This window comes from Streptomyces sp. NPDC004134 (assembly GCF_042874195.1).
Lineage (GTDB): Bacteria > Actinomycetota > Actinomycetes > Streptomycetales > Streptomycetaceae > Streptomyces.
In genome coordinates this window covers 1-57,471 of record NZ_JBIAMS010000031.1, presented here as the reverse complement: position 1 = coordinate 57,471, position 57,471 = coordinate 1, and the positions used below count along the sequence as shown (strand labels likewise).

Annotated in this window: 45 protein-coding genes and 1 other RNA gene (1 of these 46 only partly in view); 25 read left to right on the top strand and 21 right to left on the bottom strand. The window is 74.2% G+C overall.

Annotated elements, in window-relative coordinates; all coding sequences use genetic code 11:
* The 3 genes from ACFYVJ_RS30290 to ssrA form a co-directional block, all read left to right on the top strand.
* Positions 1-296 carry the end of a S41 family peptidase gene (locus tag ACFYVJ_RS30290; RefSeq protein WP_388898288.1) on the top strand. The gene continues 820 nt to the left of window position 1, outside the view, so only the last 296 of its 1,116 coding nucleotides appear in the window; its start codon lies off the left edge, out of view; its stop codon occupies positions 294-296.
* 17 nt (positions 297-313) lie between these two features.
* On the top strand, positions 314-793 hold the full coding sequence (gene smpB, locus ACFYVJ_RS30285; protein ID WP_388898197.1) for an SsrA-binding protein SmpB: 480 nt from the start codon (positions 314-316) through the stop codon (positions 791-793).
* Between the two features lie 111 nt (positions 794-904).
* Positions 905-1,274, top strand: a transfer-messenger RNA (tmRNA) gene (ssrA, locus tag ACFYVJ_RS30280).
* 335 nt (positions 1,275-1,609) lie between these two features.
* On the opposite strand, the gene ACFYVJ_RS30275 is transcribed toward ssrA, so the two are convergent.
* From ACFYVJ_RS30275 to ACFYVJ_RS30265, 3 genes are all read right to left on the bottom strand, one after another.
* Entirely contained in the window at positions 1,610-2,272 is a 663-nt protein-coding gene (locus ACFYVJ_RS30275) for a hypothetical protein (RefSeq protein ID WP_388898194.1), read from the bottom strand.
* Between the two features lie 115 nt (positions 2,273-2,387).
* Complete coding sequence (locus tag ACFYVJ_RS30270) at positions 2,388-3,536, bottom strand: PP2C family protein-serine/threonine phosphatase (protein WP_388898192.1); 1,149 nt, start codon at positions 3,534-3,536, stop codon at positions 2,388-2,390.
* A 211-nt stretch (positions 3,537-3,747) separates the two neighbouring features.
* Positions 3,748-4,470, bottom strand: a complete 723-nt coding sequence (locus tag ACFYVJ_RS30265; protein WP_388898189.1) for a Crp/Fnr family transcriptional regulator — start codon at positions 4,468-4,470, stop codon at positions 3,748-3,750.
* Positions 4,471-4,494: 24 nt separating this feature from the next.
* Between ACFYVJ_RS30265 and ACFYVJ_RS30260 the strand changes: the two genes are divergently transcribed.
* Positions 4,495-4,755, top strand: coding sequence for a YciI family protein (locus tag ACFYVJ_RS30260; RefSeq protein ID WP_388898187.1), 261 nt, complete (start codon positions 4,495-4,497; stop codon positions 4,753-4,755).
* Positions 4,756-4,788: 33 nt separating this feature from the next.
* The gene (locus ACFYVJ_RS30255; RefSeq protein ID WP_388898184.1) at positions 4,789-6,204 is read left to right on the top strand and encodes an MFS transporter; all 1,416 of its coding nucleotides are present in this window, start codon (positions 4,789-4,791) and stop codon (positions 6,202-6,204) included.
* A 28-nt stretch (positions 6,205-6,232) separates the two neighbouring features.
* On the opposite strand, the gene ACFYVJ_RS30250 is transcribed toward ACFYVJ_RS30255, so the two are convergent.
* Together ACFYVJ_RS30250 and ACFYVJ_RS30245 are read right to left on the bottom strand one after the other, a co-directional pair.
* Entirely contained in the window at positions 6,233-7,165 is a 933-nt protein-coding gene (locus ACFYVJ_RS30250) for a hypothetical protein (protein WP_388898181.1), read from the bottom strand.
* A gap of 45 nt (positions 7,166-7,210) precedes the next feature.
* Positions 7,211-8,416: an MFS transporter gene (locus ACFYVJ_RS30245; RefSeq protein ID WP_388898178.1), complete on the bottom strand. Its 1,206-nt coding sequence runs from the start codon at positions 8,414-8,416 to the stop codon at positions 7,211-7,213.
* Between the two features lie 161 nt (positions 8,417-8,577).
* On the opposite strand from ACFYVJ_RS30245, the gene ACFYVJ_RS30240 reads away from it, so the two are divergent.
* Positions 8,578-9,477 (top strand): LysR family transcriptional regulator, encoded by a 900-nt coding sequence (locus tag ACFYVJ_RS30240; protein ID WP_388898285.1) that lies wholly within the window; start codon positions 8,578-8,580, stop codon positions 9,475-9,477.
* A gap of 434 nt (positions 9,478-9,911) precedes the next feature.
* Here ACFYVJ_RS30240 and ACFYVJ_RS30235 read toward each other — a convergent pair whose 3' ends face one another.
* Complete coding sequence (locus tag ACFYVJ_RS30235) at positions 9,912-11,531, bottom strand: beta-N-acetylhexosaminidase (RefSeq protein WP_388898175.1); 1,620 nt, start codon at positions 11,529-11,531, stop codon at positions 9,912-9,914.
* Positions 11,532-11,669: 138 nt separating this feature from the next.
* On the opposite strand from ACFYVJ_RS30235, the gene ACFYVJ_RS30230 reads away from it, so the two are divergent.
* Genes ACFYVJ_RS30230 through ACFYVJ_RS30220 form a run of 3 tightly spaced genes read left to right on the top strand, consistent with a single transcriptional unit; the run spans position 11,670 to position 16,206 of the window.
* On the top strand, positions 11,670-12,968 hold the full coding sequence (locus tag ACFYVJ_RS30230; protein ID WP_388898172.1) for an ROK family protein: 1,299 nt from the start codon (positions 11,670-11,672) through the stop codon (positions 12,966-12,968).
* Complete coding sequence (locus tag ACFYVJ_RS30225; protein WP_388898168.1) at positions 12,965-14,905, top strand: ABC transporter permease subunit; 1,941 nt, start codon at positions 12,965-12,967, stop codon at positions 14,903-14,905. The genes ACFYVJ_RS30230 and ACFYVJ_RS30225 overlap by 4 nt, the downstream gene beginning before the upstream one ends.
* 8 nt (positions 14,906-14,913) lie before the next feature.
* Positions 14,914-16,206: an extracellular solute-binding protein gene (locus ACFYVJ_RS30220; protein WP_388898165.1), complete on the top strand. Its 1,293-nt coding sequence runs from the start codon at positions 14,914-14,916 to the stop codon at positions 16,204-16,206.
* Between the two features lie 198 nt (positions 16,207-16,404).
* On the opposite strand, the gene ACFYVJ_RS30215 is transcribed toward ACFYVJ_RS30220, so the two are convergent.
* The 7 genes from ACFYVJ_RS30215 to ACFYVJ_RS30185 form a co-directional block, all read right to left on the bottom strand.
* Positions 16,405-19,335, bottom strand: coding sequence for a glycoside hydrolase family 3 C-terminal domain-containing protein (locus tag ACFYVJ_RS30215; protein WP_388898162.1), 2,931 nt, complete (start codon positions 19,333-19,335; stop codon positions 16,405-16,407).
* Positions 19,336-19,426: 91 nt separating this feature from the next.
* A complete protein-coding gene (locus ACFYVJ_RS30210) occupies positions 19,427-20,434 on the bottom strand; it encodes a LacI family DNA-binding transcriptional regulator (RefSeq protein ID WP_388898282.1) in 1,008 nt (335 codons plus the stop codon).
* A 52-nt stretch (positions 20,435-20,486) separates the two neighbouring features.
* Positions 20,487-22,820, bottom strand: coding sequence for an alpha-xylosidase (yicI, locus tag ACFYVJ_RS30205; protein WP_388898159.1), 2,334 nt, complete (start codon positions 22,818-22,820; stop codon positions 20,487-20,489).
* Positions 22,821-22,847: 27 nt separating this feature from the next.
* Complete coding sequence (locus tag ACFYVJ_RS30200; RefSeq protein ID WP_388898279.1) at positions 22,848-23,612, bottom strand: carbohydrate ABC transporter permease; 765 nt, start codon at positions 23,610-23,612, stop codon at positions 22,848-22,850.
* A 53-nt stretch (positions 23,613-23,665) separates the two neighbouring features.
* The gene (locus ACFYVJ_RS30195) at positions 23,666-24,658 is read right to left on the bottom strand and encodes a carbohydrate ABC transporter permease (protein WP_388898157.1); all 993 of its coding nucleotides are present in this window, start codon (positions 24,656-24,658) and stop codon (positions 23,666-23,668) included.
* A complete protein-coding gene (locus ACFYVJ_RS30190) occupies positions 24,655-25,959 on the bottom strand; it encodes an ABC transporter substrate-binding protein (protein WP_388898154.1) in 1,305 nt (434 codons plus the stop codon). Before ACFYVJ_RS30190 ends, ACFYVJ_RS30195 begins: the two co-directional genes overlap by 4 nt.
* 234 nt (positions 25,960-26,193) lie before the next feature.
* Positions 26,194-27,198, bottom strand: coding sequence for an NADP-dependent oxidoreductase (locus ACFYVJ_RS30185; protein ID WP_388898150.1), 1,005 nt, complete (start codon positions 27,196-27,198; stop codon positions 26,194-26,196).
* Between the two features lie 80 nt (positions 27,199-27,278).
* On the opposite strand from ACFYVJ_RS30185, the gene ACFYVJ_RS30180 reads away from it, so the two are divergent.
* Positions 27,279-28,217, top strand: coding sequence for a LysR family transcriptional regulator (locus ACFYVJ_RS30180; protein ID WP_388898147.1), 939 nt, complete (start codon positions 27,279-27,281; stop codon positions 28,215-28,217).
* 39 nt (positions 28,218-28,256) lie between these two features.
* On the opposite strand, the gene ACFYVJ_RS30175 is transcribed toward ACFYVJ_RS30180, so the two are convergent.
* From ACFYVJ_RS30175 to ACFYVJ_RS30165, 3 genes are all read right to left on the bottom strand, one after another.
* Entirely contained in the window at positions 28,257-29,531 is a 1,275-nt protein-coding gene (locus ACFYVJ_RS30175; protein ID WP_388898144.1) for a lactonase family protein, read from the bottom strand.
* Positions 29,532-29,758: 227 nt separating this feature from the next.
* Complete coding sequence (locus ACFYVJ_RS30170; RefSeq protein WP_388898142.1) at positions 29,759-31,396, bottom strand: FAD-binding oxidoreductase; 1,638 nt, start codon at positions 31,394-31,396, stop codon at positions 29,759-29,761.
* Positions 31,397-31,677: 281 nt separating this feature from the next.
* Complete coding sequence (locus ACFYVJ_RS30165; protein ID WP_388898139.1) at positions 31,678-33,042, bottom strand: MFS transporter; 1,365 nt, start codon at positions 33,040-33,042, stop codon at positions 31,678-31,680.
* Positions 33,043-33,126: 84 nt separating this feature from the next.
* Here ACFYVJ_RS30165 and ACFYVJ_RS30160 point away from each other — a divergent pair, with 84 nt between their 5' ends.
* Positions 33,127-34,107 (top strand): LysR family transcriptional regulator, encoded by a 981-nt coding sequence (locus tag ACFYVJ_RS30160; RefSeq protein WP_388898137.1) that lies wholly within the window; start codon positions 33,127-33,129, stop codon positions 34,105-34,107.
* A 59-nt stretch (positions 34,108-34,166) separates the two neighbouring features.
* Here the strand turns inward: ACFYVJ_RS30160 and ACFYVJ_RS30155 are convergent, their stop codons facing one another.
* The 3 genes from ACFYVJ_RS30155 to ACFYVJ_RS30145 form a co-directional block, all read right to left on the bottom strand.
* Complete coding sequence (locus ACFYVJ_RS30155; RefSeq protein ID WP_388898134.1) at positions 34,167-34,511, bottom strand: hypothetical protein; 345 nt, start codon at positions 34,509-34,511, stop codon at positions 34,167-34,169.
* On the bottom strand, positions 34,508-35,140 hold the full coding sequence (locus ACFYVJ_RS30150; protein ID WP_388898131.1) for an RNA polymerase sigma factor: 633 nt from the start codon (positions 35,138-35,140) through the stop codon (positions 34,508-34,510). Before ACFYVJ_RS30150 ends, ACFYVJ_RS30155 begins: the two co-directional genes overlap by 4 nt.
* 67 nt (positions 35,141-35,207) lie before the next feature.
* Positions 35,208-36,413: a hypothetical protein gene (locus ACFYVJ_RS30145; RefSeq protein ID WP_388898128.1), complete on the bottom strand. Its 1,206-nt coding sequence runs from the start codon at positions 36,411-36,413 to the stop codon at positions 35,208-35,210.
* 300 nt (positions 36,414-36,713) lie between these two features.
* Here ACFYVJ_RS30145 and ACFYVJ_RS30140 point away from each other — a divergent pair, with 300 nt between their 5' ends.
* Entirely contained in the window at positions 36,714-37,244 is a 531-nt protein-coding gene (locus tag ACFYVJ_RS30140; RefSeq protein ID WP_388898125.1) for a hypothetical protein, read from the top strand.
* An 85-nt stretch (positions 37,245-37,329) separates the two neighbouring features.
* Here the strand turns inward: ACFYVJ_RS30140 and ACFYVJ_RS30135 are convergent, their stop codons facing one another.
* Entirely contained in the window at positions 37,330-37,659 is a 330-nt protein-coding gene (locus ACFYVJ_RS30135; protein WP_388898123.1) for a hypothetical protein, read from the bottom strand.
* A gap of 473 nt (positions 37,660-38,132) precedes the next feature.
* On the opposite strand from ACFYVJ_RS30135, the gene ACFYVJ_RS30130 reads away from it, so the two are divergent.
* The 7 genes from ACFYVJ_RS30130 to ACFYVJ_RS30100 all read left to right on the top strand — a co-directional run bounded on the left by ACFYVJ_RS30130 (position 38,133) and on the right by ACFYVJ_RS30100 (position 46,970).
* Entirely contained in the window at positions 38,133-39,518 is a 1,386-nt protein-coding gene (locus ACFYVJ_RS30130; protein WP_388898120.1) for a nitrate/nitrite transporter, read from the top strand.
* A gap of 60 nt (positions 39,519-39,578) precedes the next feature.
* Positions 39,579-40,727: a uroporphyrinogen-III synthase gene (locus ACFYVJ_RS30125; RefSeq protein ID WP_388898117.1), complete on the top strand. Its 1,149-nt coding sequence runs from the start codon at positions 39,579-39,581 to the stop codon at positions 40,725-40,727.
* Positions 40,728-40,796: 69 nt separating this feature from the next.
* On the top strand, positions 40,797-41,345 hold the full coding sequence (locus ACFYVJ_RS30120; RefSeq protein WP_181790006.1) for a sigma-70 family RNA polymerase sigma factor: 549 nt from the start codon (positions 40,797-40,799) through the stop codon (positions 41,343-41,345).
* The gene (locus ACFYVJ_RS30115) at positions 41,342-42,061 is read left to right on the top strand and encodes a zf-HC2 domain-containing protein (RefSeq protein WP_388898114.1); all 720 of its coding nucleotides are present in this window, start codon (positions 41,342-41,344) and stop codon (positions 42,059-42,061) included. The genes ACFYVJ_RS30120 and ACFYVJ_RS30115 overlap by 4 nt, the downstream gene beginning before the upstream one ends.
* Before the next feature lie 248 nt (positions 42,062-42,309).
* A complete protein-coding gene (locus ACFYVJ_RS30110; RefSeq protein WP_388898111.1) occupies positions 42,310-44,610 on the top strand; it encodes a HelD family protein in 2,301 nt (766 codons plus the stop codon).
* Positions 44,611-44,985: 375 nt separating this feature from the next.
* Positions 44,986-46,419, top strand: coding sequence for an NAD-dependent malic enzyme (locus tag ACFYVJ_RS30105; RefSeq protein ID WP_388898108.1), 1,434 nt, complete (start codon positions 44,986-44,988; stop codon positions 46,417-46,419).
* A 269-nt stretch (positions 46,420-46,688) separates the two neighbouring features.
* Entirely contained in the window at positions 46,689-46,970 is a 282-nt protein-coding gene (locus tag ACFYVJ_RS30100; RefSeq protein ID WP_027741684.1) for an HU family DNA-binding protein, read from the top strand.
* Between the two features lie 116 nt (positions 46,971-47,086).
* Here the strand turns inward: ACFYVJ_RS30100 and murA are convergent, their stop codons facing one another.
* Positions 47,087-48,445, bottom strand: a complete 1,359-nt coding sequence (gene murA, locus ACFYVJ_RS30095) for a UDP-N-acetylglucosamine 1-carboxyvinyltransferase (RefSeq protein ID WP_388898104.1) — start codon at positions 48,443-48,445, stop codon at positions 47,087-47,089.
* A 925-nt stretch (positions 48,446-49,370) separates the two neighbouring features.
* Between murA and ACFYVJ_RS30090 the strand changes: the two genes are divergently transcribed.
* From ACFYVJ_RS30090 to ACFYVJ_RS30065, 6 genes are all read left to right on the top strand, one after another.
* Positions 49,371-49,952: a YqgE/AlgH family protein gene (locus ACFYVJ_RS30090; protein WP_388898101.1), complete on the top strand. Its 582-nt coding sequence runs from the start codon at positions 49,371-49,373 to the stop codon at positions 49,950-49,952.
* 30 nt (positions 49,953-49,982) lie between these two features.
* Positions 49,983-50,291, top strand: coding sequence for a DUF3039 domain-containing protein (locus ACFYVJ_RS30085; protein ID WP_388898098.1), 309 nt, complete (start codon positions 49,983-49,985; stop codon positions 50,289-50,291).
* 77 nt (positions 50,292-50,368) lie between these two features.
* Positions 50,369-52,039, top strand: a complete 1,671-nt coding sequence (locus tag ACFYVJ_RS30080; RefSeq protein ID WP_388898095.1) for a beta-N-acetylhexosaminidase — start codon at positions 50,369-50,371, stop codon at positions 52,037-52,039.
* 251 nt (positions 52,040-52,290) lie between these two features.
* Complete coding sequence (locus tag ACFYVJ_RS30075; protein ID WP_388898092.1) at positions 52,291-53,187, top strand: FAD binding domain-containing protein; 897 nt, start codon at positions 52,291-52,293, stop codon at positions 53,185-53,187.
* Positions 53,184-54,860: a 2Fe-2S iron-sulfur cluster-binding protein gene (locus ACFYVJ_RS30070; RefSeq protein ID WP_388898090.1), complete on the top strand. Its 1,677-nt coding sequence runs from the start codon at positions 53,184-53,186 to the stop codon at positions 54,858-54,860. Before ACFYVJ_RS30075 ends, ACFYVJ_RS30070 begins: the two co-directional genes overlap by 4 nt.
* Positions 54,857-57,136 (top strand): xanthine dehydrogenase family protein molybdopterin-binding subunit, encoded by a 2,280-nt coding sequence (locus ACFYVJ_RS30065; RefSeq protein ID WP_388898087.1) that lies wholly within the window; start codon positions 54,857-54,859, stop codon positions 57,134-57,136. The genes ACFYVJ_RS30070 and ACFYVJ_RS30065 overlap by 4 nt, the downstream gene beginning before the upstream one ends.
* Positions 57,137-57,471 lie beyond the last annotated feature (335 nt).

Below are 57,471 nucleotides of genomic sequence, written 5' to 3'. Positions count from 1 at the left end.
TCCTCGTCGACGGCGGCACGATGAGCAGCGCCGAGCTGCTGGCCGGGGCGCTCCAGGACCGCGGCCGCGCCGTCGTCGTCGGCGGCCGCACCTTCGGCAAGGGCTCGGTGCAGATGCCCAGGGCGCTGCCGGACGGCTCGGTCGCCGAGCTGACGGTCGGCGAGTACCGCACCCCGGCCGGGCGCAGCCTGGAGGGCGTCGGCGTCACCCCGGACCTGGACCTGTCCTTCACCGGCGGCCGGAGCGCCGAGGAGGAGGCCCGGACGGTTTTGAGTGGCCTCGGGAGCGGCGTCTAGGCGACAATGGCCCGGCTATGGGTAAAGACACGGGTCGCAAGCTGATCGCGCAGAACAAGAAGGCGCGGCACGACTACCTCATCCTCGACACGTACGAGGCGGGGCTCGTGCTGACCGGGACCGAGGTCAAGTCGCTCCGCCAGGGGCGGGCCTCGCTCGCCGACGGCTTCGCGCACCTCGACGGCGGCGAGATCTGGCTGCACAACGTGCACATCCCGGAGTACTCGCAGGGTACGTGGACGAACCACACCGCGCGCCGCAAGCGCAAGCTGCTGCTGCACCGGGCCGAGATCGACAAGCTGATCGGCAAGACGCAGGAGACCGGGCTGACGATCGTGCCGCTGGCGCTGTACTTCAAGGACGGCCGGGCCAAGGTCGAGATCGCGCTGGCGCGCGGCAAGCGGGAGTACGACAAGCGGCAGACGCTGCGGGAGAAGCAGGACAACCGCGAGGCGCAGAAGGCGATCTCCGCGGCCCGCCGCAAGTTCCGCGGCTGACCTGCGCGGACGGGGCCGCGCGGGGTGGAATACGGTGGCACGCCGCGGCGTTCTTCCAGTAGGCTGTCCGCAGCGGCTCCTGGCGGGCTGCGCACCTTGAAAACACCACATGGGGATGATCGGTTTCGACAGCGGCTGTCGGAGCAGGAGAAGCGAGCCGAGGAAGCGGCCATGATCTCGTTAACCACAGGCCGAAACAAATAATCGCCAACACCAAGCGCGATTCCTTCGCCCTCGCTGCCTAAGTAGCGACTTGCGAAGTGTCAGCCCGGGGCTGTTCCCGACCCGGATCCTGGCATCAGCTAGGGGACTCCACTGCTAGACCCGGTCACGGGGTGTAGCAGGACAAACCACAGTGACTGAGCCCGTCGGAGACTTGTCCGCGTGATCTCCGGGGCCGAGAAAAACGTAGCGGACTGCGCTCGGAGAAGTCCTGTCCCTGCACCGTTGGACGCGGGTTCGATTCCCGCCATCTCCACGAATGCGATAGGCGACGTGTGCCCGCGGAAAGCGCGGGCCGCGTCGCCTTCGTCGTTTCTGCACGGCTTCGCCGCGCGTGGCGGGGGCTTCGCCCCCGCACCCCCCTTTCAGGTGGTGGCCGGTGAGGTGTGCCTGCGCGGAAAGCGCGGGCCGCGTCGCCTTCGTCGTTTCTGACGGCTTCGCCGCGCGAGGCGGGGGGCTCCGCCCCCCGCCCCCCCTTTCACGTGGTGGCCGGTGACGTGTGCCCGCGGAAAGCGCGGGCTGCGTCGCCTTCGTCGTTTCTGCACGGCTTCGCCGCGCGTGGCGGGGGCTCCGCCCCCCGCACCCCCCTCGCCGTCATTGTCTTCTGATGTGGTCCGTCAGGTGGGTCAGCAGGGTCTGGGCCACCGGCGTGCGGCGGTACAGGAGCACCGGTGGGGACGTGAACGCGCCCAGGGCGTGGGCGACGGGGCGTACCTTCGGTGACGTCCTCGTCAGCGTGACGCAGAACTCCCCGCCCGCCACCCGGCTCTCGTGGAAGTCCGCCGCGGACACCGCGGAGAAGCGGCCGGGTCCCATCAGCCCCTCCTCCACGACCTCCAACTCCGCGACCTCCTCCGTGCGTTTGAGCACGGCCAGCCGTCCCCCTCCCTCCGCCCGGTACAGCGGTCCGCGCAGCCCTCCCGGTGCGGTGCCGAACCGCCTGTTGCGTAACTCCCCGTCGACTACCAGGCTTTCGAGCGCGTACGCGTGCCGGTGCACGGTCAGCGCCGGTGCCGCCGGATGCCGTTCGGCGCGGGGCCAGCAGTGCAGTGCGTACCGCCGGCGGGACTCGTCCCCGGCCAGTTCGAGGCGGAAGAAGCCCAGCGGGTGCCAGAGCGCCGGGGGCCGGCCGGTGTCCGGTGTACCGAGCAGCTCGCCGAGCGCGGCGATGGCCTTCCCGGCGTCCCGGTCGTCGAAGGCCGCGGCGAGCGCGGGCATGACGGACTCGTCGCCGGACATCGAGGTCTCCGCGGGCATGTGGGAGGTGGACCGTCGGTCTGCGGTGCATTCAATATGCAAGCAAGTCCGCGCCCCGGGCAATGGCGCATGGGCGCGGACCGATCGCTTTCGGACGGCCCGGCGACCCGCCCGGTCAGAGCGGTGGCGGGGTGTTCGGGAGACGTTCGATGACCAGCAGCGCCGCGTCGTCGGCCAACTGCCGGCCGGCGTGCCGCAGCAGGTCCGCGCGCAGGGCGGCGACGAGGTCGACCAGCGTGCCGTCGGCGTGGCGGGCGGCGCTGGCGGCGAGGGGGAAGTAGACGCCGTCCTCGTCGCGGGCCTCGATGAACCCGTCCGTGTACAGCAGCAGCCGGGCGCCGGGGCGGAAGGCGATGGTCTGCGGCACCGGCAGCGTGCCGACCAGGCTGCCGAGCCCGATCGGGACGCCCGGCCGGTCGGGCATGTGGCTGGTGACGGTGCCGCCGTCGATGAGCAGCGGCTCGGGGTGGCCCAGGTGCACGATGCGGGCGACGGGCTCGTCCGGCGGGATCTCCACCAGCAGGGCGGTGGTGAAGCGTTCGCTGTACACCTCCGACGGATCGTCCCGGGTGATCTCCCGCAGCGCGGTCTCCTCCAGCCGCCCGGCGACCTCGCCGATCGTCGGCTCCCGGTACGCGGCCTCGCGGAAACACCCGGTCAGCACGGCGGAGACGCCGACGGCCGGCAGCCCCTTGCCGCGTACGTCGCCGATGAAGATCCGGGCGCCGTACGGGGTCGGCAGCGCCTCGTACAGATCCCCGCCGATCTGGGCCTCCGCCTCGGCGGCGAGATAGACGCTGTGCAGGGCGAGCCGGTCGATCCGCGGCGGCAGCGGGCGCAGCAGCGCCCGCTGCGCGGCTCCGGCCACCGACCTGACCTGCCGCAGCTCGGCCTCGCGCTTCGTCCTGATGGCGGCGCCGACGATGCTGGCGATGCCCACCGCGCAGGCGGACGCGAAGGTCATGTCGGAGCTGAGGTGGCCCCAGACGCCGTGGTACACGTTCATCGCCACCGTCAGGGCCACGACGAGGGACGAGATCGCGGCGGTGGTCCGGACGGAGAGGGTCGCCGCGGCCACCACGGGGGCGGCGACCAGCAGCGGGGCTACCTGCGTGGTGCGGGGCGTCGAGAGGTCGATGACGATGGTGACGGCGATGATCAGCAGGGGGAACAGGACGCGCGGGATCGGGGAGGCGCCGGGTGCGGCGGGGTCCTCGGCGCCTCCGACATCGCGGCGGTGGCCGCCGCGGAGCGGGAGTCGCATGGTGGTGGCGTCCTTCGGTAGGTTTGTTCCTTATGTTCTGATTATCGAGGATAGGCCACGATAGGGGAGGCGACGCGACCGCGCGACCCGATCGGGGGCGGGGACGGCCGCCGGCGGGCGGGGACCGATCGCGTACGGGCCCGGGGGGCCGCTCCGTGGCGGGGGTGCAGGGCGGGGTCCTGCCGGGTCCGGTGCGCTCCGCGGCGGTATGTCAGCCGGTGCCGGGCGTGGCGCGGAGCGCCAGGATCTCGGGGGCGGTGATCTCGATTTCGCCGTGCGCGTACGTCAGCACGCCGTCGCGGCGGAGCCCGGACAGCGCGCGGTTGAGGGTGACGCGGGTGACCCCGAGTAGGTCGGCCAGTGCCTGCTGGCCGCCGGGCAGGGGGACGCGACGGGAGCGGCGGCGGGCGGCTTCGGCGAGCAGCCAGGCCGCGAGCCGGGCGGACGCGGGGAGGGTCGCCGCCGCGGTGAAGCGGGCCTGCTGGTCGCGGGCCTGGCCGGCGAGGGTGCGCAGGACATGGGCGCGGACGGCGGCGGCACCGTCGACGAGGGCGAGGAAGTCCGCGCGGGGCAGGCTGCGCACGGTGCAGGGCGTGAGGGCGGTGTACGTCGCGGTGTGCCCGCGGTCGTCGATCACCGCGACCTTGTCCAGCGCGCACGGCCCCGCCCACGCCCCGACCCGTACCACCCGGCCGCCCGCGGACACGACGGTGGCGGCGACGCTGCCGTCGAGAAGCAGGAGCAGATGCCCGGCGGGGTCTCCGGCGGCGCGCAGGACGCCCCCGGCGGCGTACCGCCGCGGGACGGAGGCGCGCCACAGGCCGCGGAGGCGGTCCGGGGGGAGGCCGCGGAGCAGCGGTACGCCCCGGAGCGCGGCTCCCGGACCGGGTTCCGCGTCCGGCGCCGGTGTATCGGGTGATACAGATCCCCTCACGCCCCCGACCGTACCGTCGCCCCCATGCTCGTACTCGAACTGTCCTTCAGCCCCACCCCCGACCGCCTCGCCGCCCGGCCCGCCCACCGCGAGCGCCTCGCCCGACTGCACCGCGACGAGGTCCTGTTCGCCGCCGGGCCCTGGGCCGACGACTCCGGGGCCCTGCTCGTCTTCGACGCGACCCGCGACCGGCTCGACGCGCTCATGGCCGGCGACCCCTACTACCGCACCCCCGGCGTCCGGGTCGTCGGCGTCCGCGAGTGGAGCCCTGTCGTCGGCACTTGACCTCGACCTCGGTTCAAGCACCACGCTGGCGGCGTGACCCGCCCCCTCGTGCCGCGCGCCTACCGCCCCGTACTCGCGCACCCCCGGCTGCGCCGGCTGCTGCCCGCCTTCGTGGCCTCGGACTTCGGCGGCGGCATGAGCATGGTCGCGGTGGCGTGGCTGGCCATCCAGATCGCCCCGGACGGCCGCGAGGGCCTGCTCGTCGGGGCCGCGCTCGCCGCGTACGCGCTGCCGGGGGCGGCGGGCGTGCTGCTGCTCGGGCGGTGGCTGCGGAAGCTGCCCGCGCGCCGGCTGCTCATGGCCAACTGCGCGCTGCGCGGCACCCTGCTGGGCTGCGTGCCGCTCGCCTGGGGCCTCGGCGTCCTGGACCCGGTGACGTACGTCCTGCTGCTCGGCTGCTCGTCGGTGCTGACCGCCTGGGGGAGCGCGGGGAAGTTCACGCTCGTCGGCGAGCTGCTGCCGGAGCGGCACCGGCTGGCCGCCAACGCCCTGCTCGGCGCCAGCATGTCCACGAGCATCGTCGCGGGACCCGCGGCGGCCGGGTTCCTCGCCACGGCCGTCAGCCCGGCGTGGATCATCGGCCTGGACGCGCTGACGTACGCGGTCCTCGCCGTGCAGACCGCGCGGCTCGGTCCCGGCGGCGAGGAGCGCCGGGACCCGGCGGCCGCCCGGGCCGCCGGGCGCGGGCTGCGGCTCCTCGCCACACAGCGCGAACTGCTCGCGATTCTCGTCCTCACCTGGCTGTTCTTCGCCCTCTACGGCCCCGTCGAGGTCGCCCTCCCGCTCTACGTCACCGGTGCGCTCGACGGCGACGCCGGGCTCCTCGGCCTGTTCTGGACCGCCTTCGGCATCGGCGCGGTGGCCGGCGGGCTGACGGTCGGCGCGCTGCGGCGGCTGCCGCTGTGGCCGGTGACGCTCGGCATCGTGGCCGGCTGGGGCGCGACCCTGCTGCTGCCGTACGGGCTCGGGGCCGGGACCGCCGCGGCCTTGGCCTGCTTCGCGCTGGGCGGCGCGGTGTACGGCCCGTACCCGGCGCTGTCGTTCACCCTCTTCCAGAACCGCACGCCGCGGGGCCGGCTGACCACGGTGCTCGCGGCGCGGGGCGCGGTGCTGCTCACGTCGACGCCGGTCGGTGCGGCGCTCGGCGGGCCGCTGGTCGCGGCGTTCGGGGCGCGGGCGGTGCTGGCGGGTTCCGGGGCGGCGACGGTGGGGGTGGCGGCGCTGGGGACGGGGGTGTGGCTGGCGACGCGGGGGACGCGGTCCGCCGCGGAGGCGGGCGAGGGGGCGGGCCGCGGGCCGGACGGCGAGGGGGCGGACGGCGGCGGGCCGGACGACCGCGGGCCGGACGACCGCGGGGCGGACGAAGGCGGGGCGGACGAAGGCGGGCCGGATGGCGAGGGGCCGGACGACCGCGGGCCGGACCACGGCGGGGCGCGGGCTCCGGCCTGACCCGCGCGTGCCGCCGCCCCGCGGTTCGTCAGCCCGCCTCCAGCACCTCCCGCAGCTTCCCGTACGTCGGCGCCAGCCGGCGCAGCACCTTCGCCAGCGCCGGTCCGTCGCCCCGCACCAGCGGATACTGCACCGCGCCCACCAGCCGTGCCTGCTCCTCAAGCACGCCCGCCGCCCCGTCGAGGCCCGCCCGCCGCACGCACGCCGACGCGTCGGCGAGCCGGCGCGCCCCGACCCGTACCGCGAACGCCTCCAGCAGCTCCCGCACCCCCGCGTCGAGCCCCGCCCCGGCCCGCGCCGCCAGCGTCTCCAGCGCCTCCGCCCCGCCCACCGTCCCCGGCGGCACCGGCAGGTCCGTGCGCCCCGCGAGCCACGCGACGGCGCCGGGGAGCGCGGCCCGTACCGCGTCCTGTGCCGTGACCGTACGGATCCGCTCGAAGCCGGCGCGCATCACGTACGGCTCCGCCGTGAACTCCACCGCCTCCGCCCGCCAGGACGCCAGGAACTCACCGGCCGGGAGGGTCGCGTACGGGTGGCCGTGCGGGTCGTGCAGGAGGACCGTGTCGTCGTCGACGGCCAGCGCGACCACGTAGTGGTCGCTGCCGCCGGTCGCGGGGCCCCAGGGGGTGCCGGGGTGGTACAGCAGCAGGCCCATGTCGACGGGGCCGACCAGCACGGGACCGCGTGCGCAGGCCGTCCGCAGCCGCGCCATCGCGTCCTCGGCGGACCCGCCGGAGGTGCGGTCGCAGCGCAGGCCCAGCAGGGCGACGGCGTCGTCGAGGCCGATCTCGGGGTCCCAGCCGTACGGGTCGAAGAGCGGGACGGTGCCGCCGAGGAGCTGGACGCCGAAGGGGGAGCCGGTGAGCGTCTCCACGAGAGCGGGGGAGAGGGCCGGGCCGGGGACGGACATGGCGAGGGAGCTGGCGTAGCAGTAGGGGCCTGAGCCCGTGTAGTCGGTCATGGGGCCAGGCAACGCCCTGACACGGGCGGAGAGTCCAGTCCGGTGCTACGGGACGGCGGAGGTCCGCGGCACCCGGCCGAGCAGCGTCACCGCGACCGCGCCCAGCGCCAGCGCGCCGCCGAGCCACAGCACCGACCGGGTACCGAACCCGTCCACCATCCGGCCGCCCGTGAACGCCCCAAGGGCGATGGCCCCGTTGAACACCGCCACGAACAGCGACGTCGCACCCTCCCGGGCCCGCGGCGCGGCCAGGCTCAGCCATGTCTGCGTACTCACCGACACCCCGCCGTACGCCAGCCCCCACACGACCAGCAGCACCGCGGCCCCCGCCACCGACAGCCCGAGCAGCGGCACGAGCAGCAGCGAGGCGGTCAGGACGGCGCCGATCACCAGCACCGTGCCGCGCAGCCGCCGGCCCACCCGGGCGCCGGCCGCGAAGTTGCCGGCGATACCGGCGATTCCGTACGCGAGCAGGAGGGTCCCGATCATCGGCGCCCCGACGCCCGAGACGTCCTCCAGGAGGGGCCGTACATAGGTGTACGCGGCGAAGTGCCCCGTCACCAGCAGCGCCACCACCGCGAGCCCGGTGGCCACCCGGCTGTCGCGGACCAGCCGCACCACCCCGCCCAGGGCGACCGCCTCCGCGGCGGGCAGCGGCGGCAGCAGCACGGCCATCGCGGCGCTCACGACCAGCGCGAGGCCGCCGACGGCGAGGAACGCGGCGCGCCAGCCGACGAGTTCACCGAGGTACGCGCCCGCCGGCACGCCCACGACCGAGGCGACGGCGACGCCGCTGAAGATCAGGGAGGTCGCCGCGCCGACGGCCGCGGCCGGCACCAGCCGCACCCCGAGCCCGCCGGCGAGCGACCAGACGCCGCCGAGCCCGACGCCGACGAGGACCCGGGCGGCGATCATGACGGCGAAGCCCGGCGACCAGGCGGCGAGCACGTTGGCCGCGGCCAGGAGCACCATCAGGGAGCAGAGGACCAACCGCCGGTCGAGCCGGCCGACCGCGGCGGTGACGAGCGGGGCGGAGAGGGCGGCGACCAGGCCGGTGACGGTGAGGGTGAGACCGGCCGTGCCTTCGCTGACGTCCAGCGAACCACTGACGGGGGTGAGCAGACCGACCGGCAGCATCTCGGAGGTGACCACGGTGAAGGTCCCGGCGGCCACGGTCGCCACGGCGGGCCAGCCGCCCGCGGCGGCGGCTGCTGCGGGCGGGGCTGCGGACAGCTCGTCGACTTTTGCCATGGCCTCAGCCAAGCCCGGCCGGAGGGACGGGAACAAGCGCGAAGTGCTCATGCTTCCATGAGGTGGGCTTATGGAAAGACGGCGTGCGACGGCGCCGGGCGGAAGGGCGGCGGCGGATGGTCAGCGCAGGTCAGGGGGCGGGGGACGGGAACCCGGCGGCCGTGGGCGGGGTGGAGATCCGCGAGCTGGAGTGCTTCCTGGTCCTGGCCGAGGAGCTGCACTTCGGACGTACCGGCGAACGGCTGTACGTATCGCAGAGCCGGGTCAGCCAGCTCGTGCGCGCGCTGGAGCACCGCGTCGGCGCCCGCCTCGTGGACCGCACGAGCCGCCGGGTCCGGCTCACCGCGGCGGGCGAGGACTTCCTCGCCGCGCTCCGCCCGGCGTACGCGGCGCTGCGGGCGGCCGTCGACGACGCGAGGGCGGCGGCGCTGGGGGTGGGCGGGCCGCTGCGGATCGGGTTCCAGGGGGTGGTGGGGTACGGATTCATGGACGCGGTGGGGGAGTTCGAGGACCGGCACCCGGGGTGCGCCACGCGGCTCACCGAACTCCCGCTGTCGGACCCCTTCGGGGCGCTGCACCGCGACGAGGTGGACGCGGCGGTGGTGCTGCTGCCGGTGGCGGAACCGGGGCTGGCGCTGGGGCCGGTCTTCTCGGTGCAGCCCCAGTACGCGGCGGTCTCGCGGCGGCACGCCTTCGCGGGACTGCCGGAGGTGGACGCGGAGGACCTGGCCGGGACCCCGCTGATCGGCGTGACGGCCCCGGCCCCGCCGTACTGGCGCGAGGCCCAGTCCCCGGCGCACACCCCGTCGGGCACGCCGGTGCCGCGGGGCCCGGAGGTGGGGACGCTGCAGGAGGGCCTGTCGCTGGTGGCGGCGGACCGGGGGGTGATGCTGCTGTGCCGCCCGACGGCGGAGCACCACCCGCGGGGGGATGTGGCGTACGTACGGGTGCGTGGCCTGCGGGAGTCGGCGCTGGGCCTGGTGTGGCGGGAGGGCGGGGCAGGCGCGGCGGTACGGGCGTTCGCGGGGGCGGTGGAGGAGGCGATGAGGGGTACGGGATGAGGGGCGGGCGCGCTGTCGGCAATGGCGGTCGGCGAAGACCGCCCGATTCCGGCAGTGCTTTTCCGGAGCACAACGGCGAGGCGGGCTTCTCCCCGTGGGAGGCGCTACGACTCTGGACCGGCGAACCGGAGGACGGCCGCGCGGGTGCGATCCCGGCCGACGCCGAAAGCCTGGTCCTCCCGAACTCCCAGGCCGCGCGCGGTGTCGCTGCCCACGCCGACAGCTATGACCGGCTGCGATGACGGAACCCGAGACGCCGCCATCTCGCAGACCCCAGCGCGGGCCGCACAAGCGGGGTGGTCCGGAAGCGCGGCGCTCAGCCGCGGCGTCCGGCGCGGGCCACCCGCCCTCGAACCCGACCAGTGACTTCCTGCGGTCGCCGGAGTCGGGGCGGGGGCCGACCAACCCGGCCGCCCCCGGCCCCGCGCCACCCCCTACCTGATGTTCCTCGTGTCCGCCTCCACCTCCGCCAGGTACTCCTCCAGCGTCACCGGCCTCCCCCGCACCCCGGGCCGCCGCTCCCACGGCCTCGGGCCCTCCGGCCTCCGGTACTCCACCCCCAGGGCCTCCAGCCGGTCCAGGTGGTGCGCCAGCCGGTCCGCGAAGGCCGCGCCGTCACGCGTCGCGTCGCACCACACCGTCTCCGCGAAGGCGCTCATCCGCGGGAACGCCTGGTAGTCCAGGGCCCGGGCGTTGTCGATCGCCTCCGTCCACAGGCCGCACTGCGCGCCGATGACGAGGTCCGCCGCCGGGGTGCCGCGGAGTTCCGCCGGGACCGGTTCGAAGGCGTAGACCTCCTCGACCGGCAGGACCGTGCCCACCGGGACCGGTTCGTCCGCCGAGTCCGACGCGCGGTAGTCGAGGTAGACCTGGCGGGCCGGGCTCGTGACGACCTGGTGGCCCTCGCGGGCCGCCCGCACCGCGCCGTGGTTGTCGCGCCACGACACGATCGTCGCGGCCGGCGGCAGGCCGCCCTCCAGGATCTCGTCCCAGCCCAGCAACTGCCGTCCCCGCGCCTCCAGATGGTCCGAGACCTGCCGGATGAACCAGCTCTGCAGCTCGTCCTCGTTGCGCAGCCCCAGCTCCGCCATCCGCGTCTGCGCCGCCGGGCTCGCCTTCCACTGGTCCTTCGGGCACTCGTCGCCGCCGACGCAGATGATCGGGCTGGGGAACAGCTCGATCACCTCGTCGAAGACGTTCCGTACGAAGTCCAGCGTCCCGTCGGAGACGTCGAGGATGTTCGACTTCACGCCCCAGCCGGTCTCCACCGCCAACTGCGCCCCGGTGTTGCCCAGTTCGGGGTACGCCGTGATGGCGGCCTGCGTGTGGCCCGGCACGTCGACCTCCGGCACCACCAGGATGTGCCTGGCCGCCGCGTACGCGACGATCTCGCGGATGTCGTCCTGCGTGTAGTAGCCGCCGTGCGGCCGGCCGTCGCCCGTCTCGTTCCAGCCCGGCTTCGACTCCGTGCGCCAGGAGCCGATCTCCGTCAGCCGCGGGTAGCGCTTCACCTCCAGGCGCCAGCCCTGGTCGTCGGTGAGGTGGAAGTGGAGCACGTTCAGCTTGTGCAGCGCCATCTGGTCGAGCACGCGCAGCACGTCCCGCTTGGTGAAGAAGTGCCTGGCCACGTCCAGCAGCACGCCCCGCCACGCGAACCGCGGCCGGTCCTCGATCTCGACGCCTGCCAGGACCCACGGGCCCTCGTCGAGCGCGCTGTGGCGCAGGGTGTGCGGCGGCAGGAGCTGGCGCAGCGTCTGCACGCCGTAGAAGGCACCGGCCGGGCCGCCCGCGGTGATGCGGATGCCGTCGGGGCCGATCGTCAGGCGGTACGACTCCGGCCCCGCACCCGGGTCCGCGGCCAGGTCCCCGGACAGGGCCAGCTCGATCCCGCCCCGTCCCGGCGGCAGCGTGCAGCCCGTGCCGGGCAGGAGCTGTTCGCGCAGGACGCGGGCGACCGGGGCGAGCGCGGGATCGGCGACGTGCAGCGGGGTTTCCGGGCCCAGGGCGTACGAACCGTGGCGGGGGGAGCTGCGCGACGGCGTGGGGATGATCAAGGTCGGTCTCCGTTCGACGGGTTGACGCTGGCGTTCTCCACTCCATATAAAGGGCTCCATCGTAAATATGTAAAGGAGTCCATCGTTACTCCGCCGTGCGTCCTTCACGGCAGGCGGTGGGCTCGGGAGGGCGTGGCTATGGCATCGGCAGCGGAGCTGGGCGGGGACCTGTCCCGGCTGCGGCATCTGAACTCGCTCGCCGTCGTGGACGTGCTGCGCGGCGCCGAGCCGCTCACCCTCACCGCGGTCGCCGAGCGGACAGGACTGTCCCGGCCGTCCACCAAGGACGTCGTCGGCCAGCTCGTGGAGCTGGGCTGGGTCCAGGAACTCGGGCCCGCGCAGGGCACCGTCGGGCGGCCCGCGCGGCGGTACCGGTTCCGGGCCGACGCCGGGCACGTCGCCGGCATCGACATCGGTGTCCACAGCGTGCGCGCCGCCATCGCCGACCTCGACGGCACCGTCCACGCCCAGACCCACCGCACCGTCAGCCCCGCCACCCCCGTCGACGACCGCATCGCCGCCGCCGACCTGGCCGTCGCCGACTGCCTGACCGCCGTCGGGCTGCGGCGCGAGGAGTTGTGGGCCGTCGGCGCCGGCACCACCGGCGTCGTGGACCGCGCCGGCACCGTGCAGTTCTGCGCCGGCGTCGCCAACTGGACCGGCGTCGACCTGGCCGCCCGGATCGGCGCGCTCTTCCCCTGCGCCGTGCAGATCGACAACGACTCCCGCCTCGCCGCCCTCGCCGAGCGCCAGTGGGGCGTGGCCAAGGGCGTCGACGACACCGTCTTCCTGCACGCCGGCCGGCGCACCGGCGCCGCGCTGGTCGTCGGGGGGCAGGTGCACCGCGGCTTCGGCGGCGTCGCCGGCGAGGTCGGCATGCACCCCGTGACGCACTGGGTCACCGCCGCCTCGTACCTCCACGACTGCCCCGCCGTCCCCCCGGGCGTGCCCAAGAGCGACGCCGCGCGGCACACCTTCGCCGCCGCCCGCGGCGGCGACCCCGTCGCCGTGGCGGCCGTCGAGCGCTACTGCGACGACCTGGCGCTGGGCACCGCGGCGATGGTCATGACCCTCGACCCCGAACTCGTCGTCCTGGGCGGCGCCTTCTCGCGCGCCGCCGACGTGCTGCTGCCGCGGCTGCGGCGGCGGCTGGAGGACGTGTGCCTGCGGGTGCCGGAGCTGCGCGCGTCCGCGCTCGACGAGGAGTGCGTCGCGGTCGGCGCGATCGGGCGGGCCGTGGCGTATCTGGACGGCGAACTGTTCGGCGGTGCCGCCGGGCAGATCGTCCCGCTGCACGACCTCGCCGCCGGCGACGGGAAGACAGCAGAGTCCCCAGGCCACCCGGGCGATCAGCGCCACCCGGGCGTGCGGGCCCAGCGGCGCGATCCGGGCGATCAGGGCGCCCCGAGACCTGATACAGCAGGAGGTGCCCGTTGACGACGACGCCCCGCACCGAGGCGACCGCCGATCCCGTACGGAACGAAGGCGGCGCCCCGCCGACACCCCCCGGCCCCCGGGGCGGCACCGCGCCGCCCCGGGTGAGCCCGCTTCGCGCCCTGTGGCGGCGGACGGTCCCCGTCCGCTGGCTGGCGCCCAGCACCCTGCTCATCGCGGCCGTGATCGTCTTCCCGGCGGTCTACATGGTCGGGATGTCCTTCGTCGAGATCAACCGCATCGGCCTGACCGACGGCTTCGCCGGTCTGGACAACTACCGCAGCCTCTTCGCCGAGGACGAACTCCCCGGCGTCGTCGGCAACACCCTCCTATGGGTCGTGGTCGTCGTCGGCCTCACGGTCCTCGCCTCCCTCGCCCTCGCCCAGTTCCTCGCCAAGGACTTCTTCGGCCGCCGCTTCGTGCGGCTCGCGCTGATCGTGCCGTGGGCGACGTCCCTGGTGATGACCGCGACCGTCTGGCGCTTCATCTACGAGGGCGGGAACGGCCTGCTCAACCGGCTGCTGATGGATCTGAAGATCCTCGACTCGCCGGTCGACTGGTACAAGGACCCGGACATCGCCTTCTACTCGCTGATGGCGGTCGGGGTCGTCACGTCGATCCCCTTCACGGCGTACGTCCTGCTCTCCGGGCTGCAGACCATCCCCGGCGAGGTGATGGAGGCCGCGAAGATCGACGGCGCCGGGCCGTGGACCACCTGGCGCCGGGTGACGCTGCCGATGCTGCGGCCCTCGCTGACCGTCGCGCTCGTGCTCAACATGCTGCACGTCTTCAACGCCTTCGCCCTGATCTGGGTGATCATGGGCAAGACGGCCGGCAACCACGCCGACACCTCCGTCACCTTCATGTACAAGATCGCCTTCACCGGCCGGCTCGACACCGGCGAGGCCGCCGCCCTCGGCGTGCTCAACGTGATCGCGATCAGCCTCCTCATCGCCGTCCTCATCAGACTCCTCAAGGGCCGCGACCCGCTCGCCCCCGGCAGGGAGCGCAGGGGCAGCGAGGCGGCCGAGGCCCTCGGCCGCCGCACCCGGCTCGCCTCGGCCGCCCTCGCCCGCGGCGTGCGCCCCGTGACCGGACCGCTGGCCGCCGGGTGGCGGCGGGTGCGGCACGTCGGGCTGCCGCTCGCGGGGCTCTGCGTCGCGCTGTTCTTCCTCGCGCCGTACGTCGCGATGTTCCTCGGCTCGCTGAAGACCGACGCCGAGCTGTTCCAGGTGCCCGCCGACTACCTGCCCGACGAGTGGGCCTGGTCCAACTACGCCGACGTGTGGGACAAGATCCCGCTGGCCGACTACTTCAAGGTCAGCCTGATCGTCGCGCTGGTCTCCACCGCCGTGGTGCTGCTGATCGCCGCGCCCGCCGCGTTCATCCTGGCCCGGACGACGTTCCGCGGCCGGGGCGCGTTCCTCGGGCTGGTGCTGGTCTCCCAGATGTTCCCCGCGGTGGCGCTGCTCATCGGCCTGTACCGGGAGGCGGTGTTCACCGGCGGGATCCACAGCTACTGGTTCATCATCGCGGTCAACTGCGCCTTCAACATCGCCTTCGCGATCTGGATCATGCACACCCAGTTCAGCTCCATACCCGTGGAGATAGACGAGGCGGCGATGCTCGACGGGCTCGGCCGCTTCCGGATCATGGTGCGGATGGCGCTGCCGCTCGCGGCCCCCGCGCTCATCACCGTCACCATCTTCACGTTCATCCAGGTCTGGAACGAGTTCGTCATCTCGCTGACCGTCTTCAACGAGCCCACGGAGAACCGGGTGCCGCTCACCGTCGGCGTGCAGCAGTTCGTGGGCCTGTACGAGACGAACTACCAGTACCTCTTCGCCGCCTCCCTGATGGCGATCGTGCCCGCGGTGATCCTGTTCGCGCTCATCGAGCGGTACCTGGTCAGCGGCCTGACGAAGGGCAGCACCAAATGAGCCACCCCGTGCCCGGCAGAGGTCCCGGCAGCAGGCCAGGCAGCAGGCCCGGCAGAAGGGCCGTCCTGCGCGCCGGCGGCGCGCTCGCCTCCGCGTCCGCGCTCGGCGCACTGGCGGCGGCCTGCGGCCGCCCCATCGCGGCCGGCGACCCGAACGCCATCAAGGTCGTCATCGCGCAGTACACCGACGGCACGCAGCCGTACTGGCGCAAGCTCGTCGCGAAGTTCGAGGACAAGCACCCCGGCAAGAGCGTCAAGCTGCAGATCATCGACTGGGGCAACCTGCAGACCCAGATCAACACGATGGTCCAGACGGGCCAGTTGCCCGACATAGCCAACCTCAACCTCTTCGCCGACTACGCCGACGCCGACCTGCTGCACCCCGCGGAGGACGTCCTCACCCCCGAGGTCTACGGCGACTTCATGCCCGCCTTCGCCGACAACGCCTCCTTCCGCGGCCGGCAGTACGCGCTGCCGTTCCTCGCCACCGTCAACGGCATGTACTACAACAAGGCGATCCTGCGCGAAGCCGGCTTCGACGGGCCGCCGGAGACCCGCGACCAGTTCCTCGACGCCGTCGACCGGATCAAGGCGCTGCCCGGGAAGTACGTCCCGTACGGGCTGGCCCTCGGCATCGAGTCCGGGCACTACGAGTTCGGCACCTGGGCCCGCGCCAACGGCGGCGGCTGGACCGCGAACGGCAGGTGGGCCATCGACAGCGACCGCAACGTCGAAACGCTCGGCTTCCTCCAGGACCTCAGCAAGCGCGGCTACACCCAGCCCAACCCCGGCCAGACCAACCGCCCCGACGGCACCTGGCCGCTGTTCGCGCAGGGCAAGGCCGCGATGGTCTACGGCGCCTTCGGCGCGCGGGCGTTCCTGGACCTGATCGAGAAGGGCGACGTCGACTACGGGCTCGCCGTCCACCCGGTCAGCCACGGCGCCGAGCCGGTCGCGCACGGGATCCAGGACTACCTGATGGCGTTCAGGAAGTCCGGCAACCGCGAGCTGATCCGCGACTTCCTCAGCTTCTTCTACCGGCCGGAGAACTACGTGCCGTACCTGAAGACCGAGGGCCTGCTGCCCACCACGCAGTCGGCGGTCGACGTGCTCAAGGACGACCGGCGGGTCGGGCGGTACGTGGGGATGACGGGGCGGGCCCGGTTCGACCCCACCACGCGGCCGGTCTGGGCCGAGCTGCTCGGGGTGATGGGCAACGACCTGGGCAAGGCCGTCAGCCAGAACTCGGCGCCGGAGAAGGTGCTCCGCGAGTTCCAGTCCATCGCGGTCTCCGGGGACTGAGGGCCCTCCGGGCACGTCCCCGGAGCCCCGCGAGCCCCTTGAGTCCGGTGAGCCCCGACGCCGCCGGTTGCCGTGTCCTCGGGCCGGCGGCGTCGGACCGGTGTCCGCGGCGGGCGGCCGTCCTCCCGCCCGCCGCGGACCACCAACCCGCGGGCCGCGTACGCGCGGACCCGGCGACGTGCCCGGGGAGCGCCGGGCTCAGCTCAGGGAGAAGTCCGCGATACGCACCCCTTCACCCGGCACCAGATACACGTCCCGGCGCCCGGCCGCGCCCCGCATCGCCGCCGTGACCTCCTCGTACGCGTACCGCGACCCCGTGCTGCGCACCACCGCCCGGCCCGCCGGCGGGCCGTCCGGCGCGTCCAGCCGCACCTCCAGCGTGGCCTCGCCCGGCGACTCCTTCGCCACCCGCGCCACCAGCCGCCGCGCCCCGCGCCGCAGGTCGGCGTCCGCGAACAGCAGCCAGGCGCCCGCCGACTCCGCGCCGACCGCCGTGCCCCGCGGCTTCGACTCGTCGACCAGCCGCACGCCCGCGTAGTCGTCGAAGTTCTCCGCCCGCGTCGTCCGCCGCAGATCCCGCGGCGGCACCGTCTCGCCGTCGATGGCCAGTTCGGCCCGCACGCGGATGTCCCCGGACGAGGCGCCGACGAGCACGTCGTAGGTGCTGCGCTCCACCACCCAGCGCTCGCGGGTCACGTCCCAGTGCGCCAGCGCCGCGCGCGGCAGCGGCAGCGTCACCGTGCGCGTCTCGCCGGGCCGGAGGCTGACCTTGTCGAACGCCTGGAGCTTCTTCAGCGGCTGCTGCACCCGGGAGTCGCGCTGCCGGGTGTAGAGCTGCACGACCTCCGCGCCCGCGCGCCGGCCGGTGTTGGTGACCGGCACGGCGACGGCGTCGCGCAGCAGCCGCGGGCGGCCGTAGCGGAAGGTGGTGTACGACAGGCCGTGGCCGAAGGGGTAGAGCACGTCGCCGGTGAAGTACTGGTACGTGCGCCCGTACTTGATGTTGTCGTACTCCAGGATCGGCGGCAGGTCGGCGGCCGAGCGGTACCAGGTCTGGGTGAGCCGGCCCGCCGGGTTCACGTCGCCGAACAGCACGTCGGCCAGTGCGCGGCCGGTCTCCTGGCCCGCGTGGGTCGTCCACACCAGCGCCGGGACGTGCTCCTGCTCCCAGGTCAGCGTGGTGGGGTAGCTGTTCTCGACCACGACGACGGTCCGGGGATTGGCGGCGAGCACGGCCCGTACCAGCGCCGACTGGGTGGCGGCCAGGCCCATGTCCTCGCGGTCGTCGGTCTCGCGGGCGTTGATGAAGGGCATCGAGCCGACGACGACGATCGCGGTGTCCGCGGCCCGGGCCGCCGCCACGGCCTCGTCGATGCCGTCTCGAAGCGTTTCGAGGGTGTAGCGGGAGGCGTCGGCGGCGGTGCCGAGGACGAGTTCGCCGTCCCCTGCCCGGGCGCGGAGGTAGACGGCGTCGCCGAGCCAGTTCTCGTAGCCCGCGTAGCGCAGCACCACCGTGCCGTCGTCCTGCTCCTCCGGCCGGAACAACTGCGAGACGAACCAGCCGTTGGGCTGGTCCTGGTCGTTGAAGAACCGGTACCCCCCGCCGTCCGGGTCCCGCATGCCGACGACCTTGCCGTTGGCGGCGGCCCGCAGCGTGACGATCCCCTCGCCCCAGCCGAAGACGTCGAACTGCTCGGTCTCGCCCGCCGCCGTCGCGCCCTCCGCCAGCGCCGCGCCCCCGGCGCCGCGGCCCGCGGTGACGTAGCGGCCGGTGGCGGCGTTCCGCAGCGCCACCCGGTCGACGGCCTCGCTGGTCGTCACCTCGGCGCCGGCGCCCAGCCGGTCGGCGATGCCGCGCAGCGGCGTGATCGCGTACGGCAGGCTGCCCGAGTACCAGTCGGTGTAGAGGGTGTCGGCCAGCGGGCCGACGACCGCGACCTTCCGCAGCTTGCGGGCGTCGAGCGGCAGCGCGCCGCGGTCGTTCTTCAGCAGCACGACCGCCTCGGCGGCGGTGCGGCGGGCGAGCTTGCGGTGCGCGGGGCTGTCGACGACGGACCTGTCGAGGTGCCCGTACGGGCCGCCGTCCGCGGCGAAGTCGCCGAGGCGGGCGCGGATGTCGAGGATGTGCCGTACGGCGGTGTCGACGTCGGCCTCGGTGAGCAGGCCCTGCGCCAGCGCCTCCCTGACGGCGGCGGCGGTCGGGCCGCCGTCGGTGTCGTCGGTGGTGAAGCTGTCGACGCCGGCCCTGAGGATGGCGGCGTCGGCCTCGGCGAGGGTGCCGAAGTACTTCTGCGAGCCGGTGGCCGGGAGGTTGTTGGGGGCCCAGGCGTCGGTGACGTTGAGCAGGGTCCGGTCGGTCCAGGTGCGTACCGAGGCGTTCAGGTCGGTGACCGTGCAGGGGCGGCCGTTGACGAGGTTGTACGCGGTCATGACGCCGCACGCCGCGTCGGCGGAGATCGCCGCCCGGTAGGCCGGCTCCTCGTACTCCTTGAGCACCCGCGGGCGCAGGTCCGAGGAGGTCTGGTCGCGGCGGACCTCGTTGTTGTTGGCCAGGTAGTGCTTGACGAGGGGTGCCGTCTTGAGGTTGTCGGGGTCGCCGCCGGTCAGCCCGCCCGCGTAGGCCGTGGAGATGACGCCGGTCAGGTACGGATCCTCGGAGTAGCCCTCCTCGTTGCGGCCCCAGCGGGGGTCGCGCAGCAGGTTGACGACCGGCGCCCAGACATTCAGGCCCCAGCCGGCGGGGCGGTCGTGCTGGAGGCCGCGCACCTCGTCGCCGACGGCGGCGCCGACCTCGCGGATCAGGCCGGGGTCCCAGGTGGCGGCGAGGCCGATCGCCTGCGGGAAGACGGTGGCGGGGCCGAGCCAGGCCAGGCCGTGCAGGGCCTCGGTGCCGGTGCGGAACGCCTTCATCCCGAGCCGGGGGATGGCGGGCTGCCACTGGTGGAGCAGGGAGATCTTCTCGTCGAGGGTGAGCTGGGAGAGCAGTTCGCGGACCTTGGCGGCGGCTGCCGAAGCGGCCGGTGTGGCCGGCCCCTTCGGGGCCGCCGCGGCGGTGCCGGCGAGTGCGGTGGTGAGGGAACCGGCCAGCGGGAGCGCCAGCGGGGCGGCGAGAACCGTTCTTCGTTTCACGTGCGCGACTCCTTCTGATCCAGTCGAATCGCTTCGACTACGCGATGAGTTGCTCCGTTCCGTCACACAGAGGCCCGGCTCCGCCGGCCGCTCAGCCGGCGCGCGGCGCCGTCGTCGCCCGCCGGGTCAGCCACGGCGGCAGCATCGTCGCCTCCGGCACCTCCCGCCCGTCGAGCTTGCCCATCAGCAGCTCCACGGCCCGTGCCCCGATCTGCGCGGACGGCACCGCCACCGACGAGATCGGCAGCGGCGCCTGCTCCGCCAGCTCGTCCGGGCAGATCGCCACCACCGACAGGTCCTCCGGCACCCGCAGCCCGAGCCGTCGGAACGCATCGATCAGCGGCTGCACCACCGGCTCGTTGTGCACCACCACCCCGGTCAGCTCCGGGTGCTCCCGCAGCAGCCGCTCGGCCATCGCCTGCGCCGCCGCCGGGGTCGCCTCGCAGGGGTGCACCGTCGACGTCAGCCCCCGCTCGTCGGCCGCCGCGGTGAAGCCCTGGGTGACGCGCTGCGCGAAGCCCGTCTCGCGCAGATACACCTCGGGCGGCGAGCCGACGAGGGCCACGCACCGGTGCCCCAGCTCCGCCAGATGCGTCACGCAGGCGCCGCCCGCCGCCGCGAAGTCCAGGTCGATGCAGGTCAGTCCGGTCGGGTCGGCGGGGAAGCCGATGAGCACCGAGGGCCGGTCCAGGGCCCGCAGCAGCGGCAGCCGGGCGTCGTGCAACTGCACGTCCATCACGATGAGCGCGTCGACCAGCGCCGTGTCCGCCACCCGCCGCAGCCCCTCCTCGCCCTCCTCCTGGGTGAGCAGCAGCACGTCGTGGTCGTGCTGCCGCGCCGTCGTCACCACCGACACCGCGAACTGCATGACGACCGGCACGTGGATCCCGCTGCGGAACGGGATGACCAGCGCCAGCACGTTGGACCTGCTGCTGGCCAGCGCGCGGGCGCCGGCGTGCGGGCGGTAGCCCAGCTCGCGGATGCTGGACTCGATGCGCTGCCGGGTCTCGTCGGAGATCGGGCGCTTGCCGCTGAGCGCGTACGAGACGGTGCTCGGCGACACCCCGGCGTGCCGGGCCACATCGGTGATCTTGACCATCAACTCCCCCTGCTCGACCGGCCGGACGTCCGACATGCCGGACAGCCGGACCTTAGCCCAGCTCCGCGACGAGGACGCCGCGGCCCGCGGCCGCGTGCACCGTGGGCCCGCCGACGACCTCCAGCGCCCAGGGCCCGCCCGGGCCGTCGCCGCCGCCCGAGCCCTCCGCACCGGCCGGGCCACCCGCACCCGCCGCCTCCCCCTCGCCCGCCGACGCCCGCACCGTGCCGCCCTCGCACACCACCGTGAACACCCGCCCCCCGACCGGCACCCGCACCCGCTGCCCGGGCCGCAGCCCGTACGCCCGCAGCGTCACCCCGTCCGCGTAGTCGTAGTCCGGCCGGTCGTCCACCGCCCCCACCGGGAGCACCGCCCCCGGCCGCACCAGCACCGGCGCGCTCGCGAACCCGTGCCGCTCCCGCACCCACCGCGGCCCCCGCACCTCCTCGCCGCTCAGCAGATGCGTCCACGTACCCTCCGGGACGTAGTACGAGACCTCGCCCCCGTCGCTGAACACCGGCGCCACCAGCAGGTCCGGCCCGAGCATGTACTGCCGCTCCAGATGCGTGCACGCCCGGTCCTCCGGGAACTCCAGCGCCATCGGCCGCATCATCGGCACCCCCGACTCGTGCGCCTCGCGCGCCACCGCGTCCAGATACGGCATCAGCCGCAGCTTCAGCTTCGTGAACACCCGCAGCACGTCCACGGCCTCCTCGTCGAAGAGCCACGGCACCCGGTACGAGGACGAGCCGTGCAGCCGGCTGTGCGACGACAGCAGCCCGAAGGCGATCCACCGCTTGAACAGCGCCGGCGACGGCGTGCCCTCGAAGCCGCCGATGTCGTGGCTCCAGTAGCCGAAGCCCGACATCCCCAGCGACAGCCCGCCGCGCAGCGACTCCGCCATCGCCTCGTACGTCGACTCGCAGTCCCCGCCCCAGTGCACCGGGAACTGCTGGCTCCCGGCCGTCGCCGAGCGCGCGAAGACCACCGCCTCGCCCTCGCCGCGGTGCTTCTTCAGCACGTCGAAGACGGTCTGGTTGTAGAGGTACGTGTAGTAGTTGTGCATCCGCTCCGGGTCGGAGCCGTCGAAGTACGCGACGTCCGTCGGCACCCGCTCGCCGAAGTCGGTCTTGAAGCAGTCCACGCCCATGTCGAGCAGCGCCGCGAGCTTGCCCGCGTACCAGGCGCGCGCGTCGGGGTTGGTGAAGTCGACCAGCGCCATCCCCGGCTGCCACTTGTCCCACTGCCACACCCCGCCGTCCGGCCTGCGCAGCAGGTAGCCGGCGTCGCGGCCCTCGGCGAAGAGCGGGGAGCGCTGCGCGATGTACGGGTTGATCCACACGCAGATCCGCAGCCCCCGCTCCTTCAGCCGGCGCAGCATCCCCGCCGGGTCGGGGAAGACCCGCGGGTCCCACTCGAAGTCGCACCAGTGGAACTCGCGCATCCAGAAGCAGTCGAAGTGGAAGACGGACAGCGGCAGATCGCGCGCGGCCATCCCGTCGATGAAGGAGGTGACGGTCTCCTCGTCGTACGAGGTCGTGAACGACGTCGACAGCCACAGCCCGAACGACCAGGCCGGCGGCAGCGCGGGCCGGCCGGTCAGCGCCGTGTACTTGCGCAGGATCTCCTTCGGCGTCGGCCCGTGGATGACGTAGTACGTCAGCTCCTGGCCCTCGACGCTGAACTGCACCCGCGACACCGCCTCCGAGCCCACCTCCAGCGACACCCGCCCGGGGTGGTCGACGAAGACGCCGTAGCCGGCGTCGGTGAGGTAGAACGGCACGTTCTTGTACGCCTGCTCGGTGGCCGTGCCGCCGTCCGCGTTCCAGACGTCCACGACCTGGCCGTTCTTCACCAGCGGCCCGAAGCGCTCGCCGAGCCCGTAGACGTGGGTGCCGACGGTGAGCCCGAGCTGCTCGCGCAGATAGTGCCGGGCCGGGCCGCCGCCGGGGGCGTCGGTCTCCATGATGGCCATGCCCTTGGACCCCGAGGAGGTCAGCGGCTTCAGCCCGTCGGCGGTGAGGAAGTCCAGCCGCCACGGCCCGCCGCGCGCCACCCGCAGGGCGAGGCCGCCGGCGGTGAGCAGGGCGTGCTCGTCGTCGTACGAGACCTGCGCGTGCGGCCCGGTCCCGGCGAGCTGGAAGCGGGGGCCGGCGTCGGTGCCGCCGTCGAAGTGGGTGAGGGTCACGCCGATCACGTCGGGCATGGGGGAGTGCACGGAGACCGTCATGACCGGGCCCTTCAGCAGATCGCCGCGGTGCCGGATGGGCTGGGTCGGTGCGTGCACGTCCAGCGTGCCGTCCCCGGCGGTGACGTCGAGCACCTCGACGGGGTACGCGGCCCGGACACCCGGACGCAGCATCCAGTAGCCGTCGGTGAACTTCATGCGCAGCCTCTCGGGGTCACTTGGGGATCACTTGACCGCGCCCGCGGCGATGCCGCGGGTCAGGGTCCGCTGGAAGATGAGGAAGAACGCGATCGCCGGCAGCACGCCCAGCAGGGCGGCGGCGTTCGTCATCGTGGCGTCCATGTCCCGCTGCCCCTGGAGCACGCCCAGGGCGACTGACACGGTCTGGTTGTCGTCCGAGACGAGCATGACCAGCGGCAGCAGGAACTCGTTCCAGGTCCAGATGAAGAACAGCACCATCAGCACGCCGATCGTCGGCCGGCTGACGGGCACCACCACCCTCCACAGCACCTGCCACTTGCCGGCCCCGTCGATCCGCGCGGCCTCGATCACCTCGCGCGGGAACCCGCCGAGCACCGAGGCCAGCAGATACGTGCCGAAAGCGGACTGCACGACGGTGAAGACGATCACCACGCTCAGCCGGGTGTCGTAGAGGCCCGCCTCCTTCGACAGGTAGTAGACCGGGTAGACCAGCGCCTCCTGCGGCAGCATGTTCGCCAGCACGAAGAACGCCAGCACGTACGGCCGCCCGCGGATCCGGCCGATGCCGATGGCGTAGGCGCTGAGCACCGACAGCACCACCGCGAGCACCGCCACCGAGCCGGAGATCAGCACCGAGTTCCACAGCTTCTGCCCGAAGTCGACGCGCTCCCAGAAGTCCGCGAGCCCGTCGAGGTACACGCCGTCCGGCATGCTCAGCGGCCCGTCGCTGGAGTACTCCTCCGGCGACTTCACCGCGTTCATCAGCACCACGAAGAACGGCAGCACCATGAACGCCGCGCCCAGCACCAGCGCCACGAGCACCGGGTACTTCCTGACCGCGGTCACGAGTTCTCGTCCTCCGCCCTCGTCTGCAGCTTCAGGGCGACGACCGCAAGCGCCAGGATGAGCACCGTGAGGACGGTGGAGATCGCGGCGCCGTAGCCGGCCTGGAAGTTCTCGAAGAAGTTCTGGTACGCGAAGTACGACGGGACGTTCGTCGCCCCGCCCGGGCCGCCGCCGGTGAGGACGTACACCATGCCGAAGACCTTCAGCGCCGCGATCGTGCACCACAGCAGCACCACCGCGATCTCCGGCCGCAGTTGCGGCAGCGTCACGTGCCAGAACCGCCGCCACCAGCCCGCGCCGTCCAGCTCCGCCGCCTCGTGCAGCGCCGGGTCGACGCGCTGGAGCCCGGACATGAAGATCACCAGCGGGAAGCCGATCTGCACCCACACCATCACGGCCATCACGCTGTACAGCGCCCAGTCCGGATCGCCGAGCCAGTCCTGCTGAAGCGCGTCGAGCCCGACGGCGCCCAGGAGTTCGTTGAGCGAACCGCTCTCCGGCGCCAGGATCCAGCTCCACACGATGCCGGCGACCGCGATCGGCAGCACCTGCGGCAGATAGAAGCAGGCCCGCAGCACGGCCACCCAGCGGCTGCCGGCGTGCCGGCCGACGAAGTCGAAGAGCGCCGAGGCGAGCACCAGCCCGAGCGCGGTCGGGATCAGCGCCATCGCCGCGACCATGGCCAGGCTGTGCCGGAAGGACTCCCGGAAGTCGTCGTCGCCGAGGAGCCTGTCGTAGTTCTCCAGACCGGTGAACTCGGGTGTGCCGACGCCGCTCCAGTCGGTGAAGCTGATGCCGGTGTTCATCGCGAACGGCACCACGATGACGACGAGGAACGCCAGCGCGCCGGGCAGCAGGAAGAGCGCGTACGAGCCCTCGGTGGACGTCCGGTGCGCACGGCCGCCGCGGGCCGGGCGCCGCCGCCGGCGGGAGGGGGTCCGACTCCCGCCGGCGGCGCGGGCCGCGTCCTTGGAGACGGCGGCCGTCATTCTTCGAGCACGTTCTCGTCGTACTCGGCCTGGAGCGACTCCAGCACGTCGGCCGGGTCCGCGCTGCCGGTGAGGAGCTTCTGCGTCTCGGAGGTCATCGAGTCGTAGAAGCCGTTGGCAGGCCAGTCGGGGTAGTAGGCGAGGCCGTCGTTCCCGGCGAGGGCCGTGTAGTCCTCGATGAGGGCCTTCGACTGCGGGTCGGTGATCGCGGCGGCGTCGGCCGCGACCGGGACGCCGCCGTTGTTCCCCAGGACGTTCTGGATGCCCTTCTTCATCGTGATGTCGATGAAGTCGTACGCCAGCTCCTTGTTCTCGGCGCCCTCGGGGACCACCCACAGGTTGCCGCCGGAGCCGAGGGTCAGGTCGCTGCCGGGCCACAGGAAGGTGTCCCAGTCGAACTTCTTCACCTCGGCCTGGAAGCGCCCGAACCACCAGCTTCCGGAGAAGAGCATCGGGTGCTTGCCCTGGATGAACGAGACGCCGGCGTCCTCGGCCTTGGTGCCGGAGGAGTTCTCGGCGATGTAGCCCTTGCCGACCCAGTCGGCGAAGGTCTCGGCGGCGTACGTCCAGGCCGCGTCGGAGAAGTCGGTCTCGCCGCCCATCTGGAAGGAGTCGACCCACGCCTTGTCGGCCCGGCTGAGCGCGAGCTGGTAGAGGTACTGCTGCGCCATGTACTCGGCGCCGGCGTTGGCGAACGGGGTGATGCCGGCGTCCTCGAACGCCGCGAGCGCGTCCTCCAGCTCCGCGAACGTCGTCGGGACCTCGACGCCGTGCTCCGCGAAGAGGTCCTTGTTGAAGTAGACCATCGTGAACTCGGCGTAGTTGGGGATGCCGTACCAGGCGCCGGAGCCCATGACGCCGCTCTCGTCGTAGCGGCTGGTGGTCGCCACGGTCGGCGGCACGGCGTCGGCCCAGCCGCGCTTCTCCGCCTCGGCGGTGAGGTCGGTGAGCAGGCCCTGGCGGGAGAGCTGGCCCGTGGTGGCGTTGCCCTTGTTGTACTCCATGAGGTCGGGCGCCTGGTCGGAGTTGAGGACCTGCGGGGCGGTCTTCTGGATCTGCTCGAAGCCCTTCTCCTCGAACTCGACCTTCACCCCCGGGTGGCTCTCCTCGAACTCGGCGACGGCCTCGGCCCACGCCTTGCCCATGGCGCTGTCGGGGCCCTCGTAGTGCCAGAGCCGGAGGGTCTTGCCGTCGCCGGAACCGCCGCCGTCGGAGCCGCCGCACGCGGCGAGCGTGCTCAGCGACAGGGCTCCCGCCAGGGCGGCAGCCAGCAGGCGCGCCCTTCTCCGTGCCTTCAACATCCACTGCCTCCGGGAGAGTTGGCCTCGTCGAATCGGTTCGATGAGGGGTGTCGAAGCGCTTCGACGGAGGAAGGTAGGGAGGGCCCGGCGGTATGTCAATGGCGTTGACAAATGACGTCGGCGAACGGGACGCGGCGGGAGGGGCCGGCCACCGGCGGGCGTGAACGGCGGCGGTGGCGCGCGGCGGTGGCGGGCGGGGCCGGGGTGTGCGGAAGGCCGGCACACCCCGGGCCGTCAGACGTCCGCCCCGGCCGCCCGCACGATGATCTTGCCCTGGTTCGCGCCCCGGAGCATCCCCAGGAACGCGTCGACGATGCCGCCGAAGCCGTCGACCACGGTCTCGTCGAGGGTGACGCGGCCACTTTGCAGATGCGGCACGACGAACGCGTACAGCTCCTCCTGCGCGTCGGCGTGGTTGCGGACCAGGAAGCCCTCCATGCGCAGGCTCTTCTCGACGATGTCGGGAAGGTTGCGCAGCGCGTAGGGCGTGCCGGTGGCGTTGTACTGGGCGATCGTGCCGATCCGCACGATCCTGCCGTACTCCCGCAGCGAGGAGATCGCCGCTTCGAGGTGCTCGCCGCCGACGTTGTCCATGTAGACGTCGATCCCGCCGGGCGCCGCCCCGGCGAGCAGCTCGGCCGCCGGACCCGAGTGGTAGTCGAAGACCTCGTCGTAGCCGACGTGTTCGGTCAGATAGGCGGCCTTCGCCGCCGTGCCCGCGCTGCCGACCAGCCGCCCCGCGCCCATCAGCCGGGCGAGCCGCCCGGTGGCCGTGCCCACGCCGCCCGCCGCCGCCGAGACGAACACGTCCTGGCCCTCCCGCAGTTCCGCGACGCGGGTCAGACCGACGTAGGCGGTCAGCCCTGTGCCGCCGAGGATGCCCAGGTGCGCGGAGAGCGGTACGCCGTCGAAGCGGGGGACGGGGCGCGCCTGGCCGGGGGTGACGACGGCGTGGCTGCGCCAGCCCTGCCGGTGGAAGACGATCTCACCCTCGGGGAGCGACGGATGGCGGGAGCGCACGACCCGGCCGATCGTGCGGCCCTCCAGCGGCGCGTGGAGCGCGAAGTCCCCGTCCATCATCTCGCGGTGGTAGGGGTCCACCGACCAGTACAGGTTCTCCACCAGCGCCGTTCCCGGGCCGGGAGCCGGGATCGCGGACCGGACGAAGGCGAAGTGGCCGGCCGTGGGGAAGCCGTGGGGGCGGGCGGTCTGGTGCACGGTGAGCGCGGTCTCGGTCATGGCGGTGACCGTACGGAGGAAATACGGACGCCGGAGAGAGGGTTGCGCTCATGGAACGGTCCGAGCCATGAAGGACCCTCATGGAAGCAGGTGGGACCGCTGTGACAGCCACGGACCTCGCCCCGCACGAGCTGCGCGTCCTCGTTGCCGTCGATCGCGAGCGCGGGTTCTCGGCGGCGGCCAAGGCCCTCGGGCTGACCCAGTCCGCGGTCTCGCACTCCATCCGCGGGACGGAACGCAAGGTCGGCGCGGTCCTCTTCGAGCGGGGCCGCAAGGGCGCGACCCCCACCGCGGCCGGTGCCGCCGCTGCCGCCCACGCCCGCCGGGTCCTGCGGCTCCTCGACACCCTGGCCGCGGAGGCCCGCGCCGCCGGGCGCGGCACGGTCGCCGGGCCGCTGCGCATCGCCGCCTTCCGCAGCGCCGCCCTCTTCCTGCTCCCGCCCGTCCTCGAGCACCTCACCGAGCGCCACCACGGCATCGAACCGGAGGTGTACGTCGTCCGCGAACTGGGCGCGGGCACCGCGGGCGAGGTCGCCGAGGGGCGCGCCGACGTGGGTATCGCCACGATCGGCGCCGGGTCGTCCCTGCCCGGCGGGCTCGTCGGCGACGTACTCCTGGAAGAGCCCTACGCGCTGGTGCACCCGGCCGGCCACCCCGCCCCGCGCTCCCTGCCCCTGGTGGACTGGCACGAGAACTGCGGCTCCTACACCCGCCGGTGGTGGGCCGAGCAGGACTGGATCCCGAAGGCGACCGTCCTGACCGAGGACGACGGAGCGGTGCTCTCCATGGTGAGCAGAGGTCTCGGCATGGCGATCATGCCCGCGCTCTCGCTGCACGACGCACCCGACGGCGTCACGGTCGCCGATCTCGGCCCCGGACGGCCGACCCGCTCCGTGGGCTACCTCACCACCCCGGAGCAGGCCGCCGGCGCCTCCGTCCGCGCCCTGATCCGCGCACTCAGAGCGGTCGTTGCCGGCCCGGTTCCCGCGCCGCCGCGGCGCCCGGTGAACTCCGGCTGAGAGCGGCGTGGCCCGGGAACGGGACGGCACCGGAGGCCGTCACTTCGGCAGTACGCCCCCGAAGGCCACGCACGCCGGGCTCGGTGCGGCGGCGGTGGCGCCGGTGCGGCGCAGGGCGCCGGAGCGGGTGACGCGGAACGACACCACGTCGTCGCTGTTCTGGTTCGCCACCAGCAGCACGTCGCCGGCCGGGGAGAGGGCGAAGTGCCGCGGCCAGGCGCCCTCGGTGGAGGTGGTCTCGCGCAGGTCGAGCCGCCCGTCGGCGCCGACCGCGAAGCGGGCGATGCTGTCGTGCCCGCGGTTGGACACGTACACCGTCCTGCCGTCCGGGTGCACGGCGACCTCCGCGCAGTAGCTCTCGCCGGTGAAGCCGCGCGGCAGCGTGCCGAGGGTCTGCAGCCAGCGGAACGTGCCGCGGGCCGCGTCGTACGTGAAGGCCGTCACCGACGACGTCAGCTCGTTGACGACGTAGACGAACCGCCCGCCCGGGTGGAACGCCAGGTGCCGCGTGCCCGAGCCGGAGGCGACCTGCATGAACGGCAGTGGGTTCGGCGTCAGCTTCCCGGCCTCGCCGTCCAGCCGCCAGGCCCAGACGCGGTCGGTGCCCAGGTCGGCGCCGAAGACGTATCCGTACGCCGGGTCGAAGGCGACCTGGTGCGGGTGCGGCCCGTTCTGGCGCTCGGGGTCGGGGCCCGTGCCGGTGACGGTGACGGTGTCCGAGACCGGCTGGGGCGTGCCGTCCGCGCCGAGCGGGACGACGGCGAAGGTGGCGCCGCCGTAGTTGGCGACGATCAGGTGGCCGCCGCGCTCGTCGAGCGCGCCGTGCGCGGGGACGCCGGGCACGGGCTGGTCGCCGGTGCGGGTCAGCTCGCCGGTGGCGGTGTCGATGGCGTACGAGACGACGCCGCCGCCCTTCTGCCCGTTCCAGGTGCTCACCTCGCAGACGGCGTAGAGCACGGGCAGCCGCGGATGCACCGCCAGCCACGAGGGGTTGGGGACGCCGGGCACCTCCTGGATGGGGGTGAGGCGGCCGTCGCCGGCCATGCGGAACGCGGCGAGCCCGGCGGGGGCGCCGGGGCCGCCGGCGTAGCCGCCGACGTAGACGGCGCGGGGGCCGCGGGCTGCCGCCGCGGCGGAGGCGGGCGCCGCGGCCGCGGGTGCGGCCGACGCGGGCGAGGCGGAGCCCAGCGCGGGAACGACGCCCGCCAGCGCCGCAGCGCCGAAGACCGGCAGCATCTGGCGCCGGCTCGGTCCTGTGGGGCTTTCGGCGGCGGGTGGTGCATCGGGTTCGGGGGGCGGGGCGGAGGCGTGCAAGGCGGTGCTCCTCTCGTGGCGGGGACGGTCACCGGTGGAGCGGGTGGCACGGGGTTCGGGCGGTGGTGCGGGGTGGCGCGGGACGGGGAAGCGATTCGATACGGGGCTGTTCGCAGTATGCGGTCCGGTCGCGGCGTGCGGACCGCCCGGGGCACGTGAACCGGGCGCCGCGTCCCGCCCCTTCGCCGTACGCCACCCGCCCGCGCACCCCCGGCCCGCCGCGCCGCCTACTCCGGCAGCCGGACGGACTGGGCGTGGCGGAACACGTTCCCCGGGTCGTACGCGGCCTTGACCCGCTGCAGCCGGACGTACGCCTGCTTGTAGTACAGGTCGTGCCAGGGGGTGTCCGAGGTGTTCCACTGCGGGTCGCCGAGGTCGATGTCCGGGTAGTTGATGTAGCACCCGTCGTTGACCTCGTTGGGGACGGGGACGCCGCCGGTGTCCGCGTACACGTCGCGGTACATGTTCCGGATCCAGCCGAGCTTCGCCGCCTCCTCCGACTGCTCGCTCCAGTACGCCTGGTACTGGAGCTTGATGATCGAGTCCCGCTGCGGAGCCGCGGTCGCGTCCGTGCCGACCGCGTTCACCTGCGCGCCGTACGAGTCGATCGATACGAGCGCGCTGCGCTGGTCGGTCTCGGTGAGGTTCTTGTACATCGCCGATATCTGCTCTTCCGGGAACGCCCGCCGCAGGTACGCCGACTTGTAGTCGCCCCGCCCGCCCCAGCCCGAGCCGCCGAGCTGGCGGGTGGCGACCAGCCACGGCCGCGACTGCGGCGCGAAGAGGTCGGGCATCGCCCGCATCTCGTTCGTCGAGAGGGTGGCCGGCTGGGCGTCGCCCATGTGGCCGCCGATCTCGGCCAGGAAGTCGTCCAGCTTGCGCGCCGCGTCCGGCTGCGTGGCGTCGATCTGTGTGGTCATCGAGATCGATCCGCTGGCCTTCGTGCTGCACACGAGCATGCTGAACATGCCGGCGTACGGGTTGCCGGGGGCGCTGTACTCCTCGTAGAAGCCGCTGTAGTTGCGCAGCAGGGTGCGGAAGCGGTCCTCGTTGATGTTGCTCCAGGGCCACGACTGCTGGTGCACGTACACCTCGCCGGGCGGCTGCGGCAACTGCTTCTCCGGCGCCAGCCGCTCGGTGCCGGGGGCGCGCAGGAAGTAGCGGGTGACGATGCCGAAGTTGCCGCCGCCACCGCCGGTGTGCGCCCACCACAGGTCGTGGTGCGGGTCGTTCTTGTCGCTGCTGGCCACGATCGCGCGGGCCTTGCCCGCGGCGTCGACCACCACGACCTCGACCGCGTGGATGTAGTCGACCGTCAGCCCGAACGCCCGGGACAGCAGCCCGAAGCCGCCGCCCTGGATATGCCCGCCGGCGCCGACGGAGGAGCAGGAACCGCCCGGGATCGTCACCCCCCAGACGCGATAGAGCTCCATATAGACCTCCATCAGCGTGCAGCCGGGCTCGATGACGAAGGCGCGTCTCTTTTGGTCGTACGAGATGTCGTTCATCGCCGACAGATCGATGACGACCTGGGCGTCGGAGTGGTAGACGAATGCCTCGTAGCAGTGGCCGCCGCTGCGTACGGAGACGCGCTTTCCGGCCCGTACGGCCTCCTCTACCGCGGCCACCACCTGCTCGGTGGCCGTGGCCACCCGGACCGCCTCGGGATCGGCGCGCCAGCGGCCGTTGCTGCCGGAGACGAAGTCGGGATAGCGGGCGTCGGCGGGGGTGATGGTCGAGGCGGGCACGCCGCGGGCGGCGGCTCCTGCCGAGGTCGCGGCGGCGAGCTGGCCGGTGCCGAGGGCGGCGGCACCGCCCACGGCCGCGCTTGAAAGAAGAACTTTCCGGCGTGAGACGTTGTCCATGAGAAAACTCCCGTCGGCGCAGAGGGAAATGGGCAGCACAAAGTCAGGCGGCACGCATTTGCGTAGGCAGAAGAATTTCGTCGGGGCGGCGCTCGATGCGGGAAGATGTTAATCCGGGGGGACCGGGACGTAAATCCCGGTTTGGGAATGCCCGTATCCAATTCCCTGATACTCGGCGGGAGTCGATCCGCAGGGAAGGGGCTGCGGTGGGGCGTTGCGCCCAGCGCAGCCAACGGAATGTAGCAGACCGCCTGGGAATACGCGGCGGCCGAGGATCCGCTTCAGGCCGCGGGGCGGCGGGTGGCGTTGAGCCCGGTGGCGGCGAGTGCGGCGGCGGTGGCGGCGGCGAGGGGCACGGCGTACGCGGCGGCGGGCGTACCGGCGGCCCAACCGCCCGCGGCCCAGCCGCCGGTGGCGGACCCGGCCGCGATGCCGGCGAGGAGTGCGGTGACGGCGAGGGTCATGCCCTCGTTGAGGCGGCCGGCGGGGGTGCGGGCCTGGACGAGGGACATGCCGGTGATCATCGTCGGGGCGGTGGCCATGCCGGCGAGGAGGAGGGCGGGGGCGAGGAGGACGAGGCGGCCGGTGGCGGCGGCGAGGAGGGGGAGGAGCATGAGGGCGGCCATGGCGAGGACGCAGCGGAGGAAGAGGGCTTCGGGGGCGGGCGTACCGGCGGGGGACGCACCCGCGGCAGAGGTGTGCGCGGCCTCCGGCGCCCCCGTGACCGGCTTCTCCGCGGCCTGGGGACTCCCCGGGCCCGCGGCGGAGTCCGCGTAGCCCGGCCGCCGCGCCCCGTAGACCAGGCCCGCCAGGCAGGAGCCCGCGGCCAGCAGCGCGAGGATGCCGCCCGCCGCCGCCGGCCGGCCGAGGCGGTCCGCGTACGCGATCGTGACCACCTCCATCGACCCGAACACGGCCCCCGCGCAGCCGAACGCCGCCAGCAGCGGCGGGAACCCGGGCCGCCGCAGCGGTGACCGTGCCCGCTCGCCCGGCGCGCGCGGCCGGGGCGGGGGCTCGGTGGCGCGCTGGGCGGCGAAGAGGAGGATGCCGCTCATCAGCAGCACGGCGCCGGTGACCGTGCCCGCCTCGGGGAAGACGGTGGTGCACAGGAGGGCGGCGAGGACGGGGCCCGTCATGAAGCAGAGTTCGTCGGCGGCCTGCTCGAAGGAGTTGGCGGTGTGCAGGGCGGCGGCGTCGCCGGGGGTGCCGGGTCCCGGGCCGCGGAAGGCGTGGGCCCAGCGGGCGCGGGACATGCCGCCGGTGTTGGGGGTGGTGGCGGTGAGGACGTAGGCGGCGAAGAGCGTCCACGCCGGGGCGCGGAGGTGGACGCAGAGCGCGAGCAGCAGCGAGCCGCACGCGGCGATCGCCGCCGCGGGCACGGCGATACGGGCCTGGCCGCGCCGGTCGACGAGCCGGGCGGTGAGCGGCCCGACGACGGCGGTGACCGCGAGCCCGGCGGCGGGGACGGCGCCGGCGAGGGCGTACGAGCCGTAGCGCTCGGCGATCATGATGACGGCGCTGACGGAGAACATGCCCATGGGCAGCCGGGCGACGAGGTTGCCCGCGGTGAACGCGCGGGCGCCGGGGACGGCGAAGAGTAGCCGGTAGGGGCCGAGGAGGTGCCGCGGCGAGCGTAGGGGGGACATGCGGGAAAGGCTGGCCGCAGGCGCCCGCGCGGGTCCAACACCTGATCGCTGGCCATTCACGCGCGTCCGTTGTGAAATGGCCTGATGCCGACCGCACCCCGGGACGCCGAGCCGCGGCTGCTGCGCGCCTTCGCGGCGGTCGCCGAGACGCTGCACTTCACCCGCGCCGCGGGCGGACTCTACGTCGCGCAGCAGGCACTGAGCCGCGACATCCGCAGGCTCGAACGGGAGCTGGGCGCGGAGCTGTTCGTGCGCACCACCCGCCAGGTGCGGCTGACCGTGGAGGGCGAGCGGCTGCTGCCGTACGCCCGCCGGGTGCTCGCCGCGTACGACGACCTGGCCGCCGCGGCGGACCCGCGGACCCGCCCGCTGCTCGTCGACGTCGGCGCCCGCTACAGCACGGGCCAGCGGGTCCTGGACGCGGCCCGCGCGGCGGCGCCGGAACTGGAGCTGGTCGCCCGGTTCCACAGCGGGCTGACGGGCGCGGCGGCGGAGCTCGCGGCGGGGCGGCTGGACGTGTCGTTCGGCCGGGTGGCGGGGCTGGCCCCGGGAACGCGGGCGGGCCTGCGGCACGAGCTGGTACGGCTGGAGCCGATGGCGGTGCTGCTGCCCTCCGCCCACCCGCTGGCGGCCCGCCCCGGGGTGCCCCTGGCGGCGCTGGCGGGCGAGACCCTGTACGCGGCCGACGGCAACGCGGCGACGGCGGAGTGGACGGACCTGGCCCGCGAACTCTTCGCCGCCCACGGCATCCGCCTGGCGGCGCCGTTCCCGGAGATCGACGGCGAGGCGGAGTTCGTGCGGCTCGTCCACAGACACGGCTGGTCGGTCCTGGCCACCACGGAGTTCGCCCCCATCGCGGCCATGACCCTCCGCCCCCTCACGGACCCGGTCCCGCTGTCCCCGGTCTCCCTGACCTGGCGCCAGGGCCTGACCCACCCGGGCCTGACCGCCCTGCGCACGGCGGCCCGGAAGCTGGCCCGGGAGCACGACTGGCTCCACCACCCGCCCGGCGCCTGGCTCCCGGAGGCGGACCGCGTCCTGTACGGCCCGGAGCGCTCGTCGTAAGCCCCCTCGCGTACGGGACGCGGCGCCGGCCGCCGGCCCGGTCGCCGATGCGCCGGCGCCTATCGCCCCCCGGTCCGCGAACCCTCCGGCAGCTCGAGGTTTTCGGGGGACGGGACGGCCGTGGGCGGTTGGGTGACCGAGGGGGCCGGGGGCCGGGCGGGCTCGGGCTGCTGCCGGGTGCCGTGTGCCAGCAGGACCCACACGACCGCCGCTGCCAGCCCGAGCAGCACCACCACGGCAGCGCGCGCCGGGAAGCCCCACCGCCGCACGTCTTCTGCCGGCAGGGCGGCCTGCCGCAGATCGCCCCAGCCGACCTCCCTGGCCCGCGCGTCCAGGGCGGCCCGCAGCCGGGATTCGAGCAACTCCCGCGAGGAATCGGGGCTCCGTCCGCTCGCTCCGCTCACCGGGACACCCCCAACTGCCGGCTCAGGGCGTCCAGCGCCCGGCTCGCCGTGGACTTGACCGCGCCGCGCGAGAGGCCGAGGACGCGGGCGATCTCCACCTCGGTGAGGCCGGACCAGTAGCGCAGGACGAGCACCTCGCGCTGGCGGAGGGTGAGCCGGCGCAGCGCGGCCAGCACTTCGCGGTGCTCCTCGCCGAGCAGGACGTCCTCGTCGGCGGGCGGGACGTGTCCCTCCCGCTCCGGCGTGTACGCGCGGGCGGTCCTGCGGCGCCGCAGCACGGAACGCGCCCCGTTCACCACGCTCGTACGCACGTAGGCCGCCGGGTCCTCCACCCCCCGCAACCGCGGGCCGTGCCTGCGGATGAGCGCCGCGAAGGCGTCCTGAACGACGTCCTCCGCTGTGGGCAGATCGTCGACGAGGAGGAGCGCGAGGCGTACGAGCTCCAGCCGGCGGTGGTGGTAGAGCGCGGCGATTCCCGGCTCCGCGTCCGCCCGGGAAGCCGCCGCCCGCCATGCGCCCGGCGGTGACGGGAACTCCTGCTCCGGCCGGCCCCGCAGCAGCCGCTCCCACCGCCGGCGCAGCCCTCCGGCGCGGCGGCGGGCGGGGCCCGCGGCCGACGTCGCTGACATCGTGACCCTCCTGAACACCGGGGCCGGGGCGCCGGACATCACCCGGCCGCCTTCCGTGACACCACACTCACCGAGCCGGTGCGGGGGTCTCCTCTGCCGGCCCCGGCGTCTCCTCCTCCGGCTCCTGCGACGGCTTGCGGGCGGCCACGGGCAGGTAGGCCGCCCCGCCGTCGTTCGTGAATCCGACCGTCCACAGTCCCGCCGGGGAGGCGTGGATGCCCGTGAGGCTGCCGTCCGTGCCGGCGTCCTGGCCCGGCACGGGGGCCTTCCGGGCGCCGCCCGGGGACAGGTCGAGGGCGTAGAACCCGCGTGGTCCGCCGTCCGAGGCGGAGCCCACGGCAATGGCGCGGTCCGCTCCGGTGATCGCGACGTCCGCCAGTTCGGCTTCGCCCTCGCTCTCCGGCATCGGTACGCCCGTCCACGCGCGTCCGTCGAAGCGGAAGGCGACGGGCTTGCGGACGCCGCTGTCCTCCTGGACGTAGCCCACCGCCCACAGTTTGCCGTCGCCGGATCCGGTGAGGGCGCTGAGGCTCATGCGCTCGCCGGCTGCCTCCGGGAACCTCCTGCTCGTCCAGGCGGTCCCGTTCCAGTGGCCGACCCGGTCGTCGGCGGTGATCCAGACACTGTCCTCTCCGGCGGCCCTGACATCGCTGATGTAGCCGACGCCTTCGGGAGCGGGAACGGACGTCCAGCGGTTCCCGTCGTAGTGCAGGACGAGGCCGCGTACCGAGTCGGGTTCGTAACCGGCTCGCTGGCCCACTGCCCACGCCTGCCCGCCGGGCAGGACGTCGATGCTCCGGAGCTCGGTGAAGGGATCCGGCGGGAGGGGCAGCCGGGCCGTTTCCCACCTCGTGCCCTGCCACCGCGCCGCCACCGCCTCGGCCGTGTCGCCCCTGTCCGGGTCGGTGAACTGCCGCTGCCCGACCGCCCAGGTGTCTCCGCCGGCGGTGTCGACGCCGTCGAGGCGGGAGCCGGCGGGAAGTCCGCCGGTGCGGTTCTCCGACCACCTGCCGTCACTCCACCGGAACGCGTGGGGCTCGAACGTGTGGGCGCCGTCGGCTGCCAGGGAATAGCCCACGCCCCACGCCCTGGTGCCCCCGGCCACGTCCGCGAGGATCGCGTCCGGGGCCGGCACGCTGGTCGGTTCCCATTCCGGGGCACCGCTCCCGCCGGCCGTCGCGGTCGCCGGAGCCCCGCCGGCCGCCACCGCGGTGGCCACCAGGCCGGCCACCATCCCGATGGCGCGTCCGCGTGCGAAGGTCGTCCGCCGCATGGCAGTACCCAAGATTGCCTCCCGAACTCGATGCGATGCGCTTCGACGGCCGCGACCGGGGCCGGTGCCCGGTCCGCTCGTGCCGCGGTCCGAAAGCGCCCTCATCCCACAAGACGTGCGGCCCCGCCCCGGGTTGCAGGTCCCGCGGAACTTCTTCCGGGCGCCGGGGTACGGGATTCGCCGCACGCGTGGAGGCCGGCTCCCCGGCTGAGCCTGTTCTGCGGGCGGGAGCGCGAGCGGGCGGGCGTGAGCCGGCGCGGACCGCGGGCGAGCTTCCGGCCGGGCCGGTACGGTGCGGGCGTGGGGGAGTTCGCGGCGCAGTTGCCCGCCCTGGCCGGGGTGGTGATCGGGGCGCTCGGGTCGTACGTCGCCGTCATGCACGGCGAGCGGGTGCGGTTCCGGCGCGAGCGCGTCGTGCGCTGGGAGGAGCGGCGCCTCGCCGCGTACCAGGGCTACGCCCTCGCCGTGAAGCCGGCCGTCAGCCTGCTGTTCCGCGTCGGCGCCCACTTCGGCAACGACGCCAACCCCCATCCGCTGCCGCCGCGGGAAGCCGCTCCCCGGCTGGGCGATGCGTCGCAGGCCCGCGATCTGGCCTGGGAGGAGATGCTGTTGCTCGGCTCGCCCGGGGTGGTCGAGGCGGGCCGGGCGTGGGCGGAGGCGGTCGCGGCGATGGAGCGGTTCGTACGGGACGGGACCCGCGATCCCGGTGCGTGGTCGGCCCTGGTCGGGGAGCAGCGGGTGGCGCGGGAGGCGTACTACGCGGCGGCGCGGCGGAACCTGGCGCTCGGGCCCGGGCACCCGGGCCGGTGGCAGCCGGGAGACGGGCCGTGAGCCGGACTCCTCGAAGCAGGGCCCCGGACGTGGCCGGGCGTCCCGGGGTGCCGGTGTGCAGACCGGCACCCCGGTCGCGGCACGCTCAGCTCACGGTGCGCCAGTCACCCAGGTAGACGGTGACGCCGTCGCCCAGGTGCTGGATGAGCCTGACCTGCGTGATCTTCACGCCGGACGGAGCCGTGCCGCTGCCGCAGCCGGCGGCGGAGCCGTTCGGGTCCTTGATGGTCCCGGTCCCGCCGTCGGAGCGCTTGAATGCCGTCCAGAACCCCAGCCCGTCCGCCTCCTCGTCGCAAACGGTCAGCGTCCGGTGGCTGTTGGTGACGTAGGCGGTGCCGCAGTTCTGCAGGTAGCCGAGCCGCAGGCCCGCCAGCCCCAGGACTGGTCGTGCGCCTGGGCGGCGCTGCCGCTCCACAGCGTCATGGCGACTGCGGCCGCGCCGACGGCGGCGATTGAACGCTTTCCCATCGATTCCCCCATGGTGTCCCGGGCCCGCGGGCCCTCCGGCCGGCCACCTCCCGTGACCGGTTCGCAGCAGAGCATCCCCGGCCCGGGGCGGCAGCCGCCACGGCATTGCGCCGTAGGTTCAAGGCCCAGGTCCCGGGCCGGAATCGGCTGCTCCGGCCGGGTGGGCGCGCCCGCCGCGGCGGCGCGTGTTACGTCCGCGTGAACCCGGCGAACCCCGGGCCCCCGCCCCCGCGGCGAGGCTCCCACCGCCGGAAACGCCTTTTCCTCACCTGTCAAGTCCCCCTTGAGTGAGGGCAAGGTTGCGCGTGCGTCACTTGTCAACACAGGGTGGAAACCCACCGTCCCTACGGTCACCCTGAACCAGATCCGCCGCCCCGCCCGCGGGCGGCGGCCCGCCGACGAAGGGCAGGGACGGCTGCGATGACCGGCTCCGGGCAGACCGCGCGCAAGGGGAAGCGCTGGATCGAGGAGTGGGATCCCGAGGACGAGGCGTTCTGGGCGGAGAGGGGCGAGAAGACCGCCAACCGCAACCTCCTCTACTCCGTCTTCTCCGAGCACATCGGCTTCTCCATCTGGACTCTCTTCTCCGTCCTGGTCCTCTTCATGGGCGACGAGTACGGCATCGACGCCGCCGGGAAGTTCTTCCTCGTCTCCGTCGCAACCCTCGTCGGCGCCTGTGTGCGGGTGCCGTACACCTTCGCCGTCGCGCGCTTCGGCGGCCGCAACTGGACGGTGTTCAGCGCGCTGATGCTGCTGCTGCCGACCGCCGCCGCGTTCGCCGTGATGGAGCCCGGGACGTCGTATGGCACTTTCTTGCTGGTCGCCGCGCTCGCCGGGGTCGGCGGGGGCAACTTCGCCTCCTCGATGACGAACATCAACGCCTTCTTCCCGCTGCACCGCAAGGGCTGGGCCCTCGGGCTCAACGCCGGCGGCGGCAACATCGGGGTGCCCGTCATCCAGCTCGCCGCGCTGCTCGTCATCGCCGTCGCGGGCGATGGGCGGCCCCGCGTGCTGCTCGGGGTCTACATGCCGCTGATCGTGGTCGCCGCGGGGCTCGCGTGGTGGCGGATGGACAATCTGGCGCCGGTACGGAACGACACCGGGGCGGCGAAGGAGTCGGTCAGGGACGCGCACACGTGGATCATGTCGTTTCTGTACGTGGGCACCTTCGGCTCGTTCATCGGCTACAGCTTCGCCTTCGGTCTCGTGCTGCAGACCCAGTTCGACCGCACCCCGCTGCAGGCCGCGTCCGTGACGTTCATCGGGCCGCTGCTCGGGTCGGTGATCCGGCCGGTCGGCGGGTGGCTGGCGGACCGGTACGGCGGGGCGCGGATCACGCTGTGGAACTTCGCCGCGATGGCCGGCGCGACGGCCGTCGTCGTCTTCGCGTCCGTACGGGAGTCGCTGCCCGTCTATCTCGTGGGCTTCGTCGGGCTGTTCCTCTTCTCCGGGCTCGGCAACGGCTCCACGTACAAGATGATCCCCGGCATCTACCAGGCCAAGGCGATCGCCCTCGGGCTGCGCGGCGAGCAGGCCAACGCGTACGCGCGGCGGCTGTCCGGCGCCGCGATCGGGCTCATCGGTGCGGTCGGGGCGCTCGGCGGGCTCGGCATCAACCTCGCCTTCCGGCAGTCCTTCCTCGCCAACGGCAACGGCACGGCCGCCTGCGTGGCGTTCCTCGTCTTCTACGCTGTGTGCTTCGTGGTGACGTGGGTGGTGTACCTGCGCGGGCCGCGCACGCCCGCGGCGCGCGCCGAAGGCGCGGACGGCCCGGAGCCGCGGCAGCCCGCCTACGCGGGGGTGTGAACGGAGCACCACGGAACGGCACGAACGGCACGAACGGCACCGACCGGGGAGCAGCGAACCATGACCGTACCCGCCGAGGTCAAACCCCTGGAGGGCTTCTCCGTCGGGGTCACGGCCGCCCGCCGCGCGGACGAGCTGAGCACGCTGCTGGCCCGCCGCGGCGCGGTCGTGCACCGCGCGCCCGCGCTGCGGATCGTGCCCCTGCACGACGACGACGAACTGCTCAACACCACCAAGGCGCTCATCGGCAACCCCCCCGACGTCGTCCTCGCCACCACCGCCATCGGCTTCCGGGGCTGGGTCGAGGCCGCCGGCGGCTGGGGCCTCGGCGACGCGCTGCTCGACAGGCTCGCGGGCGTCGAACTGCTGGCGCGCGGGCCGAAGGTGCGCGGCGCGATCCGGGCGGCGGGGCTGACCGAGTCGTGGTCGCCGGCGTCGGAGTCGATGGCGGAGGTGCTGGAACGGCTGCTCGCCGAGGGCGCCGAGGGCCGGCGGGTGGCGCTCCAGCAGCACGGCGAGCCGCTGCCGGGGTTCGTCGAATCGCTTCGGGCCGCGGGGGCGGAGGTCATCGTCGTACCGGTCTACCGCTGGATGCCGCCCGAGGACCCCGCCCCGCTGGACCGGCTGCTGGAGGCGGTCGCCGCCCGCGGCGTGGACGCCGTGACGTTCACCAGCGCCCCGGCCGCCGCGAGCTTCCTGGACCGGGCGGCCGCCCGGCACTGCCGCGACGAGGTCCTCGACGCCCTGCGCCACGACGTGCTCCCCGCCTGCGTCGGGCCGCTCACGGCGCTGCCGCTGGAGCGGCACGACGTGCCGACCGCCCAGCCGGAGCGCTACCGCCTCGGGCCGCTCGTCCAGCTCGTCGCCCTCGAACTCCCCGGCCGCGTACGGACACTGCCGGTGGCCGGCCACCGCATGGAGATCCGCGGCCACGCCGTGATCATCAACGGCGCGCTGCGCCCCGTGCCCCCGGCCGGCATGTCGCTGCTGCGCGCCCTGGCGCACCGCCCCGGCTGGGTCGTCTCCCGCGCGGAGCTGCTGCGCGCGCTGCCGGGCGCGGGCAGCGACGAGCACGCGGTGGAGACGGCGATGACCCGGCTGCGTACGGCGCTGGGGGTGCCCAAGCTCATCCAGACCGTCGTCAAGCGCGGCTACCGGCTGTCCCTCGACCCGCCCGCGGACGACAAATACGCCGAGATCCAGCCATAACGCATCCGCGCGGGCGGCCGTTGAACGCCGCGGCGGCCATCCCCGTACTCCTCGACCCGGAGGTGAGGGATGCGGGACGATGCCGTGGTGGCAGCGCAGCGCTCGAAGCCGACTCCCGACGAGGAGTTGATGCGGGTCCTCTACCGCGAGCACGCGGGCCCGCTGTTCGGCTTCGTGCTGCGCCTGGTCGCCGGGGACCGGCACCGGGCGGAGGACGTCGTACAGGAGACGCTGCTGCGCGCCTGGCGGCACGCCGACGAACTGGCGGCCGCGGACGGCTCCGTGCGGCCCTGGCTGGTCACCGTGGCCCGCCGGATAGTGATCGACGGGCACCGCAGCAGGCAGGCGCGCCCGCGCGAGACGGACCCCGCGCCGCTGGAGAGCGTCCCGGCCGCCGACGACACCGACCGGGTGCTGCGGCTGATGACGATCTCCGACGCGCTCGCCGACCTGACGCCCGCCCACCGCGCCGCGCTGGTGGAGACGTACTTCAAGGGCCGGACGGCGAACGAGGCGGCGGAGGTGCTGGGCGTACCGGCGGGAACGGTGCGCTCACGGGTGTTCTACGCGCTGCGCTCGCTGCGGCTGTCGCTGGAGGAACGGGGAGTGGTGCCGTGACCGGACAACGGCATCCGGACGTCGGGGCGTACGCGATCGGCGCGCTGGAGCACGACGAGGCGGAGCGGTTCGAGGAGCATCTCGCCGGCTGCGAGCGGTGCGCCGCGGCACTGGCGGAGCTGGTGCCGGTCGCCGACATGCTGGCGGACGTACCGCCGCCGCAGGAGCCGCCGCCCGGCGCGCTCGACCGGCTGCTGACGGAGCTGACGGCGGTAAGGGCCCGGCAGCGCCGGGTGCGCCGCCGGCTGGTCGTCGCGGTGACGGCGGCGGCGGTGGTGGCGGTCGCGGCGCCGGTGGTGACGGCGGTGGTGCTGGCCGGCGACGAGCCGGCCGCGGAGCAGCGCCGCGCGGACGTGTCGGGGCAGGAGGTACGGGCCGTGGACCCGGAGACGGGCGTGGAGGCCAGGATCAGCATGCGCCCGGTGACCTGGGGCACCAGCGTGGACCTGGATCTGCGCGGGGTGAGCGGCCCGCGCCGCTGCGATCTCCAGGCCGTGGGCAAGGACGGCTCGCACGAGACGGTCACGAGCTGGGGCGTCCCGGCGGACGGCTACGGCGCCGGCAACGGCAGAAACGCGGGTGCGAGCGGCCAGGGCGGCGGTAACAGCCTGCGGACGTCGGGCGGCACGAGCATGTCCCCGGACGACATCGACCACTTCGAGGTGGTCACGTCGGAGGGCGACAGGCTGGTGATCGTCCCGGCCGAGGTCGGCTGACGCGCCCCACACCCCCGCCGGCCTGGGCCGACCTCCGGTCACCCGTCCGTTCCACACCCCACCGCACCCGGCCGCCGGGCCGGTGCCCTCACACCCGTCGGCTCCAGCGCGGCCTCCGTGCTGCGAGCCGCCGCGACCGGTCCGGCCCTCTCCGCTCCCACACCCCCGCCGACCTGGGCTGACCTCCGATCACCCGCGCACGAGAGGTAAGATGAACGGCTGCCTTGTCCGCACGAAGGGGGCCGCGGGTGACCGCGCACATCACCGCCCCGGACTCCGTCCGGGATCGCGAGATCCAGGCCGAGCAGGAACATCTGGACCGCGTGTACGACCGCCTCGAGGAAAAGATCCACGAGGCGGAGTTCCTCATGAGCGACGCCGCCAAGCGCGGCCAGGTCGGCACCCCCGGCGCGCTCGCCGAGCGCGACGCGCAGGTCTTCCGCGCCGGCGTCCATCTCAACCGGCTGAACAGCGAGTTCGAGGACTTCCTCTTCGGCCGCATCGACCTCCTGCCCGGCAAGGACGGCGTCCGCGGCCCCGACGGTGCGTACACCTCCGTCGAGCCCGCGGACGACGCCGTGACCGCCGTCGGCACCGGCGACGGCGACGGCGGCGAACAGCGCGCCCGTATCGCGGAGACCCTGCACATCGGCCGCCTCGGCGTCCTCGACGCCGACTACGCCCCGCTGGTCATCGACTGGCGCGCCCCCGCCGCCGCGCCCTTCTACCGCGCCACCCCCGTCGCCCCCGGCCGGGTCGTGCGCCGCCGCGTGATCCGCTCCAAGGGCCGGAAGGTGCTCGGCGTCGAGGACGACCTGCTGCGGCCCGAACTGTCGGTGACGCTCGCCGGCGCCGCGCTGCCCGTCGTCGGCGACGGGGCGCTGATGGCGGCCCTCGGCCGGGCCCGTACGCACGCGATGCGCGACATCGTCTCCTCCATCCAGGCCGAGCAGGACACCGTCATCCGCGCCCCCGCCGCGTCCGTCACGGAGGTCGAGGGCGGCCCCGGCACCGGCAAGACGGCGGTGGCGCTGCACCGCGCCGCGTACCTGCTGTACCAGGACCGGCGGCGGTACGCGGGCGGGATCCTCGTCGTCAGCCCGACGCCGCTGCTCGTCGCGTACACCGAGGGCGTGCTGCCGTCGCTGGGCGAGGAGGGGCAGGTCGCGATCCGCGCGGTGGGCTCGCTCGTCGAGGGCGCCGAGGCGACGCTGTACGACGAGCCGCGGGTGGCGAGGGCCAAGGGCTCCGCGCGGATGGTGCGGGTGCTGCGCCGGGCGGCGCGCGGGGCGCTGACGGCGGGCGACGTGCCGCAGCGGCTGCGGGTGGTCGCGTTCGGCGCCCGGGTGGAGCTGGACGCGCGGGACCTGCGGCGCGTAAGGCAGGCGGTCCTCGGCGGTACGGCGCCGGTGAACCTGCTGCGGGCCAGGGCCCGCCGCTTCCTGCTGGACGCGCTGTGGCAGAAGTCCGGCGCCCGGCCGCGCTACGACGATCCGGAGCTGGCCGCGGAGGCGCGGGCGGGGTTCGACGAGGACATCTCCACCGAGGACGACTTCCTCGCCTTCCTCGACGCCTGGTGGCCGGAGTTGACGCCGCGCGCGGTGCTCGCGGCGCTCGCCGACGAGCGGCGGCTCGCGGGCTTCGCGCGGCGCGTGCTGAACCCCCGCGAGGTCCGCGGCGTCGCCCGCTCGCTGGCCCGCGACGGGCTGACCGTGCACGACGTGGCGCTGCTCGACGAGTTGCGGGTGCTGCTCGGCGCGCCCGCGAAGCCGGCCAGGCCGCGGGAACTGGACCCGCTGGACCAGTTGACGGGCCTGGAGGAGCTGACGACGTACGGGGAGCGCACCGCGCCCGTCGCGCGCCGCCGGGACGAGGAGCGGCAGGAGTACGCGCACGTCATCGTCGACGAGGCGCAGGACCTGACGCCGATGCAGTGGCGGATGGTGGGCCGCCGCGGGCGGCACGCGACGTGGACGGTCGTCGGCGACCCGGCGCAGAGTTCGTGGCCGGACCCGGACGAGGCGGCCGCGGCCCGCACGGAGGCGCTGGGCAGCCGCCCGCGGCGGCGCTTCACGCTGACCGTCAACTACCGCAACCCGGCGGAGATCGCCGAGGTCGCCTCCCGGGTCCTGGCGCTGGCCATGCCCGGCACCGAGCCGCCGGAGGCGGTGCGGTCGACCGGGGTGGTGCCGGCGTTCGCGGCGGCGGGGGCTGATCCGTACGACACGGTGCGCGCGGAGGTCCGGCGGCTGCTGGCGGACGTGGACGGCACGGTGGGCGTCGTGGTGCCCATGGGCCGCCGCGAGGAGGCCCGCGGCCGGCTGACGGAGCTGGGGGAGCGCGTGGTGGTGCTGGGCAGCCTGGAGGCCAAGGGCCTGGAGTACGACGCGACGGTGGTGCTCTCGCCCGCGGAGATGGCCGACGAGTCGCCCGCGGGCCTGCGGGTGCTGTACGTGGCCCTCACCCGGGCGACGCAGCGGCTGACGGTCGTCGCCACGGCACCCGATCTGCCGGACGCCGACGGCGTCCCCGACCTGCTGCGACCGTGAGAAGGCGCCACCGGGGCCGCCGGGACGGGAATGGCCTTACGGGGAGGGTTTGTTAGCCTGAGTGTGGCACCGGCCCGATCCATGCCCCCGGGCCCAACCATCGGCGCTTCGAGCGCCCACTTGCCGCGAGGCGAGCTGGCGGGTCGGTGCCACCAGGCTTGTAGGGGCCGGGTGTGCGGCAGCAGCCGCGCCCCCGGCCCGCGGCCTTCTCCGGCCCGGTCCCGGCCCGCCTCCCCCCGATCCCGTTCCGCGGAAAAACAATTCCGCCTTCCGGAGGGTTTCCGGATACCGCCCAGTAGGTGCGACCATCGATCCGATCCGCAGCGGGGCGTGTCGCGCCCCGTGGCTTCACCACACAAGAGGGAACACACGGCCATGGCAACGGCGCCAAGCGTCTCCTACTCGAACACGGTCCGGCTGGAGGTCCCCGCGGGGGGCAACGCCGTCAGCCAGCTCACCTCCGCCGTCGAGTCCTCCGGCGGCAGCGTCACCGGCCTCGACGTCACCGCCTCAGGACACGAGCGGCTGCGCATCGACGTCACCATCGCCGCCGCCTCGACCGACCACGCGCGCTCCATCGTCGAAAAGCTCCGCGGCATCGAGGGCGTCGTCGTCGGCAAGGTCTCCGACCGTACGTTCCTCATGCACCTCGGCGGCAAGATCGAGATGCAGTCGAAGCACCCGATCCGCAACCGCGACGACCTGTCGATGATCTACACCCCCGGCGTCGCCCGCGTCTGCATGCAGATCGCCGAGAACCCCGAGGACGCCCGCCGGCTGACCATCAAGCGCAACAGCGTCGCCGTCGTCACCGACGGCTCCGCCGTCCTGGGCCTGGGCAACATCGGGCCCAAGGCCGCGCTGCCGGTGATGGAGGGCAAGGCGGCGCTCTTCAAGCGGTTCGCGAGCATCGACGCCTGGCCGCTCTGCCTGGACACCCAGGACACCGACGCCATCGTGGAGATCGTCAAGGCCATCGCGCCCGGCTTCGCCGGCATCAACCTGGAGGACATCTCCGCCCCCCGCTGCTTCGAGATCGAGGCGCGGCTGCGCGAGGCGCTGGACATCCCCGTCTTCCACGACGACCAGCACGGCACCGCCATCGTCGTGCTCGCCGCGCTCACCAACGCGCTGCGGGTGGTCGGCAAGGAGCTGGCGGACGTGCGCGTGGTGATGTCCGGGGCCGGCGCCGCCGGCACGGCGATCCTCAAGCTGCTGATCGACGCCGGCGCCAAGCACGCCGTCGTCGCCGACATCAACGGCGTCGTCCACTCGGGCCGCGCCGACCTGGTGGACGCCCCGCCCGGCAGCGCGCTGCGCTGGATCGCGGAGAACACCAACCGCGACGGCCTCACCGGCACCCTCAAGGACGCCGTGCGCGGCGCGGACGTCTTCATCGGCGTCTCCGCCCCCGACGTCATCGACGGCGACGACGTGGCCGCCATGGCGTCCGACGCGATCGTCTTCGCGCTGGCCAACCCCGACCCCGAGGTCGACCCGGCCGCCGCCCGCGAGCACGCCGCCGTCGTCGCCACCGGGCGCAGCGACTTCCCCAACCAGATCAACAACGTGCTCGTCTTCCCCGGCGTCTTCCGCGGCCTGCTCGACGCGCACTCGCGGACCGTCAACTCCGAGATGATGATCGCCGCGGCCCGCGCCATCGCCGACGTCGTCCAGGGTGACGAACTCAACCCGAACTACATCATCCCGAGCGTCTTCAACGACCGGGTGGCCCCCACGGTCGCCGACGCCGTCCGCGACGCCGCCCAGGCCGCGGGCGTGACGGAGCCGCCCACCACCGGGCCGTAACCGCGCCTGCACCCCGCGTGGGAACGGGCCGGGCCCCGGCGCGTCGGCTGGCTTTCGGGCCGCGCGTACGTCATAAGTGTGCGGATGGACGGGCTGCGGTGCACGACGCGCCAGGGCGCCGGATTGGCGTTTCCGCCGCAGGTGAGGGCAGGATGCGTAGTCGGGCGCGAGGCGCTGTCACGGGACCCGGTTACGGGGACTGTCAGCGGGTCCTGGCAGCATCGGCTTTGATCTCACGCCTCAATGGCAAGAAAACACGGGAGACAGATATGAACCGCAGTGAGCTGGTGGCCGCGATCGCAGAGCGCGCCGAGGTGACCCGCAAGGACGCCGACGCCGTGGTGGCCGCCCTCGCCGAGGTCGCCGGGGAGGTCGTCAGCAAGGGCGACGAGAGGATCACCATCCCCGGCTTCCTGACCTTCGAGCGCACCCACCGCAAGGCGCGCTCCGCCCGCAACCCGCAGACCGGCGAGCCGATCCAGATTCCCGCTGGCTACAGCGTGAAGGTCACGGCCGGCTCGAAGCTCAAGGAAGCGGCGAAGGGCAAGTAAGGCCCGCAGACCGAAGAAGGAGGGCGGCCGGACCCAGCGGGGGCGGCCGCCCTCCGCCTGTCCGGCCGCCCTCCTTCGGTACGCGGTGCGCGTACGCGGACGGGGGCGGCCGGTGCTCAGCCGGCCGCGGCGGCGGCCGGGACGTCCGGCAGCTCCGCGCGGGCGCCGAGGTCCGCGAGCTTCTGCATGAAGTTCTCGTAGCCGCGGTTGATCAGGTCGATGCCGTGCACCCGCGAGGTGCCCTGGGCCGCCAGTGCCGCGATGAGGTACGAGAAGCCGCCGCGCAGGTCCGGGATGACCAGGTCGGCGCCCTCCAGCTTGGTCGGTCCCGAGACGACCGCGGAGTGCAGGAAGTTGCGCTGCCCGAAGCGGCAGGGGGTGCCGCCCAGGCACTCGCGGTAGAGCTGGATGTGCGCGCCCATCTGGTTGAGCGCGGAGGTGAAGCCGAGGCGGGACTCGTACACCGTCTCGTGCACGATCGACAGCCCCGACGCCTGTGTGAGGGCGACGACCAGCGGCTGCTGCCAGTCGGTCTGGAAGCCGGGGTGGACGTCGGTCTCCAGCGCGATGGCGTTCAGCGGGCCGCCGGGGTGCCAGAAGCGGATGCCCTCGTCGCCGATGTCGAAGGCGCCGCCGACCTTCCGGAAGGTGTTGAGGAACGTCATCATCGAGCGCTGCAGCGCGCCGCGCACGAAGACGTCGCCCTCGGTCGCCAGCGCCGCGGACGCCCAGGAGGCGGCCTCAAGACGGTCCGGCAGGGCGCGGTGGGCGTAGCCGCCGAGCTGGTCCACCCCGGTGATGCGGATGGTCCTGTCGGTGTCCATCGCGATGATCGCGCCCATCTTCTGCAGTACGCAGATGAGGTCCTCGATCTCCGGCTCGACGGCCGCGTTGGACAGCTCGGTGACGCCCTCGGCCAGCACGGCCGTCAGCAGCACCTGCTCGGTGGCCCCCACGGAGGGGTAGGGCAGCCGGATCTTCGTGCCGCGCAGCCGCTGCGGCGCCTCCAGGTACTGCCCGTCGGCGCGCTTGTCGATCCGGGCACCGAACTGGCGCAGCACGTCGAAGTGGAAGTCGATGGGCCGGCCGCCGATGTCGCAGCCGCCGAGGCCGGGGATGAAGGCGTGGCCGAGGCGGTGCAGCAGGGGGCCGCAGAAGAGGATCGGGATACGGGACGAGCCGGCGTGCGCGTCGATGTCGGCGACGTGCGCGCTCTCGACGTGCGTCGGGTCGAGCACCAGCTCACCGGGCTCGTCGCCGGGACCCACGGTCACGCCGTGGAGCTGGAGCAGGCCGCGCACCACCCGCACGTCGCGGATGTCCGGGACGTTGCGCAGCCGGCTGGGGGAACTGCCGAGCAGCGCGGCGACCATCGCCTTGGGCACGAGGTTCTTGGCCCCGCGGACGTGGATCTCGCCCCGGAGGGGCGTACCGCCGTGGACGAGGAGGACATCGGCGCTGTCAGGAGCTGTCATGGGGCTCGCGATCCTGGAGACGGACTGGGACAGACAGAAATGCTAATGCCCCGCCCACCCCCTTCCCCCGGGCCGGGGCGGGGCGGCGAACGTCATGAATTCGCTACAGATTCGCCGGGCAGAAGCCGGGGGACGCTGCGTACGGCGCCCGGGCGCGCAGGGTGACGGGGCGGTGAGCGGCGAGGCCCCGGGGCGGGGCAGGGCGCAGGGCGGGGACGCGTCCCTGGGTTCGGCGGTCGGCTGAGCCCGGCGGGTCCCGGTGAGCGGTGAGTGCCGCGGGCGTTCGATGGCGGGGCGGGTCGGCGCGCGGATGGCGAGTACGAGCCCGCGGCGCGGCGGGAAGCGCGCTGGACAGCGGATCCGGGAGCGGACTCCCGCCGGGCGGCTCCCCGGCCGCCGGGCCACGGTCCGGGGAAGGAGGTTCAGGGCGGGCCCGCAGGCCGGGGTGCGCCTGCGCGAGAGGGCGCCGTGCCCGGGGCCTGGGGCGGAGCCCGTGAGGGCGGTGGTCGGGGGAGGGGGGCGGAGCCCCGCGGGCGGGAGCGCGGGGCCGGGTGCGGCCGGCCCGGGCCGGGGGATCGGGGGCGAAGCCCCCGGCGGGGTTCGGGGGCGGAGCCCCGAGGTTCGCGCGGACGTGCGCGGCGGGGGCCCGGGGGCGGAGCCCCCGCCTCCGGGAAGGGGCGGGACCGGGGGCAGCCCCCCCGCCCCCTCGACGCCCGTGTCCGGCGCTCCGGGGCGCGGAGCCGGCGGGCGCGGGCGTGCAGGCTCCGGGGTCCCGGTGGGGCGCGCGCCCCGAACCGCGCCCGTGCGGACCCCCTGGGTCGCGAGGGGCGGCCGGGGCCGGTCCGCGGGGGGCGTGCGTGCGCGCATTGCCGTATTCCTCGGCCGTCCGCTCCCCACGCGCCCGTAACTGCGGGATCATGTCCGCATGACGGAGGTGTCATCCCTCACGGGCCGGTTGCTGGTCGCGACGCCGGCCCTGACCGATCCGAACTTCACCCGGACCGTGGTGCTCCTGCTCGACCACGACGACGAGGGGTCGCTCGGCGTCGTGCTCAACCGGCCGACCCCCGTCGGCGTCGGCGACGTGCTGCAGGACTGGGCCGATCTCGCCGGCGATCCCGGCGTGGTCTTCCAGGGCGGCCCGGTCTCCCTCGACTCCGCGCTCGGCCTCGCCGTCGTCCCCGGCGACAAGGGCGGCGCACCAGGCGGCGAGGGGCCGCTCGGCTGGCGCCGGGTGCACGGCGCCATCGGGCTGGTGGACCTGGACGCCCCGCCCGAGCTGCTGGCGGCCGAGCTGGGCACGCTGCGGATCTTCGCGGGGTACGCGGGGTGGGGTCCCGGGCAGTTGGAGGAGGAGCTGGACGACGGCGCGTGGTACGTCGTGGAGTCCGAGCCCGGCGACGTGTCCTCGCCCGCGCCGGAGGGCCTGTGGCGGGCGGTGCTGCGGCGGCAGCGCAGCGAGCTGGCGATGGTCGCGACATATCCGGACGACCCGAGCCTGAACTGATCCGCGGTGCCGTCGGTACCCTTGGCCACCATGAGCACTCCTCTCCCCGAGCCCGAACGCGGAACCGGCACCGGCACCCTCGTCGAACCGACGCCGGAGGTGTCGCACGGCGACGGCGACCACGAGCGCTTCGCCCACTACGTCCAGAAGGACAAGATCATGGCCAGCGCGCTCGACGGTACCCCCGTCGTGGCGCTCTGCGGCAAGGTGTGGGTCCCGGGGCGCGATCCGAAGAAGTACCCCGTCTGCCCCATGTGCAAGGAGATCTACGAGTCCATGGGCGCCGGCGGCGGCAAGGGCGGCAAGGACGGCGGCAAGGACGGCGGCAAGAAGAAGTAGCTGCTCCCCGGCCGCGGCCCCGGGTCGCGGCCGGAATGGTCTAGTCCAAATCGCCGTCCTGGGGCAGGATGAGATCCATGGATCTCATCCCCGCGCCCCGCAGCGCCGCGCGCACCAGCGACACCGCGACCTTCGCCCTGGGCCAGGGCACCGTCCTCGCCGCAGGCGAGGGGGCCGACGGCGTCGCCCGGTGGCTGCGCGCCGAGCTCGGTGCGGCCACCGGGCTGCCGCTCGCCCTCGGAGACCCGGTCGCGGACGCCGCCGGTACCGTGGAGGGCCCCGGCGTCATCCGCCTCGCCGTCGACCCCGCGCTCGCCCTCGCCGGGCGCCCCGCGGGCGCGGCCGGCGCCGAGGCGTACCGGCTGGAGGTCGGCCCCGGCGGCGTACGCCTCACCGGCGGCGGCCCCGCCGGGCTCTTCTGGGGCGCGCAGACCCTGCGCCAGCTCCTCGGCCCGCAGGCGTACCGCACCGCCCCCCTCGGCGAGCGCACCTGGGAGCTGCCGCACTGCCGGGTCGAGGACGCGCCGCGGTTCGGCTGGCGCGGCTTCATGCTCGACGTCTCCCGGCACTTCCTCACCAAGCGCGAGGTGCTGCGCCACCTCGACCTGATGGCCGCGCACAAGCTCAACGTGCTGCACTTCCACCTCACCGACGACCAGGGCTGGCGCATCGAGGTCAAGCGCCACCCCAAGCTCACCGAGGACGCCTCCTGGCGCCCGCGCACCAAGGTCGGCCATCGTGCCTCCGACATCTGGGACGAGCGTCCGCACGGCGGCTTCTACACCCAGGACGACCTCCGCGAGATCGTCGCGTACGCCGCCGCAAGGCACATCACCGTCGTCCCCGAGATCGACATCCCCGGCCACTCGCAGGCCGCCATCCACGCCTACCCCTGGCTCGGCAACACCGACGTCGTGGACACCGCGGCGCTCGACGTGTGGGGCGACTGGGGCGTCTCGGAGAACGTCCTCGCGCCCACGGAGGAGGTGCTGCGCTTCTACGAGGGCGTGTTCGAGGAGGTGCTGGACATCTTCCCGTCGACGTTCGTGCACGTCGGCGGCGACGAGTGCCCCAAGCACCAGTGGAAGTCCTCGCCGGCCGCCCAGGCCCGCATCCGCGAACTCGGCCTGGCCGACGAGGACGAGCTGCAGTCGTGGTTCATCCGGCACTTCGACCGCTGGCTCGCCGACCGCGGCCGCCGCCTCATCGGCTGGGACGAGATCCTCGAAGGCGGCCTCGCCGACGGCGCCACCGTCTCCTCGTGGCGCGGCTACGCCGGCGGCATCGCCGCGGCGCGTGCGGGACACGACGTCGTCATGTGCCCGGAGCAGCAGGTCTACCTCAACTACCGCGAATCGGGCGCCCCGGACGAGCCGGTGCCGATCGCCCAGGTGCGTACCCTCGAGGACGTCTACCGCTTCGAGCCCGTGCCGCCGCAGCTCGAGGGCCCGGCCGCGGAGCACGTCATCGGCACCCAGGCCAACGTCTGGAGCGAGGTGCTGGAGAGCCCGCAGCGCTTCGACTACCAGGTCTACCCGCGGCTCGCCGCCTTCGCCGAGGTCGCCTGGTCCGCCCTGCCGCCTTCCGTCGAGCGGGACTTCGCCGGCTTCGCGGCCCGCATGGAGGAGCACTACGCGCGCCTCGACGCCCTCGGCGTCGACTACCGCCCGCCCGGCGGCCCGCGGCCGTGGCAGCGGCGCCCCGGAGTGCTCGGACGCCCGATCGAAGGACCGCCCCCGATCGTGTGAGCCTCGACGGCTGCCCCGGAAGTAGTACAAGCCTCCCCGAAGAGTGACAATCCCCACGTGGTGTGGAGCAGGTCCCCATCCGGGCCCGCGAGTTGGGCGCCGAGCGGGGTACGCTCGTGTTCTTCCGCGCCGCCGGAGGCGGCCCCGGACCGTGACGGATGTGCCAGAGTTGCCACGTCCCGGCCGGGAGCCCGTACCGTACGGCGGAACGGCCGGAACTCCTGGGGGACACTGCGGAAGGGGCAGCCGGGTTGACCACTCATGCACCGCAGGCCGCACCGACGGTGGTGCTGCCGGAATCGCTCGACGAAGCGGTCGCGGCGCTCGTCGCCGTGCCCGCCGCCGTGCCCGTCGCCGGCGGGACCGACCTCATGGCGGCCGTCAACGCGGGCCTGCTGCGCCCCTCCGCGCTCGTCGGCCTCGGCAGGATCAGCGAGCTGCGCGGCTGGCACTACCAGGACGGCGCCGCCCTCCTGGGCAGCGGCCTGACCCACGCGCGCATCGGGCGGCCCGACTTCGCCGCGCTCATCCCCGCGCTCGCCGCCGCCGCGCGCGCCGCGGGCCCGCCGCAGGTGCGCAACGCGGGCACCCTCGGCGGCAACATCGCCTCCGCGGACCGCACCGGCGACGCGCTGCCGGTGCTGGCCGCGCTCGACGCCACCGTGCTGATCGCGGAACCCGCGGGCGGGCACCGCGAGATCCCGGTCAGCCACCTGCTCGCGGGCGTGGAGATGCTGCGCACAGGCGAGCTGATCGCGTTCGTACGGGCGCCGCTGCTGCACGCGCCGCAGGTGTTCCTCAAGGCCACCGGGCGTACGGGGCCCGGGCGCGCGGTCGCCTCGGTCGCGTTGGTGCTCGACCCGGCGCGCCGCTCGGTGCGGTGCGCCGTCGGCGCGGTCGCGCCCGCGCCGCTGCGGCCGATGGAGGCCGAGCAGTGGGTCGCGGGCCTGATGGACTGGGACGGCCACCGCGGGCTGCCCCCGGAGGCGCTGGCCGCCTTCGGCGATTACGTCGCCGCCGCGTGCATCCCCGACCCGCCGCCCGCCGCGGAGGGCGAGGAGCCGCCGCGGCTGCCGGCGGCGGCGCTGCACCTGCGGCGTACGGTGTCGGCGCTGGCCCGCCGGGCACTGGGGAGGGCGCTGTCGTGAGCCGGGACCACGTGGACGACCAGCAGCCGCAGTACGGCACCGGGGGCTGGCAGCCGATGCCGCAGGGTGCGGACGGCGATCCGGACGCCACGGCGTTCGTGCAGTTGCCGCCGGAGGCGTTCCCCGAGGCCGACGCGGGCGTGCCGCTGGCGGCGCCGGGGCACGGGTACGTGCCGCCGCCGATAGCGGTTCCGGCGACGGACCCGGGGCAGACCGGGCAGTTCCAGATCCCGGAGGGGCTGAGCGGGCAGACGGCCCAGGAGGCGCCGGAGACCTACGGGCACGGCGAGGCGTACGGGTACGGACCGGAAGCGGCCGGGCCCGGCCACGGCGGAGACCACGACGGGGCGTACGAGGGAGCCCACGACGGGACCCACGGCGACCCGCACGGCGACGGCCAGGCCCGCCCCCGGCGGTCCGGGGCCGGAGGCTTCGGGCAGGCCGGCATGCGCGCGGTGGCGGAGACCCGGCGCGCGGCGGCCAATGGGGGTCCCCCCGCCAGTGAGGGCGTAGCCGGTGGGGGAGGGTACGTACCGGACGCGCAGTCCGGCGGGCAGGGCGCGTACGGACTGCAGCAGGACGCCGGCCCCGGCGCGCGGCGGTGGGCGGATCCGGCCTACCCCGCGGACCAGGACCCGGGTGCGGGCACGTGGCCCGGCGCCGCGCACGCGGACACCGGCGAAGGACCGTACGGCGACGTCCCCCCGGGCCCCGCGCAGCACCCCGCCGACGGCGAAGGACCCCCCGCCGAGGGACAGATCAGCGCCTGGCGCCCGGTACCGCGGGACGGCGACACGTCGCCCGGCTGGGCGATCCCGACCGCGCCCGACGACCTGCCGGAGGACTCCGGCGAGTACGCGCTGCACGACCGCTCCGCGGGCGAAGTACAGCCGGACGGCGACGCCCGCGAGCACGCCGCGCCGGAGGCGGACGTACCGCAGCCGCCGGAGACCGGCGAGGCCAGTCCCGCAGCGGAACCGGCGGTGGAGGAGGACCCTGCCGGGACCGGGCCGGAGCCCGCCCCCGCCACCGCCCTCGCGGCGGACGAACACCCCCTCGCGTCCTACGTGCTGCGCGTCAACGGCGCCGACCGCCCGGTGACCGGCGCGTGGATCGGGGAGTCCCTGCTCTACGTGCTGCGCGAGCGGCTGGGTCTCGCCGGCGCCAAGGACGGCTGCTCGCAGGGCGAGTGCGGCGCGTGTTCGGTGAAGGTCGACGGCCGGCTCGTGGCGGCGTGCCTGGTGCCGGCGGCCACGGCCGCGGGCGCCGAGATCCGCACCGTCGAGGGCCTGGCCGACCAGGGCGTGCACTCCGACGTGCAGCGCGCGCTGGCCGCGTCGGGCGCGGTGCAGTGCGGGTTCTGCGTGCCGGGCCTGGCGATGACGGTGCACGACCTGCTGGAGGGCAACCACTCGCCGAGCGACCTGGAGGCCCGCCAGGCGCTCAGCGGCAACCTGTGCCGCTGCACCGGCTACCGCGCCGTGCTCGACGCCGTCCAGGAGGTCATCGCGGGCCGCCGCGCCCCGGACACCGAGGACGACGCCGACCGGGCCCAGCGCGCCCGTATCCCGCAGCAGGCGGGCCCGGGCGAAGGCGGCGCCCACCCCGCGCCCGACACCGTGCGCATGCCCCCGCCCCGCCCCCCGAACCCCCACGAGGGAGGCCCCCGGTGACCCCCTCCCCGGAGCACACGGCCACGACCGCCATTCCCCCGGGCGGCCCCGAGGCGCACGGGATCGGGGCCTCGCTCCCCGCCACGGACCTCGTCGCCAAGACCGAGGGCACGTTCCCGTACGCCGCGGACCTGTGGGCCGAGGGCCTCCTCTGGGCCGCGCTGCACCGCTCCCCGCACGCGCACGCGCGGATCGTCTCCGTCGACACCTCCGCCGCCGAGACCATGCCCGGCGTCCGCGTCGTCGTCACCCACCGCGACCTGCCCGACGCCGCCGACCACGGCCGGGGCGTACGGGACCGGCCCGTCTTCGCGCACGACGTCGTACGGCACCACGGCGAGCCCGTCGCCGCCGTCGCCGCCGACCACCCCGACACCGCGCGGCTGGCCGCGGCCGCCATCGCCGTCGAGTACGAACTGCTCGACCCCGTCACCGATCCGCAGGCCGCCTTCGAGGCCGAGCCGCTGCACCCCGACGGGAACCTGATCCGGCACATCCCGCTGCGCTACGGCGACCCGCAGGCCGCCGGCGAGGTCGTCGTCGAGGGCATGTACCGCATCGGCCGGCAGGACCCCGCGCCCATCGGGGCCGAGGCCGGTCTCGCCGTGCCGCGCCCCGACGGCGGCGTGGAGATCTACGCGGCGGCCACCGACCCCCACTCCGTACGCGACCAGGTGTCCGCCTGCCTGGGCCTGGCGGCGGACCGGGTCAAGGTCGTCGTCACCGGCGTCCCCGGCGCCACCGGCGACCGCGAGGACGGCTCCATGCAGTTGCCCCTCGGGCTGCTGGCGCTGCGCACCGGCTCGCCCGTGAAGCTCCTCGCCACCCGCGAGGAGTCGTTCCTCGGCCACGCCCACCGCCACCCCACCCTGCTGCGCTACCGGCACCACGCCGACGCCCGCGGCAAGCTCGTCAAGGTCGAGGCGCAGATCCTGATGGACGGCGGCGCCTACGCCGACACCTCGGCCGACGCGCTGGCCGCCGCGGTGTCGTTCTCCTGCGGCCCGTACGTCGTCCCGCACGCGTTCGTCGACGGCTGGGTGGTCCGTACGAACAACCCGCCCTCGGGCCACGTCCGCGGCGAGGGCGCCATGCAGGTCTGCGCCGCGTACGAGGGGCAGATGGACAAGCTCGCCGCCGCCCTCGGCATGGACCCCGCCGAGCTGCGCGCGCGCAACGTGATGGCCACCGGCGACCTGCTGCCCACCGGCCAGACCGTCACCTGCCCCGCACCCGTCGCCGAACTCCTCACCGCCGTACGCGAAGCGCCGCTGCCGCCCGCGGAGGGGACGCTGCTGCCCGGCGGCCCCGAGGGCGCGGGCGAGCCGGGCGTCGTGCGCCGGGGCGTGGGCTACGGGCTGGGCATGGTGCACATGCTGGGCGCCGAGGGCGCCGACGAGGTGGCCACCGCGACCGTCCGCGTCAGCGGCGGCGTCGCCACCGTCATCTGCGCGGCCGTCGAGACCGGCCAGGGCTTCGCCACCCTGGCCCGGCAGATCGTGCAGGAAGTCCTCGGCGTCGACGAGGTGCACACCGCGCCCGTCGACACCGACCAGCCCGCCGCCGGGCCCGCCTGCCACGGGCGGCACACCTGGGTCTCGGGCGGCGCGGTGGAGCGGGCCGCGAAGATGGTCCGCACCCAACTGCTGCAGCCGCTGGCGCAGAAGTTCGGCATGTCCGCGGAGCTGCTGACGATCGCCGACGGCAAGATCACGTCGTACGACGGCGTGCTGTCGACGACGGTCGCGGAGGCGCTGGAGGGCAAGGAGCTGTGGGCCACGGCGCAGTGCCGCCCGCACCCGACGGAGCCGCTGGACGCGAACGGGCAGGGCGACGCGTTCGTGGGCATGGCCTTCTGCGCGGTGCGCGCGGTGGTGGACGTGGACGTGGAGCTGGGCGCGGTGCGGGTGGTGGAGATGGCCGTCGCGCAGGACGTCGGCAAGGTGCTCAACCCGCGGCAGCTCGCGGCCCGGATCGAGGCGGGCGTCACGCAGGGCGTGGGCGCGGCGCTGATGGAGAACCTCCGGACGAACAAGGGCATCGTCCGCCACCCCGACCTCACCGGCTACCCGCTGCCGACGGCGCTCGACGCGCCCGACGTGCGGATCGTGAAGCTGATCGAGGAGCGGGACGTGGTGGCGCCGTTCGGCGCGAAGGCGGCGAGCGCGGCGCCGGTGGTGACGTCGCCCGCGGCGATCGCGGCGGCGGTGCGGGCGGCGACGGGGCGGCCGGTGAGCCGGCTGCCGATCCGGCCGCAGTCGGCGGCGGTGCAGTAGCCCGCCGGTGCGGCGGGCCGCGAGGCAGTAGGGGCACCTTCGGGGGCGTTGGGCGCTCAATGCCCGTGATGCGTGGGATGAGGCGATACGGTCCGCGGGAAGAGCCCGCGGCCGTACGCACCCGCACCCCCCGCCCGTACCCCTGTTCCCGCCCGTACACCCCTTCCCGCCCGTACCGCCGAGACGTGCTCCTCCGGGGCCTCCCCCCGCCCCGCCCCCGACGCCGACGCTGCGCAGGCAAGGAGTCTCAATGATGGAGTCAAGCCGTGTGCGTGACCGGCGGGGTGGGGGTGAAGGTCCGTCCGTCACGCAGCAGCGCCCACAACACGCTCGCC

What these genes read in the sequence shown, in the direction of transcription:
- smpB (WP_388898197.1), top strand. Translation starts at nt 314, where the DNA reads ATGGGTAAAGACACGGGTCGCAAGCTGATCGCGCAGAACAAGAAGGCG.
- ACFYVJ_RS30275 (WP_388898194.1), bottom strand. Translation starts at nt 2,272, where the DNA reads ATGCCCGCGGAGACCTCGATGTCCGGCGACGAGTCCGTCATGCCCGCG.
- ACFYVJ_RS30270 (WP_388898192.1), bottom strand. Translation starts at nt 3,536, where the DNA reads ATGCGACTCCCGCTCCGCGGCGGCCACCGCCGCGATGTCGGAGGCGCC.
- ACFYVJ_RS30260 (WP_388898187.1), top strand. Translation starts at nt 4,495, where the DNA reads ATGCTCGTACTCGAACTGTCCTTCAGCCCCACCCCCGACCGCCTCGCC.
- ACFYVJ_RS30250 (WP_388898181.1), bottom strand. Translation starts at nt 7,165, where the DNA reads ATGACCGACTACACGGGCTCAGGCCCCTACTGCTACGCCAGCTCCCTC.
- ACFYVJ_RS30245 (WP_388898178.1), bottom strand. Translation starts at nt 8,416, where the DNA reads ATGGCAAAAGTCGACGAGCTGTCCGCAGCCCCGCCCGCAGCAGCCGCC.
- ACFYVJ_RS30230 (WP_388898172.1), top strand. Translation starts at nt 11,670, where the DNA reads ATGGCATCGGCAGCGGAGCTGGGCGGGGACCTGTCCCGGCTGCGGCAT.
- ACFYVJ_RS30210 (WP_388898282.1), bottom strand. Translation starts at nt 20,434, where the DNA reads ATGGTCAAGATCACCGATGTGGCCCGGCACGCCGGGGTGTCGCCGAGC.
- yicI (WP_388898159.1), bottom strand. Translation starts at nt 22,820, where the DNA reads ATGAAGTTCACCGACGGCTACTGGATGCTGCGTCCGGGTGTCCGGGCC.
- ACFYVJ_RS30200 (WP_388898279.1), bottom strand. Translation starts at nt 23,612, where the DNA reads ATGGTGCTGCCGTTCTTCGTGGTGCTGATGAACGCGGTGAAGTCGCCG.
- ACFYVJ_RS30195 (WP_388898157.1), bottom strand. Translation starts at nt 24,658, where the DNA reads ATGACGGCCGCCGTCTCCAAGGACGCGGCCCGCGCCGCCGGCGGGAGT.
- ACFYVJ_RS30190 (WP_388898154.1), bottom strand. Translation starts at nt 25,959, where the DNA reads ATGTTGAAGGCACGGAGAAGGGCGCGCCTGCTGGCTGCCGCCCTGGCG.
- ACFYVJ_RS30185 (WP_388898150.1), bottom strand. Translation starts at nt 27,198, where the DNA reads ATGACCGAGACCGCGCTCACCGTGCACCAGACCGCCCGCCCCCACGGC.
- ACFYVJ_RS30180 (WP_388898147.1), top strand. Translation starts at nt 27,279, where the DNA reads ATGGAAGCAGGTGGGACCGCTGTGACAGCCACGGACCTCGCCCCGCAC.
- ACFYVJ_RS30170 (WP_388898142.1), bottom strand. Translation starts at nt 31,396, where the DNA reads ATGGACAACGTCTCACGCCGGAAAGTTCTTCTTTCAAGCGCGGCCGTG.
- ACFYVJ_RS30165 (WP_388898139.1), bottom strand. Translation starts at nt 33,042, where the DNA reads ATGTCCCCCCTACGCTCGCCGCGGCACCTCCTCGGCCCCTACCGGCTA.
- ACFYVJ_RS30160 (WP_388898137.1), top strand. Translation starts at nt 33,127, where the DNA reads ATGCCGACCGCACCCCGGGACGCCGAGCCGCGGCTGCTGCGCGCCTTC.
- ACFYVJ_RS30150 (WP_388898131.1), bottom strand. Translation starts at nt 35,140, where the DNA reads ATGTCAGCGACGTCGGCCGCGGGCCCCGCCCGCCGCCGCGCCGGAGGG.
- ACFYVJ_RS30145 (WP_388898128.1), bottom strand. Translation starts at nt 36,413, where the DNA reads ATGCGGCGGACGACCTTCGCACGCGGACGCGCCATCGGGATGGTGGCC.
- ACFYVJ_RS30130 (WP_388898120.1), top strand. Translation starts at nt 38,133, where the DNA reads ATGACCGGCTCCGGGCAGACCGCGCGCAAGGGGAAGCGCTGGATCGAG.
- ACFYVJ_RS30125 (WP_388898117.1), top strand. Translation starts at nt 39,579, where the DNA reads ATGACCGTACCCGCCGAGGTCAAACCCCTGGAGGGCTTCTCCGTCGGG.
- ACFYVJ_RS30120 (WP_181790006.1), top strand. Translation starts at nt 40,797, where the DNA reads ATGCGGGACGATGCCGTGGTGGCAGCGCAGCGCTCGAAGCCGACTCCC.
- ACFYVJ_RS30105 (WP_388898108.1), top strand. Translation starts at nt 44,986, where the DNA reads ATGGCAACGGCGCCAAGCGTCTCCTACTCGAACACGGTCCGGCTGGAG.
- ACFYVJ_RS30100 (WP_027741684.1), top strand. Translation starts at nt 46,689, where the DNA reads ATGAACCGCAGTGAGCTGGTGGCCGCGATCGCAGAGCGCGCCGAGGTG.
- murA (WP_388898104.1), bottom strand. Translation starts at nt 48,445, where the DNA reads ATGACAGCTCCTGACAGCGCCGATGTCCTCCTCGTCCACGGCGGTACG.
- ACFYVJ_RS30090 (WP_388898101.1), top strand. Translation starts at nt 49,371, where the DNA reads ATGACGGAGGTGTCATCCCTCACGGGCCGGTTGCTGGTCGCGACGCCG.
- ACFYVJ_RS30085 (WP_388898098.1), top strand. Translation starts at nt 49,983, where the DNA reads ATGAGCACTCCTCTCCCCGAGCCCGAACGCGGAACCGGCACCGGCACC.
- ACFYVJ_RS30080 (WP_388898095.1), top strand. Translation starts at nt 50,369, where the DNA reads ATGGATCTCATCCCCGCGCCCCGCAGCGCCGCGCGCACCAGCGACACC.